Raw genomic sequence first — 57,671 nt, 5'->3', positions numbered from 1 at the left:
ATATCGTGCGCTAGTCTAACGCCTTCCTGAATCGCTCGCAGCGCATCCAACTCGTCAGCATGACGCGCTCCGCCAATCGTAACCGCTTTGATGCCCTTCTGCTTCAATTCGTCAGCGAGTGCGACGTTTGGAAGTTGTCCGGCACAGATAACGATATTATCGACTTTAAGAACCCGACTCTCGGTGCCCACCGTGTAATGTAAACCGTCGTCGTCAATTCTATCGTAAGTAACGCCGGCGATCGCAACGACCCCGCGGCTCCGAAGCCTGTTACGCAGGATCCAGCCGGTTGACACGCCTAGGCGATCACCCGGGCGAGACTGCCGACGCTGAAGAAGAGTAACCTCCCTAGGCGATTTTGTCGCCCTTGGCTTTCTCAATCCGCCGGGAGATGTGATCATGGGATCCACCCCATACTCGTCAAGGAAATGCTCAATAGGATCTTGGTGGGTATCACTGTGCGTTAGCAATTCTGCTACGTCGTAGCCGATGCCGCCGGTGCCGATAACTGCGACGCGCTTCCCAACTTCTGCGCGGCCAAAGATCACATCGGCATAGGATAAAACGCTCGGGTGCTCAATTCCTGGAATGTCCGGCGTCCGCGGAATAATACCCGTCGCGACAACGATTTCATCAAATCCTTCCCGGGCCAAATCATCTGCAGTGGCCCGGACACTGAGCCGGACATCGACATTTGCCTGTTCGATCTGACGCGTGAAATACCTCAGCATCTCGTTGAACTCTGTCTTGCCTGGAACCCGCCGCGCTAAATGGATCTGACCGCCAAGTTCGGCCTGTTCTTCGAATAAAGAAACGCGGTGCCCTCTTCCGGCGGCTGCGGAAGCAACTGCAAGGCCAGCCGGGCCCGAACCAATGACCGCAACCCGCTTCGATCCGTGAACGGGTGGCGCTTCAAATTCCGTTTCGCGGCAGGCTTTCGGATTTACCAGGCATGTCGCAGTTTGATCCGAGAAAATGAAATCAAGGCAGGCTTGGTTGCAAGCAATACACGTGTTGATATCGTCTGCTCGACCCGCTTGGGCTTTATTCACGAAATCTGGATCCGCCAACATCGGCCGCGCCATCGAAACAAAGTCGCAATCGCCACTAACAAGAAGCGTTTCCGCAACGTCAGGCATATTAATGCGGTTTGAAGCCACGATCGGGAGAGACGTCGCTTTGCGAAGCCGCTTGACTGCGAAACTGAACGTGGCGCGGGGCACGCTAAATGCGATAGTCGGGACAGGAGCCTCATGCCATCCCACACCAGTATTCAGAATATCAGCACCGGCTTCTTGGACCGCAACTGCAAGTTTATCTATCTCGTCTGCCGTAGAACCGCCATCGACCAAATCGATCGCCGAAATTCTGAACATAATCAGAAACCCCGCACCAAGCGCATGGCGAGTACGTCTTACAATTTCGACAGGAAAGCGAATTCGCTTCTCGATTGAACCGCCCCAGCTATCGGTGCGATTATTCGTACGCGGGGCTACAAACTGATTGATGAGATAGCCCTCGGACCCCATAATCTCAACGCCGTCGTATCCAGCCTCTGCGGCCCGCACTGCGCACTTCACGAAATCATCTATCGTCTGCTCGATCTCACTTTCCTTGAACGGAACTGGCACCCGCGGATTAATTGGAGAGCGGATATCTGACACGCCTCGGATCTGATCATGTTTCGCGTACCGTCCGGAGTGCAGAACCTGCATGAGAATCTTGGCACCATAACGATGCGCCTCGTCCGTCACCGATCTATGGGGGGCAAGATCATCGTTCGCCAACAGCGCCGGTCCGCCTACCTCAAGTCGCCCCTCGTCGTTTGGCGCAAATCCGCCTGTAATGATAAGAGCTGTACCACCCTTCGCGCGAGCGCCATAAAATGCGCGCTGTCGTTCATCGGCGTTATCCAGATGTTCCAGGCGCGTGTGCATAGACCCCATGATCACCCGGTTTCGTAAGGTATGGGCTCCTACCTTCATCGGAGAGAGCATCGTCGGATATAAGCTAGTCCCGGCTGATGATGACGACATGATCGATTCCTTGTTCCTCACCCGCGGAGTCGCTTAGTGCAGGAGTTGAGTCGTGCCTCGCGAGCATAATATGTTCGGCTCGCGTCAAATGAAGCCAGGCGCAACAGCGCCGGGCCTTGGTCTGGGATTCCGCTAAAGAACACAATCTTTCGGAAATTCAGGCGGTCGCTTCTCTAAATAAGCCTGCAGACCTTCCTTAACTTCCGGTCCGGTGAATCCAAGGAACTCGAGAGCTAGCGACGCGTCGAACGCTGGTCCCATTTGGCGAAGCCAGTTGTTGAGGCTGTATTTCGTCCATCGAATAGCACTCTGCGGACCATTCGCTAAACGAATTGCGGTTTCGAGAGCTTTGTCGTCTAGCTCGCTATCTTCCACGCAGAGAGATACCAACCCTATGCGCTCGGCCTCTTCGCCGCTAAGTTGGTCACACAAAAGCAGGTAGTATTTCGCCTTCGCCATTCCGCATAGGAGGGGCCAGATAATCGCTGCATGATCCCCTGCGGCGACCCCAAGTTTTGTGTGGCCATCGATAATCCGAGCAGTCTTTGACGCAATTGAGATGTCCGCAAGAATCCCGCATACTAGTCCCGCCCCCACAGCCGGGCCACGAATAGCGCTGACAACGGGCTTTGAACAATTGATCACGTTATAGACGATATCCTTCGCTTCCTTCCAATTACGCATTCGTGTGTCATGATCGTTGATGATGTCACCGATCATTCCAAAATCACCGCCAGCTGAAAACACCTTCCCTGCGCCAGTAAAAATTACGGCCGACACGTTGGGGTCGGAGTCAATATCACGCCAGATTTGCCCCAATTCGGCATGCATGTCGGCGTCGGCCGAGTTCATTTTCCCGTTATCCATCGTCAACCGGACAACCCGATCGTGCGGCCAATCGATCCGTAGACGCTTATAGCGCGAGTACCGCGCCGTTCTATCCGAATTGCTCATCTATTTCCTCCGTACTTTTTTGCTTAGACCATCGAATAGCCGCCGCTAACGCTCAACGTTTGTCCAGTTACAAATGATGAAGCGTCAGAAGCGAAAAATAGAACAGCCGAAGCGATGTCCTCAGGGGTACCTAATCGCCGAAGCGGATAAGCTTTGCTAATTTTTCCGCGCATGTCCTCGCTAAGCCACACCTTCATTTCACTGGTCGACCAAAGACTCGTCGAGCTCACCTCCTCGTCCACACCAGGAAGCGTCGTCCCTGGGCAAACCACGTTAAGGCGAATGTTGTGTCGACCATTCTCTCGCGCTAGTGTTTTCGACAGAGCTATGACACCCGCCTTGCAGGCACCGTAGACTCCTTCGCGATATTCTCCGATGCGTCCGGCGTCTGATGCGATACTGACGACCACACCTCTGGAACGTGCAATCATTCCATCTAATACCGCCCGGGTGCAATTTATCATTCCCCAGAGGTTAACCTGAATTTCCTTCTCCCACTCGGCCCGCGGCTTCTCCACGAATAGCCGATCGACAACCCAACCGGCATTGTTGACAAGTATGTCCACACAGCCGAACTCCCTCTCGACCGAGGCTGACATCGACTGCACCTCGTCCCAGTTGGAGACATCCGCTTTCACAGCTATCGCTTTTGACGCGCCACGAGCGAGCGCCTCCTGAACGACGCGCTCCGCACCGGCGAGGTCAATATCCACAATCGCAACACAAGCACTTTCTTGAGCAAACGCGAGCGCTATTCCTCTCCCAATATTGGAAGCAGCACCAGTCACGATAACGGCTTTATCCTTCAGATTAAGCTGCATAACTTTTAAACTTCCTAGATACTATCCACATCGTATGTTATACGAATGGACTAACGCCATGAGCTTAGAGGCTGGATTACAAAGCTTCTAATTTTCTATTTAATACTATCCAAATAGTATGTCAATCACTCGCTCCACTCTTTAAACCAAGAAGCAGTAGGGACATGAACTCATCCCAAGAAAGCCTTTGCGTGGTATTGTGGAGCCTTAGGCAGATTCGTATGAGGTTCGTCGGTGGCTAGGGCGGCAAAAAGCTTACAAAAGAGGACAAAGCTGGAGCAGCGTGAAGCAAGCTTGGAAAAGCTGCTTTCTGCCGCGCGGCATCTCTTCGTTTCCAAAGGATACGCCTCTACTACTCTCGAAGAGATCGCGGCGGCCGTCGACCTCACGAAAGGATCCGTCTATTTCTATTTCGGAAGTAAGGAAGCAGTTCTGCTCGAACTGCTGAACCAGGCGGAAAAGATCGTTATTGATCCAGTTCTTAAGTCAATTGCTGAGTCGGAAGGTACAGCCACGGAAAAGATCATCGGATTTCTTCACCATCAAGCCCAGCTTGGCGTTACAGACCGTGAGAACATGCTTTTGATCATACTCATGTCACTCGAATTTGACGATGGCATGGTCGGCAAGAAGGTGAAGTCGCTTTACCGAAAGCTGTATGACGGTCTGAATGCTGTAATACGCGATGGCCAGAAGCGTGGCGAATTCCGCACAGACGCTCCAAGCCGAGAGTTAGTATCCATCATCGTTGCAAACCACGATGGAACGTTTCTTGAGTGGTATCGGCGAAGCGATGAACTCGTTGGTACCAAACTTGTTAAGGCCATGCGCGGCATCATCGTCTCTGGTCTTACAAGCAAATAGTTCATCACAGCCACCGTTTTCGCCGCTTGTATGTCTTCAGGTCCTTGAATGAGCGCCTTGCATCATTCCCGCCAGAGCCGAGATAAAATTCCCGGATATCCTCATTGTTGACCAATTCATCACGCGTCCCTTCGAGGACGATCTTGCCGTTTTCCATCACGTAGCCATAGTCCGCATGCCTGAGAGCCGCGGCAGAATTTTGTTCGACCAGCAGTATGGGAATATTTCGCTCGACACTGATCGTATGAATGATCGAGAATACTTCCTGCACAAGCAATGGCGACAGGCCCATGGACGGCTCATCCATCAGTATCAGCTTGGGCTTTGCCATTAAAGCGCGACCCAAAGCCAGCATCTGCTGCTCACCGCCCGACAGATAGCCTGCTAATCCCGTCCGCTCTTTAAGCCTCGGAAAATAATTGAACACCTCATCGAAGTCATTTTGGGGTGGATGTCCGGGCCGGCTGTACGCTCCGAGCTTCAGATTCTCAATTACCGTCATGTCTTCGACGATACGACGTCCTTCCATGACTTGAAAAATTCCGCGCCTTACAATCAGGTCAGGCTCAAGCCCTCGAATTGAGTTGCCTTCAAACAAAATATCGCCCCGGGTAACGGCGCCATCCTCGGCGCCAAGCAATCCCGAGATCGCTTTGAGCGTTGTAGATTTCCCCGCGCCATTGGCGCCAAGCATGGCGACAATGCCGCGCGGAGGGACCGAAAGGCTTACGCCATGAAGAACAAGCACCACATCGTTGTAAACGACCTCGATATTGTTCAGCTCCAAGATCGGAGACAGAAAGCTTGATTCAGTGTGTTCGTGCATGAAGCGTAAGCCTTTGTTCGTACATCCAGAATGGGTTTATTTGCCCCACCACCGAGCTTCGCGTCCGATGTCGATTTCTTCAAGAATTCGCCAATCGTGCTTGTCGCCGTTGACGAGACCTTCAGTCATCATGATTTTAGTGACATTGCGGTGATCCTCCGCGGTCCACGTTGCCGGCGCGCACATTCCAGCGAGCCCCGCAGGTACCCAGTCCTTCTTCTGATACATTCCGTTCCGAACATTCTCCGGCGTAATGCCGCCGTTCTTATCCGCCCACTCCATCGCTTCCTTCGAATACATCAGTGAGCACACAGACGCGGTATAAAAGGTGCTGCGAGGGGTATTCTTGGAGATCGCCTGCACGAGCTTGGCACCGGGCTCATTGGCTCCCCACCATTTGATGTGAAGCGGAACAATGACACCGTTGGCAGCATCGCCCGCCGCCTTCATCTCGACTTCTGAGAAGCCATAGATGTTTGTGAAATATCTGGTCTTCACGCCTACAGCTGCACATGACTTCAGCATCGCAACGTTAGAGTCACCAGTGTTACCGAGGTATGTATACTGCGCGCCGGTCTCCCTGAGCGTGATGCACTGCGCTTTGAAGTCACTCGGCCTCATGGAGTACTGAATGCTTGGAGCGATCTCGAAGCCGAGCTCCGCAGCTGCGGTGAGGCACGCCGCGCGGGGTGAATTTGCGAACGGATGATTGTCTCCAGTAAAGGCGAATTTTGGCTTGCCAGCCGCTCCCCTCTTCTTCCAGTCATGCGTTGCCCAAATCAAGCCCGCACGACAACCGTCCGAATAAGTCGGTCCGTGGAAGAAGTTGTACGGCGTAAGGCGCTCAACATTGCCGCTCTTGCCAGCCGGGTCAGTCAACTTTGCCGAAAAGGAGTGTGAGTAATAGAGAATTTTTTCATCGTTCACGAAGCCGGACAGGGCTTCGGTATCCGCCGTGCCATAGCCGTAGATAACCAATGGCTTTGTGTCGCCAGAAGTCCATTTCTTATATGTCGCGATTGCCGCTGGTGCTTTGTAGCTATAGTCGACCGCATCGTATTCAATCTTCTTCCCGTTGATGCCACCATTCGCGTTTATCCAGTCGAGCGTGTCCTTCTTTGCAGCCGCCATTTCACTTCCGACCAAAGCGGTCGGACCGGTGATGTCATTAAGCACTCCCGCAAAGATGTCCTTTGCGTAAGAAGCATTTGCTGCAATCATAGATAATGCAATTAAGCCCAGTGTCTTTCTCATAGTACCCTCCCGTTTATAGTTAGACTTTCTTTACTTTCCGCCGCTCAATGAGCGAACGGGAACAACTTCCAATAGGCTTTGATGAGGTGCCAACGATGGATGAGCCCCTTTGGCTCAAAGATAAGAAATAAAATGATGACCAAGCCGATCGACGCTTCTTTTGCGAAGTCGAGCGAATTCGACGCATGGGAGATAAAGGGCAATCCCGTGCCTTTTAGCGCAGAGACGATGAACTCGAGCACTTCGGGCAGTAAGACAATGAAGATAGCACCCATCAAAGTCCCCATTACGGAGCCCAACCCCCCAATGATGATCATTGCGAAGAATTGAATTGATAGAAGTAGGTTCACGCTCTCAGCAGAAACGAAGCCGGTAAAGTGAGCCATCAAACCACCCGCGACGCCCGCATAGAACGTCGAGATTCCGAACGCGAGAATCTTGTAGCGTGTGAGGGGAATGCCCATGATTTCCGCGCTCAAGTAATGATCGCGAATCGCAACAAAGGCTCTGCCTGTTCGTGATCGAAGAAAATTCGCAGCAAATAGAGTCAAGATCACGAGGTGAGCCAAAACGACGTAGAAATAAAGTCGATCACCTGAGAGTTGATACCCGAACAGCGCGTAAGGCTTCGCAAACGCACCTGCCGCTCCGCCGGTGAACCATTCTGCACGCGAGAAGAAATCTTCAAGTAAATATTGTGCGGCGAGCGTTGCAATCGCGAGGTACAAACCCTTAATCCTCGCGGCGGGTATGCCAACAAACATGCCGATGGCGGTCGCGATCAGTCCCGCCAGCGGTATCGAAAGCGGAACAGGAATCGAGTATCGGTTCGAGAGATAAGTCGAACCGAATGCGCCAAGACCAAAGAACGCGCCGTGCCCGAGTGATATCTGGCCGCAGAAGCCAGTGAGAATATTCAGGCCAAGCGCAGCAACAGCATAAATGCCGATGTAAATCATAAGGGAGAGTTCGTACCGCTGCAGAAACAGCGGACAGAGCATCAGCAGTAACACTCCCACGACGCAGGCAATTGTCCCTGCCCGGCTCGGGAAGATCGTTTTATCCGTAAGATAGCTTGTTCGAAAATCACCGCTCGGGCGAAGCACCGACACCGACATGCTCAGATCCTTTCGATGTCACGAGTGCCGAACAAACCATACGGCTTGAACATGAGAATGATGACGAGGACGTAGAACGGCACGATTGTGTAGAGGTTGCCGAAGTGAAGATATTGGCCATCCAGAAACTCTGCGAAATTCTCGAGCAGACCGACGATTATGCCGCCGACAATGGCGCCGATGATCGAATCGAGCCCACCCAGGATGACCGCCGGAAAAACTTTCACTCCGACGGTCGCAAGACCAGAAGAAACGCCGTTGACCAGGCCAACAAAGACGCCTGCCATCGCTGACACAAAGGCAGAAATTGCCCATGACAGCGCAAACACCTGCCTAATCGACACACCCATCGATTGGGCAACCTGCTGATTGAACGCCGTTGCCCTCATGGCGAGGCCAAACTTTGAATATTGGAAAAAGTATCCGAACAGTCCCAGTAGGATCACTGCGAGAACAGCACTGGCGATGTAGGGAACTTCAAGATTCAAACCGAGGATCGATACCTTGTCTACGGGAAATACGGGCGGGAATGACCTTGGCGAAACTCCAAATACTCCCTTCATGATAGACTGGAGAAATACGGACAAGCCCACGGTGACCATTATGAGTGAGATCAGCGGCTCGCCAATCAAAGGCTGCATAATCACTCGTTGGATCAAAATCCCAAGCACCGAACAGAACAGTCCAGTGAGCAGAAATGCTGCCCAGAATGGAATTCCATAATTTGTCACGATGGTCCAGCAAATCCAGGCACCAAGCAGCAACAGCTCGCCCTGTGCGAAGTTGATGACCCGGGAGGCCTTGTAAATCAGGACGAACGACATCGCCACCAATCCGTAAAGAATTCCGACCATAACGCCGTTGGCAAGATAGATGAGCAGGAGGTCGAGTCTCATGCTTGCACTCCTGAATTAGCAACACCCAGCGACGGATTCTGTGACGTAGAGACCGGTCGGAGTGTTTCAATTGTTACTTGCGTACGGATTCGCTGGGTTCGGCCGTCTTGCAAATTGATAGCGGCATCCACGTCAACCAAGTCCCGGCCATCGTAAAGAGCATCTATCAGGAAGCCGTATTTCTCCACAAAAGTGCCGCGCCTAACTTTGCGCGTTCGCGTAAGTTCGCCATCATCCGCGTCGAGCTCTTTATAAAGCAGAAGAAACCTCGCGATTTTGAGATGGTCCGGAAGCTTCGCGTTAACAGTCTCGATTTCAGCACGTATAAGTTCGCGCGTTTCTTTTCGGGCGCTCAGGTCAGAGTAGCTATTGAATGCAATTCGGAGACTCTCGGCCCATTTTGACAAAATTGAAAAGCGTATACAAACCACAGCGACAATGTAGTCGCGGTCCTCCCCCAACGCGACGCACTCGCTGATATACGGCGAGAACTTCAATTTATTCTCCAGATAGAGAGGGGAGAAGCGGACACCCGACCTCATCTTCGAAAGGTCATTGATGCGATCAACGACAATGAGGTGTCCCTTGTCGTCGAAATAGCCGGCATCACCCGTTAGCATCCAGCCGTTTTGAATTGTCTCTGATGTGGCCTTCTCATTTCGGTAGTAGCCCACAAACATTCCTGGATGGCGTGCCAGAATTTGCCCTAAACCAGTTGGATCAGGAGCTTCAATGCGCAAATCCACATTGCGGAAGCCCTTGCCAACCGTATCAAAGTCTACATCTTGGCCGAGATGACCGCAGTAGACGCCGGCCAATTCGGTCTGCCCGTAGAGCTGACGCAGCGGAACTCCGATCGCGCGGAAAAACCGAAAAATCTCCGGCCCCAGTGGAGCACCACCTGTGGAAGCCGATCTCAATCGCGCCATGCCCAAGCGATCGCGGAGCGCGCGACCCAGAAGGAGGTTCGCGAGAAACGACGTTTTCCCGTCATTGACCGCTTTCTCGCCCCTCTTCAACGCGAAATTATAAATCAATCGCTTAAGCCACGTAGAGTCGAACATGCGCGCGCGGATGTCTGCCGCCATCCCCTCCCACATGCGCGGTGGATACAGCACGCAGGAAGGGTTGATTTCTCGCATATCAAAAGACGTTGTCTCTTCGTCCTCCACGAAATTCAATTTGATGCCGGAAATCAGCGGGTGGGCGACGGCATAGACTTGCTCGCCGATCCAGGATAGCGGAAGGACCGAGACGTAATCATCTTCCGTGAACTTCGGATCCGATTCCAGAAACGCTAGCGCATGCTGCAGAAACGGGCCGCCCCGGAGTATTGCTAGTTTCGGATTGGAGGTCGTACCGGACGTAGTGCAGAGAATGGCGTCGTCATCCGGGCGTGTCGACGCAACCAGATTCACAAATATTGCCGGATCCTCCGTGTGCGCTTGCTCTCCCGCCGCCATCAGCCGATCCATCGAGACGAGTCGGGGATCTTTGTACTTGCCCATCCCCCGGAGGTCGCAAACCACGATGTGCTCGAGCTTCGGTAGTCTGCCCCCCAACTCTACAAATTTGTCGGCTTGTTCTTCATCTTCAACGACGACGACGCGCATTCCGGAAAAGCCCGCCAGATAGCCGACCTCCTCAACAAGAGAGTCTTTGTAGATGCCCAGACTTAATCCGCCGACGCTATGAATCGCTATTTCCGATAACCACCAAAGCGGGCGATTTTGTCCGACAAGGCCGACAACGTCTCCACGGTTGATCCCAAGCGACGTTAATCCGAGCGCAATCGTCCTCGCGATCGAAAGGGCCTGTGACCAGGTATGCTCGTGCCAGATGCCTAGCTTTTTTTCCCGTATAGCGACGGCGTCGGGCCAGTCATCGGCATTCTTTGCCAACAAGCGCGGCAATGTTGCATATTGATCGGGCAATCCGCCAGCAAAGCGAACTGCTCGGGGATTAGATCGATTCTGCGCCAAGATAAGCCTGCCTTACTGTAGAATTAGTGAGCACATCTGCTGGAGTACCCTGCGCGATGACCTCTCCGTAATTTAGGACCAACACTCGATCGGAAATGTCCATAACGACACCCATATCGTGCTCGATCATGATGATTGTCGTTCCTCGCTCGCGACTAAGTTCTACAACGAACCGCGCGATGTCTTCCTTCTCTTCGAGATTCATTCCAGCCATTGGCTCATCAAGTAGGAGCAAGCGCGGTTCGATCGCCATGGCCCGTGCCAGCTCGACGCGTTTCCGCAATCCGTAGGACAGCGACCCGGCCATCGCGTGACGAACGTGTTCGATCTCAAGAAATTCTATAAGCTCTTCCACTCGCCGGCGATGCGCCGCTTCTTCCTTCGCCGCACCGGTGAGCCAGTACAAACCCTCGGTTAGGAAGTTGGACCGCATCAGGTGGTGACGGCCGACCAGAATATTGTCGAGCACCGTCATATGTGAAAACAGCGCCAGGTTTTGAAACGTGCGCGCAATCCCTGACTGTGCGCGGCGAGAGGCTCCGAGCGAGGTCAGTGATACACCTTCGAACCGCAGCTCGCCCTGCGATGGCTTGTAGCGGCCGGATACACAGTTCAACAGTGATGTTTTGCCGGCACCGTTCGGTCCGATGATGGAGAATAGTTCTCCCTTCCTGACGTCAAACGAAACGTTCCGAAGTGCCTTCACGCCTCCAAAGGTGAGCGAAATGCCCTCTCCGACCAACACTTGCGCCCCGATCCGCGGCTCGATGACGGACGGCTGTCCCGGCCAAGATGCAGACGTCGAAGGACCAACCGAGCATGATAACACACACGGCTTGTTGTCGAATGACTCATCGTGTCGTACTTCACTGTACATGGTCGCATCCCATGAGCACACAACACGCGCCATACCATTGGCTTTTTAAAACCTTCATTTCGCTTCCTCGAATACGGCCCTTTTCGGACTCTTCTTCTAAAGGATCACCTTGATAGTTCGCTCATTCAACGTTTAGAAAATTGGGGAGATCGACGTTGCTCAAAAGCTGAAAGCCCCTCGATGACGTCCCGGCCAAGTAAAACAGATGCCGCGCGATCAATCTCAAGCTCAAGTCCTGCGGATAGGTCCCCATCTATACCCTCGCGAGCGAGATGCTTCATCGCCGACATGCCATCGCGGCTACGTGACGCTAGCTTCTTGCAGTAAGCGAGCGCGCAGCCATTGAGATCAGCATCATCGACGATGTAGTTCACGAGTCCCCACTGCAAAGCGGTCTCTGCGTCAATCCAGCGAACCCCAAGAAACATATCAAGAGAGCGTCGCAAGCCGACTATTCGGGACAAACGCTGGCTGCCTCCCCAACCTGGAATGAGGCCAAACTGCCCATGCTGGTCGCCGAAACGAGCACTGCGTCCTGCAAACACGATATCCCCGGCAAGAAGCAGCTCCATTCCGCCGGCCAGCGCGAGCCCCTGCACCGCGACAACAACCGGAAGAGCCGATCGCTCAAGCTCCACCAAAACATCATGACCCGACCTGAGAAATTTCTCGATCCGCTCACGGCTTGCCAGTGAAGTGCGAACAACAGTCAGATCAGCGCCAGTGCAGAAATTCTTGCCTTGTGAGCGAACAAGAATAGAGCTGATCGAGCTCGAACTTTCGAATTCGTGCAGCGCCTTGGAAATGGCATCAAATATGTCAGGGGATAACGCGTTGAAAACTTCGGGCCGCGATATCTCAATGATCCCGACGCTCTCATCAACTAGCGCATTCACCTTAGGTGTCGACTTATCCATCATTGCATCTCAGGTGGGTTGATACGTAATCAACCACCTTAATTTGAGGACTTCACCGTAGAGGTATCACGCTGACGATTTCTCTCGCACATGCACCATAATCGTCGCCTTGAAATACTACGTATTTCAATTACTATACAACCAGTATGTTAAATGTAAAGCGTGCCAACACTTGAATCGGGAGCTATGTTCATGCCTCAAGCATCAAGCAAGCCTGTGATAGTGACCAGCGGCGGAGGGGGCATTGGTCGCGTTATAGCGACGCGCCTTTGCGCCGAAGGATACAGAGTTGGGATAATTGACGCTGACTTTGGTGCGGCCGAAGAGACAGCACGGATCTGCGCGTGGGATCTGTCGCGTCATGCTTGGGTATTGCAGGTTGAGGTTCATGATCGTGCCCAAATAACCCGCGCCATTGATCAGTTCGAGAAGGAAGCGGGCCCATGCGCGCGATTGGTGAACCTAATGAGTTGGAGCCAACCGTCGCAAGACACCGAAGCTGGACGTGAAGCTTGGAACAGTGTCGTTAGAAACAACGTCTACGGTCCACTCAATATGCATCACGTCATCGTACAACGGCTTGTCCGAAGGGAGGCCGGACGCATCGTGAATGTATCGGTGGCCGATGCGAGCTCTCCCGATCATATGGTTCATACCGCTTGTAGAAGTGCGATTTCCTCCTTCACCAACAGCACGATTAAGGAACTCTTCGTTTCTGACATTGCTTTCAATTGCCTCACCGTGAGCTTCGGAGGTCATTCCCCCTTCGAATTATCTACTAGTGCTCACCCAACACTCCCCTACGCACTGGAGCAGTTTGCATTGAGAGGTGATTACCCCGGAGCGGTAGCATATCTGCTCAGCGACGAGGCAGCGGGTATAACGGAAAGAGACATCAGTATTTGGGCGCCGCGCAAAGAGGACAAGCCTACGACGACTAAAAGGAAGTCTGGGGTGCGCTGATCAGGTAGCGGTGAACGGAGACGCCAGAAATCAAATAGATAAGCCGATATACAGGGCGAATTAATCCGACACAGCATACGCGACATTGAGTAGGACGAAAATGCAAACAAGCGTACACTACGACGATCAAGAGACAGCTGATATTACACGCCGAGAGCTGGATATTTTTGGCCGTTTGCCCGCCGTTGTCGAGCAAGCGGCTCGATCTCCGCTTTACGGCGGTCGGCTGGAAACAACTGACGCCAAAAATGTAAAGACTCGAACGGACCTCGCCCAATTACCGATACTTCGGAAGGCAGACCTGCCAATGCTGCAGAACGCAGTACGGCCATTCGGAGGAAATCTGCTAGGAAATAGCTTATCGTTCAGCAGGTTTTTTGCATCCCCAGGACCGATCTTTGAACCCGAGAAAGATATGCCTGACGCGTGGGGCGGTGCACGCGCGTTGCATGCAGCCGGTTTTCGTGCCGGCGACCTGGTTCTGAACACTCTAAGCTATCATCTTACACCTGGTGGATTCGCAATCGATTCAGCGGCACGAGCTCTCAGATGCATTGTGATACCCGCCGGACCAGCGAATAAGGACCAGCAGCTCGATACTATCAGTTCCCTCCGTCCCATCGCATATTGTGGGACACCTGATTTTCTAAAGCTCTTACGTGACGCCAGTGAGGAAAGAGAACAGGGAAGCTTCTCGATCCGAAAGGCCGTCGTAACAGGTGCGGCCTTTCCCCCTTCCCTTCAAGCGGAGTTTTCCGCTGCAGGTATTGAAGCTTTCCAAGCTTACGCCGCCGCTGAGTTCGGTATCATCGCTTTTGAGACGCATGCTCGCGATGGCTTGACAGTCAATGAGAACCTGATTGTTGAAATCATTTCTCTTCAGACCGGGAAACCTGTCACCGAGCAGGGCGAGATTGGAGAAGTCGTCATAACCAGCCTCGACGCAGAATACCCGTTGCTCCGCGTGGCGCTCGGAGACCTCAGCGCTTTCCTGCACGGACCGTCGGCCTCCGGACACACCAACCATCGGATCAAAGGGTGGTTGGGCCGTGCGGACCAAGCGACTAAGGTAAAGGGAATGTTCGTACGACCAGATCAGCTGGCTGCCCTTGCTCGAAGGCATCCGGGTGCCGGAAAGATGCGGCTCGTCGTCAGTCGCAAGCAAGAGACAGACGAAATGACGCTCTTGGTAGAGCGCTCGACTTCCAACCTTTCAGAACTCGAACTCGAAGCGAGCCTTCAGGAACAAACAAAACTGCGTGGTACAGTGAAATTCGTCGAGCGCGGTACCTTGCCGAAAGACGGTAGGATTATCGCTGATGAGCGGCCAATCCATTAGCGATGGTAAACTCTAGCCCGGCTCGCGGATGTGATCCTTGGCATCTCAATCAACATCGGCTTCTGTGCGGAGAAAGGTCGGTGTCCGCGCGATAATGGGCCGCCATCGCGCTGCGATGGTTTTCGCCGACCCTCTTTACAACTTGTGCATATTAGTTCTGTGCAGAATCGCGGCAAAGATCAAGCACCGGGAGTTCGTTGCAGCGTCGGGAGAAATGTCTTCAGCTCAGTTCACAGACTTCCTTGTCGGGTGTATGCATTTAGCCGGAATATTCGGATCTGCGAGCGAGGCAAGACCTTCGAAATTGTGCGTAGTTCCTCCAAAAGCGAAATAAGCCAAATGATTCGCCTTTAACTGGAGATATCTGCCAGCAGGAGACGAGGCAGACATAACTTTCACGGGATGATCGAGGCGAACCTTGTTTTTTGGCTCGACCTACCTATCACGATCTCCCCCCAATCGCGTTTAGATAAAGCTGAAGGACATTGCTGGCCTCTTTGCGAAAATTCGAACTGCGATTGGAGGTTGCAATTTGAAAGCCGAGGCCACGGATGCAGCAGAAGAACAGGGTAACTGCTGCACGATGATCAAGCTTGTCATCGACCGCTTTCGACTTAATGGCCAGCCTCAACAACAAGAGAATCTCTTGCTCGTAACGTTGATGCAGCATCTGCGAAATTTTCTGCACATCGGAAAACTCGTGACGCAGGCTGTCCGACATCATGATCCTGACAACCGCAGGATAACGGCAAAAAAACTCAATCGCCCCCAGGAATATCTCTTCCAGCACGTGTAAAGCCTCGTTGGGAGCGACTTTGGCGTGAGACCGGATCCAAATCTTGTCGAGTTCGGTTCCAAGCCAAAGGGCAGTCGCGGCCCATAAATCCGCCTTGGTCGAGAAGTGCTTGAAAATCGTCGCCTGCGATACGCCGGCAGTATCGGCAATCAATTGCGTGCTGATCTCGCCGGGGCTGCGCTTGGAAATCAACGACAGAAGAACTCTTACGATTTGTTCGCGACGCAGATCCGCCGACATTTTCTTGCCGACGCTGGATTTGGATGCAACACATGATGTTGCCTGAACGGCTTTCCCTTCCAGAACGGCCTTCCCCCTGAGAGGCAAGCTTTGCAACGACCGGGCATCAACAGCACGTGCCAATTTGACCTCCAGTAAAATCGCTCAAGCCTCACAGAATCTATTTTGGTAGCAGCGGTCGCGTACCAGATGAAACTCAAGCAGCGTTCGTGGCGATTCAAATCTCCTGCTTGCTCATCTTTCCATGTTCCAACGCTTCGGTTCCGGATTTCGCCCCATCCCTCCTTGAAACCAGCCGATAGAACAGCGGAATGAAAAACATGGCGATGAACGTCGCAGCAAGCATGCCGCCGATCACACCGGTGCCGATCGAATGACGACTGGCGGCGCCTGCGCCACTCGAAATCGCGAGCGGAACGCAACCAAGGATGAAGGCAAGCGACGTCATGATGATCGGACGGAAGCGCAGCTTCGCCGCTTCGGCTGCAGCCTCCATTGCGCTGAGCCCCTCCTGACGTTTCAACACCGCAAACTCGACGATAAGAATCGCATTCTTGGAGGCGAGCCCGATCAACGTCACCAGACCAATCTGGAAATAAACATCGTTGTTCAATCCGCGCAGCCAGATAGCAACCAGCGCACCGAACAATGCAAAGGGAACGGCCAGCACGACCGCGAACGGAAGCGACCAACGCTCATACTGTGCGGCGAGGATCAGGAATACCATGATGAGACCGAAAATCAGCGCCTGACTACCGGTTCCTCCGGTTGCGATTTCCTGATAAGCGGATCCCGTCCATGCGATCTGGTAGCCCGCAGGCAACGTGTCACGCGCCACCTCCTGCATCGCCTTGATCGCTTGTCCCGACGAATACCCAGGCGCCGGGCCACCGATTACCTTGGCGGAGGCAAATGCATTGAAGCGATCGACCTGATCGGGCCCAATGATCCGGTCAACACGCAGCAATGTATCTATCGGAATCATGCTGCCCGACGTCGACTTCACAAAGACCTGCTTAAGATCCTCAGGTCGCTCGCGGAAATTGGCTTCCGATTGCAGATTGACCTGATAATTCCGCCCGAAAAGCGTGAAATCATTGACGTAGAGACTGCCAAACGTACTCTGCATGGTCTCGAAGAGCGAGGCAATCGGCACGCCGAGCGCTTTGGCCTTCTCCCGGTCGAGATGAATCTTGTACTGAGGCACATTGCTGACAAACGTGGTCTGCACGCCCGCCAACTCCGGCCGTTTCGAAGCTGCCTCGACAAGCTTTTGCGTCGCGTCGATCAAAGGTTGCGGGCCCGCTCCACCGCGATCCTGCACGAATGCTTCAAACCCGCCGGTGTTGCTCATTCCCATGATCGGCGGCGGTGTAAAAGCAAGCACCATCGCATCCTTGACGGGGCCATTGAGCGAAAAGAACGACTTCGCCAGTTCAGCGGCTGACAGCGACGCGTCGTGCCGTTCTTTCCAGTCCTTCAACTGAACAAAGGATACGCCTGCGCTGGGCTTCTGAACACCCGCGAGCAGATCGAAACCGGAAAAACTGATCACATCGCTGACGGAGGTCCGTTCCATGATGCTTTTGTTCACGGCGCTCATGACATTCTGGGTCCGCGTTAGTGACGCGGCAGGAGGCAGCAGCGCGACGGTGAAAACGCTGCCCTGATCTTCATCGGGAACAAGCGCACCCGGAATCCGCACGAACAGGAAACCGGTGACCGCGATCAAAAGAGCGCACAATCCAAGCCCGAGCACGGCACGTCGCAGAAGAAAGCGGACGCCAGATGTATAGCCTTCGGTAATCCGGTCGAAGAGCCGGTTGAACCAGCGGAAGGGCGCCGCCGGCTCATGGTGTCCTGGCTTCAAGATCAACGCGCAAAGAGCGGGGCTCAGGGTGAGTGCCACGATGCCGGAGATCGTCACGGAAACCGCAATGGTCACCGCAAACTGCCGGTACATTTCGCCCGCAAGGCCACCCATGAATGCGACCGGGATAAACACCGCGCACAACACGAGCACGATGGCAACGACCGGTCCTGTGACTTCCTGCATCGCCTTGATGGCCGCTTCCCGCGGCGGCAGTTTCTCCGTCGTCATGATGCGCTCGACATTCTCGAGCACGACAATCGCATCATCCACGACAATGCCGATTGCAAGCACCAGGCCGAATAACGTCAGTAGATTGATCGAGAATCCGAGCACATACATTCCCGCGAACGTACCCAAGATAGAGACAGGCACAGCCAGGACTGGAATGAGGGTCGCTCGCCAATTCTGAAGGAAGATGAATACGACAATGACGACGAGAATCATGGCCTCGATAAAGGTTTTGACAACTTCCTCGATCGAGACTCTGACGAAAAGCGTCGTATCGTAAGGAATCGAGTAGCCGACACCCTGCGGAAAGTTTGTCTTAAGTTCCGCCATGCGAGCTTTGATCGCGTCGAGCGTTCCGAGCGCATTCGCGCCAGGTTGCAGATAGACGCCGATCGGCACAGTGGGCGAGCCATTGAGCGTAGCGATGAACGAATAATCCTGGGCACCCAGTTCCACCCTGGCAATATCCTTGAGCCGCAAGGTCGCCGCGTTCGCATCTGCCCGTATGATCACGTCTTCGAATGCCTTGGCGTCGGGCAAGCGCCCTTCCGTGTTGACCGAGTATGTAAAGGCGAGATCGTTCTGCGAGGGTTCCTGGCCGAAACGGCCAGCGGCAAATTGCGCGTTCTGCTCGCGGATGGCGGTTGCAACATCACCGGGCGTCAGATCGTATTGGGCAAGCTTGTCCGGCCGCAGCCACACACGCATCGAATAGTTCTTGGCACCGAACAATGATGCGTCGCCTACGCCTGGAATGCGTTTCAACTCGTCGATCACATTCAGAAGTGCGTAGTTGCTGAGATAGATCGAATCGTAACGTGCGTCGCTGGCCGACATCGTGATCAACGCCAGGATCGAACTTGACTGCTTGTTGACGATCAGACCCTGCCGCGTCACCTCGGCCGGCAATGTCGATACAGCGCGTTGCACCCGGTTATTGACGTTGATCGTCGCCTGATCCGGATTTGTCCCGATCTGGAAAGTCACCGTGAGACGCATGGTCCCCGAACTGGAGTTCGTGGACTGCATGTAGAGCATGTTTTCGACGCCATTGATCTGCTGCTCCAGCGGCGCTGCCACGGTTTGGGCGACGGTTTCGGCGCTCGCGCCCGGATATGTCGCCTGCACCACGACTTGGGGCGGGACGATCTGCGGGTACTGCTCAACCGGAAGGACGCGCATGGCGACCAGGCCGGCGAGCACAAACATAATGGCGATAACAGCCGCGAAAACCGGACGATCGATGAACGGATTTGCTTTCATCGTTGGGCGGCCTTTGTTTTTCCATCGTCACCGGATGTCGCGACAGTAACGAGGGCTCCTGGTTTGACCTTGATAACGCCTTCCCTGATGATGCGATCGCCCGCCTTGAGGCCCTTTTCGACGATCCATCCCCCTTCAACTTCACGACCGATCGTAACCGGACGGACGGAAGCCTTGTTTTCCGCATCAATGGCGTAAACGAATTGACCTTGCGGCCCCTGCATAACCGCAGCCTGCGGAATAACGACCGTTTCATGTCGCGTGATGCCTTCAACGGAAACACGAACAAATTGACCGGGACGTAACTTGCTTTCCGGATTTGGCATCACTGCGCGCGCACGAACTGTGCCGGTCTGCAAATCGAGATTGCTGTCCGTGAAGTCAACGTATCCTTCGCGGTCGTAATTTTTTCCGTCTCCGAAGCTGATCTTCACTTTCAGCCTGCCGTCCGCGGGTCTCTTGGCTTCGCCGGTATCGATGAGCCGGCGGATTTCGGTCGCTTCCGTGTCCGTGAATGAAAAGTACACGTACACGGGATCGAGTTGGCTGATGCGTGTCAGAAGGCTGTTGTCGGCGCCGGTGCCGACAAGGCTGCCTTCGGGCAGAACGCGAAGGCTGATGACGCCCCCGATGGGAGCCGCAATCGTCGTGTAGCCGAGATTGATTTCGGCCGTTTTCACCAGCGCCTCTGCGCCGGCTACGCTGGCCTGCGCCAATTCATACGCAGACACGGCATCGTCGCGCGCTTTCTCGGTTCCGAACTGTCGCTGAAGCAACGTCGTGGCGCGTTCCGCATCGCGTTGCGTGCGCGAAATCTGCGCCCTCGTCTCTTGAAGCTGCGCCTTGGCGCGCGCCAACTCTGCTTCATAAGATGCCGGATCAATCCGAAACAAGATATCGCCCGCCTTGACCGTCGCTCCCTCGACAAACGACTTCTCCTGGAGAATGCCCGACACACGTGCCCGTACTTCCACCTCACGGAAAGCAGCAATCCGCCCGGCATATTGGAACCGTAGCGGAACCGCTCCTGCCTTGATTTCTGAAACGCTAACACTCGGTGGACGCGGCGCCGGGGGGGCCGCGCGGTTATCGCAACCAGCGGCGGTGAGTGCTATCAAAAGTCCAAGCGGGAGGAGAAAAATGTTTGCCATCAATGACCTACGAAGTTTTAGCGAGTAATTAGCTACTTGCAATAAATTATATATACATACATGAAGGTATGTAAAGAGGTGAGATAGAATGGCTCGACGGACCAAGGCAGAGGCTGAGCAGACACGCGAAAAAATCCTAGACGCTGCCGAGCAGCTCTTTTTCATTCGCGGCGTTATGCAGACTTCCCTGGAAGAGATCGCTGAGGAAGCAGGTGTCACGCGAGGCGCGATCTATTGGCACTTCTCTGACAAGGTCGCTTTGTTCAAAGCTCTCCACGAGCGAGTGCGCTTGCCACAGGAAGACATGGTGAACCGAACTGCCGCAGAAGGTCATCCTGATCCGCTGGGATTTCTCGAGCAAATTTCACTGGACTGCATAAAGATGATTACGACCGACGCGCGGTTGATGCGGGTCTATGCAATCCTTCTTGTCCGATGTGAGTACGTCGGCGAAATGGCTGACGCCTTGAAGCGTCAGCAAGATGCAGACGCTGCGCTGCGGAACAGCTTCATCCGCATCTTTACGATGGCGCGCGAGAACGGTTCGCTTAGTCCGAAATGGACGCCGCAGATTGCTGCACGCGTTTTTGAGTCAATGATACGCGGCCTGTGGACGGACTGGTTGCGTTACGGCCAAGACTTCGACCTGATGGGGCTCGGCGCGCAATGTGTTTCTGAACTTTTCGCATCATTCAGAGCAGGGAAAGGCTAATTGTTGAGTTGCTATCCTACAGCATAACCGCCCGAAATCCGTTTGCTCATTGCATTTTAATATACTGACTGATTGACTCTTCCCGAAACGCAAGTTCTTGCGAGTAAGCATGAGAGGTTGCAGCACGGCCTGCCTGCTTCAATCCATGTGGCGCCACTGAAGCCGCTGTCAATTCTTGATTCAGGAAATGATGACTGCGGTATCTGAATTGATTTATCGTCAGAAACGTATGAAAAATATATGGCGGAAGTTCAACATTCCTACCGGTACCGTATCGCGAGGCGAAAATCATCCTTGCTGCGTCCCCGCTTTGACGTGTAACGTTCCATAACCCATCATTACGCGAATCTGGAATGTACACGCATCCAGCCATGGCCGAGTTGGCCCGATACAGCTAGAGAACGGCAGATCCTACTACGATCACTTGCTCAACGTATTTGGGTGAAAATGGATGGGCAAATAGCCTCAGCTAGAACACCTCATCGGTTCGATGTCAGGTGCGAAGATGCGGTATCATCATAACCTCGCGCGCGTTCTTCCGGACATCGCCAGCCTCCGCAACCTCGATTGCATCAAGCTGCGATGGCTGCGCCGCGGCTGATGTTTTGTAGGATAAACCGGGCGCGATAGAGAAGTTATCAAAGGTTAGGATTTCGGGCGCGCGGACGTTGCGGCGGTAGAGTTCGAAGCACTCGATCTTGTCGTCATTGCCCTGTAGTTCAGCCGTGTTCCCGACGATGAGAAAGCTCCGGGGTTCGATGGAATACGCCGTCTCGCCGGTATCCGTGCCCCGGCTATCTTTCAGAGTGACGCGGAAGGGCTTTCGGGCGAACTCGAAGGTGGTCTTTTGCACCTGCGTAACTGCATTCGACACTTCGGCGGATACGCCCCAACATCCGGGACGGTAGGGATCGCCACGGCGAAGAGGATCCGTCGTGTCCTTCTTGGTTTCAACGAAGACGAACTGATTGACTTCGGCACGGGTCCGCATAAGCGCGTCGGCGGTTTTGCCGCTGCGGTCGAATTCGTTGCCGGTGGTCCGCGCCGTCAAAGTGTCCGATGCCCGATCTAGCGAGACGTAGTTGAGGCCATGCCCAAATATCCATTGGTTCGCCTCGAAGAAAGCTTGCCAATCCTTCTCCGGCGCGTCGGTGCTCATGCGCTGTTCGAATTCCGCCAAAAGTCGCTCTTGTCCTGAACTCAAAAGGCGGACACTGCGAACTTGCATCGCGTGGTTACATCGAACTCGCCGATCACTTCTTCGCCTTCACCAGCGATAGTCGCGTAAGTTCCGGCCTTGCCCGGATGCGTGTAGAGCCTATCGGGCAGGTAATTCACTAAGTATCCAATGTCCTCAGACATGATCGCTACACCCCTTTCGGGACAATGATGTGCATGATGTCCCGAATACGTTGAACAAGGCGAGAGGGCATGGCCAGTTCTCAATCCCTTCTGGCGCGGACAGCGACGATCTGAATTTGGCGTTCTGCCGCAAAGCGCTCGGCCCGCCCGATTGCTTCTGCCATACGCCAGTCGAATGGCCCTGACCCGCCGAAGTCTTTCTCGGCGCTGTCGTAGAAGTATCCTTTTTCTACCCCAACGTGGTCTCGATGGATGACCACGGCCACATGTCGCTCTGACGGGATAGGATCGTTTGGTCCCAGATAAACGGTCGTCACTATTCCTCCAAATCTGCAAAACTCCACTAAGGGGGGTCGGCGAAATCTTATCTTACACGCGCGGCGTAATGCGCGTGGCAGTCCGAATGTCAGCTATTTGCGTGCCAATCGCCTGTAGACTTTGGCGCATGTCATTGAAGACGGGCTTTTCCGCCTCCGGATCGCTAATAGTTAGAATTGCCGTGAAGGGAACACCCCCCTCTGGCATCACCTCTCCAGCGCGGGTGAGATACTCGACAAATAGTCGCCAGTTCGACGAAGGACCAACTCCCTGCGGAAAGGTCTTGGCATGGACCTTCACTGGACTCCATTTCAGGTCATGTTCGATTAGCTCTGCCTCGACCGCCGGCGATTCTCGTGAAGATGGAAGATAAAGCGGTTCGAGCCGACCCTTCCATTTGCCCTCCTCCTGCTCCTGCTGCAGGATGGCATTCACGTTGACGCGGACGAACTCGGAACCGAACCGCGCATCCAGAGGCGGCGTGGATACGAGCGTGAGCTTGGCCCGTCCTCGGCATTTTCCGCCAGGCCCGACCAAGGACGCTGGCCACGGGAAGCGGAAATTGATCTGCTGGCCATGCTGGATACGCGAGGCGAACACCAGGGTGATAGAATGATCGCCTGTCTCCAGAATACGTTCAGCAGACGGCGGCATCCCGAAACCGACAAGGTGCCGCGCCACTGGCGCCAGCATTTTCGGGCGCAGTGGTTCTGGAATCTCTGCGTGGTGGACCAGCAAACCGATGAGCGTTTCACGAGAGACTTCGCCCTCGATGGCATGGTCGAGGACTGCTGCCGTCTTGGCGACCAAAGGCGAGGCATAGCTGGTGCCGCAACCATCGATCACTGTTCCATCTGGAAGGATGGAGAAAAGGCCATGTCCCAGCGTCGCATGCTGGGTACCCGCGCCTCCGATATGGGCAAGGTCGGGCTTTCCTCCTGACCGAAGTCCAGGTCCCCGACGGCTGAAGCGGGCTGGGGCAAATGGTAAGCAACCGCTGTGCCCCAACGGATTTAATGCCGCGACGGCAACATTTCTCGCGCTTTCTGCTGGTGTCAGGAGCCCATCGTTTCTTGCAAGCGCAAGGTTGGAAAGGGCCGCCGCTGCATCAGCCGGCCACTCCGGGCGAAGGTCTTGCGGCTGAATGTTTCCGGCGGAAATGAACACGACCGCGTTGTTTTCTTCAGCAATCTGGTCGAGTCGGATCGCATGTGGGCTGTAGCGATCTGCTGCCGCGGGTTGAAGGATGTTCAGACTCATATTAAAGACACGCACGCCATGTCGTGCCCGCGCATCGGCGACAGCCGCATCCATCTCGTCGAAGAATTGCGGGAGGCCGCCCGAATAGTAAGAGGCAAAAGCCCCGGCTTTCTGCTCATTTGGGAAGACGGCCACGTCAACCAGTTCAGCCCCGTCGGGCTCCGGGCAGTTCTCCGCGCCATTAATACCGGCCCCCGCGACGGCGAGTCCGCCGATGAACGTGCCATGGGATAGATCCATGTCTTCGTCGGCCAAAACGTCCCATCGATCGATAACCCAGTCGGCCAAAGCCTGGCTTATGCCGCCATCGATGATGCCGAGTCTCGGATGGGTCCTGCCACTATCGCGAACGGGCATGACCGCCTGAGCTGGTCGAACGCGCCCCGGCGTTGTCGGGCGAGCAGAACGCACCACGATGCCAGGTAACTCGACCCGTCGGACTAAGGGATGCTTGTCCAGGAAAGCCAGCAACCGGCTGTGATGCTGAACGTTCGGGTCGAATGGCGCAGGCTCGCGGCGTTCCTTCGATGACACGCTCGTCAGTCGCAGGATGGCACCATCTCCCGCTTGGTCCAGGCGCACGGAAAGCATCGGGAGGCGCTGCCGCCAGGTTGGCAGACGCTCGACTGACAAACTTTGTTCAAGGGTGTTGAAGCCGGCGACGAAGGACTCGACCAGACGCCTGTGAGCGGGGTCGAGGCGATCCCATTCGGCACGCGGTGGCAGAACGTCGAATAACTCGACTTGATACCCGCTTCCCGTCATGGGATTGGCCAGCCAAACGACAGCCTCCTCGACCGAAAAGTTGCGTTTGTCTGAAGCGCCATAGAGTTCGATCCGGTCGATCGCTCCCGTCTCGCTCTTTTGCGCCGAGGGGTTCGGCACCTCTTTTCCCTTTTTCTCGTCGTAACGCATCCTGGTCTGCGTTTCGGCTTTAGTAATTTCGGCTTTCACCTGCGCCAACGCCGATGGCCGGCCTTCGACAATCATCACGCCGAGATCTCCACCCCCGATTACGGGCACCCGATCACTGCGAAAGAGTGCTCCAACGGGTCGATGGCTCTTCGCCCAGGCATCCCGTTTAAGAATGACCTTGATGTAGCCGATCGGTCCCTGCGCTTGCGCGGAAAGAACCCCGGAAATGGTGTCGATCTGCTCGATCAGGGCTGCCTTGTGCGCGCCAAATTCTCGATCCCGGTGAGCGAAGAAATCTTTACGTCCGCCGCCGCCGCCTGCCTCTCGGGCTTCCTCATAATTGTCCGGATTGAGGACAATCTGGATCGGACTAGCCATTATTCACACCCCCATCGGCTTTACTCGCCTGTCGACCAAGCTGGCGACTTACGGTCGATTTGTCCCGCCCCGCGATTTCGCCGATGTCGGCCATTGAAAATGCGAGAATGGGGTCGTCACGCATGGCCCGAAACAGGTTTGCGGGATCGTCGAACAATAACGTTCGGCGTTCACTCTGAATGCGGGCCGCGTTGAGCGTCGCAAATTGGCGGAGTGTATCCAGCAATCCCCGTCGATCATCCTCGCGAACCGTGGTGGCCTTTTTGTATGTCCGCACCAGCGACTCGATCTCCGCTCCAGTGGAACCTTCGGTGAACCAAGCAATAAGACGTAGATGGCTGTCCGGCGCCTTCACCGGCGGCATAAACATGGCGGCGATCGCCTTCCGCACCTCAAAATCGGGCTTGGGGATCTCAAGCTGAACCTCGAAACGGCGCCAGACCGCGGGATCAAGCAGCTTCGAATGATTGGTGATGCCGATCGTCAATCCAATGTTCTGCCGAACATCGAGATTCTGGAGAAGAGCATTCACGACACGCTTGATCTCGCCGACCTCTTGCGGATCATCACGTACCTTTGCGATTGCGTCGAACTCGTCGAGTAGAAGGACGCAGCGATAACGATTAGCGAATGCGAAAAGATTGCCAATATTACGAGCGGTCGTTCCAAGAAATGAGGAAACGAGCCCATCTAGCTTCACGAGAACCACAGGAAGCTCCAATCTGCGGGCAATCCAGAGGGCTAGCCGTGTTTTACCTGTACCGGGCGCTCCGTAGATCAAACAAGTCTTTGAAGGCATGATATCGACGGTGGCGAGTGCCTCGAAGTCCGTCCATTCATCAACGATCGTCCCGACTGCCTGCGTCACGGTCGAATTGAAGAGCGGGGGCGCTCCCTCGACTTCCGATGGAAAGATGATCTCCGCCAAGGCAGCGGCCGTTTCACGGTCGACAGGAACCGGTGTGTTGCGGCCCAACGTCTCGCCGGACAGGCCAGCGCGAGAACGTTCAATTCGGCTGGGAGCCATTTCCTTGAGGCGCTCTGCCGTTGCAAGAATCCCAGCGAGCGAGGCCGCTTGCTTTTCCTCGCCATCCTTGGCGAGGGCATCCTTAAGCCGCTCGATTTGCTTGCGCAGCGCTGGCGTTGGTTCGCCCATCGCTGCCCGACATAGCGCTTGAATAATTGAAAAGTGCTCCATGCGCTCCACTCACTGCCTGATGCGCCATCAGCATCGTATGATGCATATAAACTTCGCATTGGTGCGAGTCAAATGATTTTGTTGCATATATATGAAATACGGTGCATCTTCACTGAGTCTCGTTGCAACCTCAGAACCATGCTGCCACTTCGTCCTCACTGCGACCTGACAGAAGGAAGCCTATGCGTATTGAATCCGTCACCTTGTCCGGCTTCCGCTGTTTCGGCCCTGATCCGATCACGGTGCCTATTTCATCGGAGATCACGGCCGTCGTCGGCCCGAACGCTGCGGGCAAGACCGCGCTCCTGCACGCGCTGTCGAAGTTGTTTGGTGTATCCCGCGCGCAGCGCACCGTTCAGCGTTCGGATTTTCACCTTGGCGTAGCCGACGATCCGGACGGTCGCGAACCCAAGGATTTGTTCATCGACGTGCTGATCGGATTGCCCGAACTGGCCGATGGCACTGCAACGCCGGAGACGATCGCGCCCTCGTTCCGGCACATGCAGATCGAACGGGAGGGGAAATCGCCGGTCTGCCGTCTGCGGCTCGAAGCACGATGGGAAGATGACGGGACGGTCGAGGGCGAGGTTTCGCAGGAGCTTTTCTGGGTCGACACGCTCGATGATGATCCGGCCGAGGACAAATGTCATCCGGTCTCGGCGGCGGATCGCGGCCTGATCCAGCTCTACTACACGCCCGCCAGCCGCGATGCGGCTGTCCAGATTCGGGCAACGACCGGCGCGCTCGCCGCCCGCCTGCTTCGTGCTATCGAATGGTCGTCTGAAACCGAGGAGGCGGTTCAGGAAGCCACCCAGAACCTAACCACCGCGTTTGAGGGCGAGTCGGCGATTGCCGCGATCGGCAAAGCCTTACAGGCGCGCTGGTCAGGCCTTCACGACGATGTTGTCGATACGAAACCCAGGCTCAGCCTGGTCAGCCGCCGGTTCGAGGACATCGTCAACAAGATCGCTGTCATCTTCGAGCAGGGACCGGACGGGCAGGAGCGTGGCCTCGACGCTCTGAGCGACGGGCAGCAATCGCTCTTCTATTTCGCGCTGGCTGCGGCGGTTTTTGATCTGGAGCGCGAGATTGTCGCTGGCACCGTCGAGGGTTTCCGCGACGACACTCTGCGGATTCCCGCGCTCACGCTCTTTGCGTTGGAAGAGCCTGAAAACCATCTCTCTCCTTACTTCCTCGCGCGGATCATCCGTCAGGTCCGCTCGCTGACAGATGCCGGCGGTGCGCAGGCCATCGTCACCAGTCATTCGCCGGCCGTGCTGAGCCGCGTCAACCCGCGTGAGGTCCGCTACTGCCGCTGCGATCCGACGACACGCGTCTCGACGGTCAAGAAGATCAAGATCCCGCCTGGCGTTGACGAGGCCGCCAAGTTCGTCCGTGGCGCCATGCTCGCCTATCCTGAACTCTATTTCGCCCGGTTTGTCCTGCTCGTTGAAGGCGATTCGGAACGAATCGTCTTACCGCCCTTAGCCGAGGCGCTGAACCTCCTGATCGATCCTGCCTTCGTCGCCATCGTGCCCTTGGGCGGGAGGCATGTGCAGCATTTCTGGCGGTTACTGAAACATCTCGGTATTCCGCACGCGACGCTCTTGGATCTCGATTTGGGTCGGGACGGTGGCGGCTTTGGCAGGGTGAAGACGGCGATAGAGAATCTCATCGAATTCGGCGTGCCAAAAGCCAAACTCCTGAAAATCGATGGTGGTGTGTTGTCCGATGAAAGGTTTACAGCGATGCACACTTGGCAAGACCCGGAGGATCGTAAAATTCTGCAAGGCTGGGTCGATTGCCTAAAGCCGTATGGCGTCTACTTCTCAGCGCCACTCGATCTTGACCTCGCGATGCTCGAAGCCTTTCCCGATGCTTACAAGGCAATCATCCCCAAGGGTGGCGGTCCGAAGATGGCGGCTGACAAGGCGGCGGAAGTGGTTCTCGGGACAGCCGGACCGGGGCTCACGCTCTTCACCGGCCCGTTCAAGGACTATCCGGCGCTTCTCCCTGCCTATCGCTATCACTTTCTCACCAACAGCAAACCGGCAACGCACCTCGCGGCTCTGACGCACATCAAGAAAAAGGACTTGGCCGAGAATATGCCGGCCGTGCTGGCCGAGGTTCTCAAGCACATCGCCAAGTCGTTGCGGCGGGACTAGCCATGGCGGTGTTGTCACGACGGGTTCGCCCGGATGATTGGAAGCCGGTGGGCGTGGACGCGCTCGAAGCGAATGCGTTGAAGGTCGTCCGCTCGGCAGACAACCGATCCGTCATTGCCGGCCCTGGTGCAGGCAAGACGGAATTGCTCGCGCAACGCGCTGCCTATCTCCTCCAGACGGGCACGGCACCTGCACCGAGGCGTATTCTCGCCATAAGCTTCAAACGCGACGCCGCGACGAACCTCGCTGCGCGGGTCCGTCAGCGCTGCCATCGCAATCATGCCGGACGCTTTGACTCCATGACGTTCGACGCCTTTGCAAAGGGATTGATCGATCGCTTTTGTCAGGCGCTGCCCGCCCGCTGGCGGCCGCGGCCTGACTACGAAATCATCTTCCCCAATGATCGGGATTACCGCGACTTCCTGTATCAGCAGGTCGGCACGCCTCCGGCATCGGTTGGCACCTATACCGACCTCCAGGCGATAGCGGTGAAGGCTTTCGAGCGCCGTCATCTGGTGGGGTCACCGCTTTCGTTGGTCGGCTGGTCAAATCCGAGCCCGGCCCAATGGGCGGCGGATCGCTTCTGGCAAATGTCGCTTCACGACGGTAAGAAGAGCGTCCTGTCGTTCCCGATGATCGGGCGGCTCACCGAACTCCTGTTGCGGGTCAATCCGATGGCGCGCGACGCGCTCCGACTAACCTATTCCCACCTGTTCATGGATGAGTTCCAAGATACGACGCAGATCCAATATGATCTGGTCCGCACTATCTTCCTCGGCACCGACACGGTGATTACGGCCGTTGGCGACAACAAACAGCAGATCATGCGCTGGGCGATGGCGATGGACGATCCCTTCACCGCGTTCGACGCCGACTTCGGCGGGAAACGGACGCCACTCTACAACAACTATCGCTCGTCGCCCAAGCTGGTGCGTATCCAGCATGTTCTTGCGCAGGCTTTGGATGCCCGCGCCGTGGCGCCGGTATCGAAAACGGTGGGCACGATCGCTGGAGACAGTTGCGCGATCTGGGATTTCTCGACCCCGGAGGTCGAGGCGGATCGCTTGGCGGCTTTCGTCGCGGCAGAAATGAAGACCCACCAGCTCGGCCCGCGTGATTTCGTTCTGCTCGTCCGCCAGAAGGCCGCGGACTATGCGGCTGTCCTCGAACCGGCCTTCGCGGCTGCCGGCATTCCCCTACGTAACGAGGCCGGGGCCGTCGGCACGGTCATGCTGCAGGAACTGCTGGCGGAAGAAGCATCGGAAATGGTCGTCGCCATTCTGCGCCTCGCGATGACCAAGCGGGCCGGCCGATACTGGACGGACTGTCAGGAAGCGCTGGCCGCGCTCCACGGCGTTGCGCCTGATGACGAGGCTGCTCAGGCCAAACTTGCCCGCGAACTGGACGCTTACGCGATCAAACTCAGTGGTGCCCATCCCAACCCACCAAAATCGAAGGCGGTGGCGCGATCCATCGTGGACGACATTCTGGCGTTCATCGACCGAGAACGGCTGATCGCGGTTCATCCCGCTTATGGCCAGGGCGGCTGGCTCGACAAGGTGCTTGATGCCGCCGCTGTGCATCTACTGGCGTCGTCGGCCGGTGGTATTGATTGGTCGTCAGCTCTCGATGCCTATGAAGGCGTTCACTCGATCCCGCTGATGACAATCCATAAGAGCAAGGGCCTCGAATATCATACCGTCATCTTCGTGGGGTTGGACGACGGCGCCTGGTGGAGTTTCGCTGGCGATCAGATCGAGGCGACAGCCGGATTCTTCGTTGCTTTCACCCGCGCAAAGCAGCGCGTAATCTTTACCTATTGCGGTCGTCGCGGTACGCGCACTAAAATCGCAACCCTTTATGACCTCTTGCGAAAAGCTGGTGTTCAGACCGTTCAGGTTGCGTGACGGAATCCTACGTTCTGATTATCGAGACCGCGAAACGATGCGATTGCCGAGAGCGAGAGAATTTGCGATCGTAGCTTAGAGCACGTTAGAATGCAGAGGGGCATCTATGGAGCGCCATAGCGTATATGCGCCCGAAGAGATTCGAACTATTGATCTAAGTTTGTAATCTGCGACGCCGACCGCGCCGTGAACATCGAGCTCAATCTGCCGTGTATGCCTGTCGTAATCTCGAATGAACCTTACCTGCCCGCTATCATCAACTCTGACTGGATTCCGGAAACGGTCGTTCCATAACTGCTCATTTGGAATGTAGACGCTAAAGAAAAATACTGCACGATCTTACTGAGAAATTTTCCCACGAGGCTGATAGGCGCGACAGCGCGCGCTGAGCGAACGTGTACAATGTTCCACGGCGATCGAAGCTCGTCGTTGCACAGCTAACGCTTCTTGCGACCTTTCCGAAGCGTAGCTGGAGGCTTTTCGTTTGCTTTTGGGATGGCCAAAAGCTCCGCGACGGGGATATCCAACGCCACTGCCAATCTCTCTAAAGTTTCGACGGTCGGATTCTCGACCCCACGCTCGATTCGTCCGACGTACGACCTGTCCACACCAGCATCTACCGCCAGCGCTTCCTGCGACAGGCCGCGCTTCACCCGCAGTTTTCGGACATTCCAGGCCACAAGCGCTGTCGCTTTCATAAGCGAAACAAACGACTTGGCGGCCCATTAAAACACGCACTATAATGTCCCTATTATTGATTTGGGGCAGTTGTGCGCATCCGTATTCATCGTGGGACGAAGGAGATCGGCGGGACCTGTATCGAGTTGGCCGCCGTCGGGGGCCGGATTCTACTGGATCTGGGGCTGCCGCTTGATGGCGATACGGACGAGATCAGCCTCCATCCATCGATCGATAGACTCGCGGGCGGCGGGGATTTACTGGCTCTGGTCCTGTCCCATGGTCACGTCGATCATTGGGGGCTGGCTCATCTCGCCGGACCTGAGCTGCCGGTCGCGCTAGGCGCAGCAACACACCGCATTCTGAAGGCTGCCGCCCCGTTCGTGCCCAAACCGTATGTGCCGACGAAGCCGATCGAGTTTACAAGCGGCACTCCGCTGGAATTCGGCCCGTTTCGGGTGACGCCGCATCTGGTGGATCATTCCGCATATGATACTTACGCCCTTGAAGTGGAAGCCGACGGCCAACGCCTGTTCTATTCCGGCGATATCAGGGCTCATGGCCGCAAAGCGGCACTGTTCGAACGCCTTGTGGCCGACCCTCCACGATCCATCGACGTAATGCTGATGGAAGGGTCGAGCTTTGGTCGCCTGAGCCCCGACCACGTCTTTCCGACCGAGACAGACGTCGAGCAGCGCCTGGTTGACCTGTTTCAGGCAACAGACGGTCTGGCGCTGGTCGCAGCCTCGGCGCAAAACATCGATCGCATGGTCAGCCTGTATCGGGCCTGTAAGCGTAGCGGCAGGATGCTGATCATCGACCTCTATGCCGCCGAGGTTCTTCGCGCGACAGAGAATGCTAACATTCCCCAGTCGGATTGGCAGAATGTCGCGGTGTACGTCCCCCAGTATCAGCGCATCCAGATCAAGCGCAGCGGCCGCTTTGACTTGCTTGATCCTCACAAGACCAATCGTATTTTTGTGGAGCGACTTGAGGATCTGGCGCCTCGGGCAGCGATGCTCTTCCGACCGGCAATGCTGCGCGACCTCGATCATGCCAATTGCCTCTCCGGTGCACGCGCCATCTGGTCGCAATGGGACGGTTATCTCAAACAGGAGCGCGGCCTTGCCCTCCTTGCCGAACTTAAGACACGAGGAATCCCCCTCGATCACGCCCATACATCCGGCCATGCCAGCATTCCCGATCTGAAGCGATTGGCCGAGGCTATCCAGCCAAAGATGCTCGTGCCGATCCATACCTACGAGCCGGAGCAGTTTCCGGCGCACTTCCAAGCCGTCAACCTCAAGAATGATGGCGAATGGTGGGACGTTCCAACATGACCATCCAACAGACGTCATCTGGCCACGGCGTGAGTAAGGCCTTCCTCGATGCACTCGACGCTCTTGCTCAAAAACCGTCATGGTGGCGCGATGTCCTTCTGCGGGACGATGTGTTCATCGCGGTGCGAGCGAACTCACTCAACGTCTATCATCGTGGCGCCTCGATCTTCCGGATCGACGACGGCGGCGATGGACGGATCCTTCCATGGACCCACACCAAATACCTAATCCGCCAACAGCAGGTACTGGCCCAGCTTCATGAAGACGGACGCTTTGAACCTTCCGATATCGGTTGGTCCCAATACGCCGGTCCATCGACATTATCGGACATGATCCGCTCAGCCACCGATCTGGCCGGCGCGGAAAAAAGCGGGTTGCATCCCTTGATCATGGGCAGCTCAAAGGTCATCGACGTCGAACTGTCGCTGCTGCGGGCAAGTTCTTCAGTTGATGAAAGTCTGCCGGACACTGATGTCCCTTCGACAGACGCCTCGCCAGTTGACCGGTCCCAAGACCGTCTGGACGTCGTGACCGTCGAAAATCGTGATGGCACGCCGTTCATCGTTTTCCATGAGGCAAAGCATTTCAGCAATCCTGCCCTGAGGGCCAAGGGTGAGCCTGCCGTTCTGGCTCAGATTGTTCGGTACCAGGCAACGCTCAGGCGACATGAAGAAGCATTGCGACAGCGCTATGTCGCCGTTTGCCAGACGCTGGTCCGTGTTCAAGCCATGCGGGCTGCGGCTCGCGCCGCTCTTCCGGGCAGCAGGCTTCCGCTCGAGCTCACCTCCCTGATCGCCGCCATCGCCTCAGGCCAGGTCCAAGCCAAGATAGACCCTGATCCCCGGCTCATTGTATTCGGCTTCGATGGCGATCAACGCGACGGGCGCTGGGAACGGGACGCCAAGCGTCTGCGAGATCACCAGCCATCCCTCAAGATTCGGGCGATCGGCAATACCCGATCCGCCCGGGACTTCTTCTGATCTTGCGATGTCCGGCCTCAAAATGCGGCTTTCGGGAGACACTCGGGCTTTCTTTGCAAAACCCCGCAATTCCTCGGGGCCTCACTTGAATCTAGAGGGCACGGGCTGTCCGTGCCTTTAATTGGGATTCTGCATGAAGGTTATTGCCTATTACCGTATCCGGCCGAGCGAACCGACCTACTCCAATATTGCACTGCAAGAACAACGTGAAGCCGTTAAAACCTGGATCGAAGGCCGTCAGGCCATAGTTCAGGCCGAATATGTCGAGCCGGAAACTGACGGCTTCTCTCGCCCGCAATTGCGGCAAGCGATGGAGGACTGCAAACAGTCCAGCGCCACGCTGCTGATTGCCCGTACAGAAGCCATCGGCAGCGGACTAGAATTTTCTCCGCGGATTTCCAGCATTCCGGTGGCGTTTGCGCCAGAGCCCTCACGTGAGCGCGGCTATGTCACCCTGACACCAGAGAAGGCGCCGCCGGATCTAGCCCTGTACTTTCCGGACTTCCGAAGCCTGCGCATCATGCCGGTTTATCTGTGCAATGGGACCGACGCACCTATTTACGATATCGCTGTCAGAACGATCGGCGTGACATCGAAGTTCTCGATGCCCGCGGCTGCTGACGGGATTGGCTCCGCATCTGAGCAGCCCCTCTCGACGACACCGACCGCATTTTCGCTCGACCGACTGGATGCGCGACATGCCGCTGTGATCGATCGTTACGACCCGATGTTTGACAGCGACTTCATCACCACCTTCGAGATCACATTCCTTGACCAGCACAAACAGACGCAGCGGCTGACGGCACTCCTGAATGCCGCGCCCCTGTCATCGGCCCACATCACCCTGAAGAAATAGCCCCTTACCCGACGGAGCCCCGACGCGCGCCCTTCAGAAGCGGCGGCGAACGATGCCGCATGCCCATCACCTGATCGTTTCGAAATTTCACAAAGGAAATCACTCATGACAATGTCGTTTTCAAAATCGAACCTTATGACCGGTATTGCCTTCGCGGCCATCTTCGGAGTCGTCATCGTCACGCTGCGGCTAGCGACAATCGGATATGGTGGCCCCAGCAGCATCCCTGAATGCAACAGCAACACCACCCGCGACATGCTGCAGGACGCTTTCAAGAATGCACCGCAAGCGGCGCTCGGCCTAAAGCTGCTCAAGATCGGCGACATGTCCGTCGTCGGGAAAGACCTGCTCGACGAAAATAATGAGGTCCGTCACCGGGTTTGTGTCGCAGACGTCTTCACGAACCTTGGACGCAAACCGGTGTACTTCAACATGTCCTTCGCCGATGCCGAGAAGAAGCAGATCTATCTCGAAGCACCGATGCTGCCGTTCTGATAACCAACGGGGGGCCCAACGCACGCATTGAACCGCCCCGCGACATTCCTCTGATCGCCACTACCGCCAGCGCATGGGTTTGCCGCGTGGACGGAGCGGATTGTCGCCTTTTGCCAGGGGTCGTGGGCTTCTGGAAAGCGCCCGCTCGATACGCGCGTCCTTGCCGCCAACGCCCACCACCACAGGCTTGACCATCGGACTCTCAGCGACCCAAGCCAGATACTGCGTCAGAGCATCGACCTGATCGTTGTGCTTGCCAAACGGGAAACGCAGCAATTCGCTCTCAAGCTCAACCGTCCAGGATTCGTTCCTTTTGATCAGTACCCGATGCTGCGCAAACATATGAAGCTGGCTTTCAAGCCGCTCTTCCTTACCGCGGCCACCGGTCGGGCGCAGTTCGGCATGATAGCTTCGTTCAGACAGCATACTGGCAAGGCCGCCTCCGGAACTCGCGTCCTCGATCAGGATTTTTGAGGGCTTGTAGGTGTTGATCAGGCTCAGTGCGGCATCGCGCATCTGGACCGGATCCAAACGGGCGCGAAGCACGTCGATGACATAGTGACGCCGGCTATCGCTGGCGATCACCAGACACACTGTGTAGCTGTTGTCCGATCCGGTTTTGACCGCCGTGTCCCAACTCAGAACAATCCGTCGCGCGTCGGGCGGCCGGTCATCAAAATACTTGATCTGGTCCGGCCGGATCAGTTCACCCAGCGCAGCTGACGGATTCTGCTGATACTGGGCGGCGAAGATCGATGCACCAACCTCTTCCCGCTTGCGCTGGATGACCTCAGCCGGCCACTGATTCGACAGCAGGGCATCCCCGACCTTTCGATGCCAGCTTGAATCGCCGATCGCATACGATGCTTCTTCCTCGGCCACTAAGGGCAGACAGACGTGCTTCCAGCCACCCTTCTGCAACAGGTTACCGGACAGGTCATCTTCGTGCATGCGTTGACCAACCACGATCATGGCGCCATTGACCGGATCGTCCAGACGTGACGAGATCATGTTCTTGAAACTCTCGTTGATGTTGGTGCGTTCTTTTTCCGATTTGGCGTGGTGAGCCGAGATCGGATCGTCGATGATGATAATGTCGAACCCTCGGCCGGTAACGCCAGTCTCGAACGAGGCCGCATAGCGACCGCCTCCGTCTTCGGTCACAAAGTCCATAACCTTGCGGCCGTTGTCGCGCAGGCGGAACCCGGGGAAAACTTTACGGTAGAAATCCGAACCGACGAGTTGGAACGTTTTTGACGCCAGATCCAGGGCCAGTGCCTGGCTGTGAGAAATCACCGCAATGCGCAGCTTCGGATTGCGGCCGAGAAGCCAGGCAACAAATACAATAGACGTCAGCACGGACTTCAGGTGACGCGGCGGCAGATTGATAATGAGGCGGCTTTCCCGACTCTCGCTGATGCCGGTCAGCTCGCTGACCAGGTACTCAAGGTAGGGCGCGATTTCAAGCGCCCAGCGACCATCGACGACCGGAAACGCCCCCTCCAGAAACGCCTGAAGGTCGTTCCGCATCACCGCGCGGTAGATTTGAAGATCAGAAGGCATGGTACTGCTCTTACGAAATAGGGCCGGCGCCGATCGGCACCGGCTGGATATTCCACGTCTATTATTCGGCCAGACGGCGGGCGAGAAAGCGCGCGAGAATTGCTTCGTCGTCGGCTGTCAGTGCAGGCACCTCTTCTGCCACCGCTTCAGGCTCGAACAGCTTGCCAACCAGCGTCAGAACGACGTTGGCGGCGCGGGAGTCGCCCTTCAGTGCTTTCGCAACGAGCGCCTTCAACATGGCGCGCTGTTTGGAGACCTTGAGGCTGCGCTCGCCTTCCCGAATCTGGATTTTTTCGGAAAGTTCGCTGCGCAGATCGGTCTTCAAATTGACGCTGCCTTTCGGGCGCCCGTTCGGATTACCGGACTGCCCCGGCTTGAAGCGGGTCTTGGCCGGCGGCTTGCGGTATCCGACCTTTTCTTCTTCTGCCTTAGACATCGTCCGCCTCCATCGAGGTCAAAACGATGCCGACCGAATTCGCGCTAACCATGCCGCCGTCGGCGGTATTGTTAGGCGATGCTTCCAAAGCCGCATTATCGGTCGATGTGGCGTCGCAGGCAGCATCTGATACGGCGCGCTCATAGAGCGCGTCGAAGGGTTCACCGCTGACAGCGTGAACGGCATCCTTGCCGGTGCGCTTCTGCCAACGGCGGATGGCGGCATCGACATAGCCCGGATCGATCTCAATGCCGATGCAGACGCGGCCGGTTTCTTCCGCAGCAATCAACGTCGAACCCGACCCCAGAAAGACGTCGAGAACGATTTCGCCGCGCCGTGTCACGTCGCGCAGGGCATCGGCGATCATAGCAACCGGCTTCACCGTGGGATGAGTACCCAGAAGATCCATGCGGTCCTTGCCGAAGGCGTTGACGCCACGGTACTGCCAGACGTTCGAACGGGTACGGCCGCCGGCGCCGAGGCCGAAATTATTTTGATGCGGCGCTTCACCATGCTTGAACACGTAGATCAGCTCGTGCTGGCTGCGGTAGAAGCTTCCCATGCCCGCATTGGATTTGACCCAGACGCAAAGGTTCTTTTGCTCCAGGCCGTTCTGGGTCGCGGCCTCGCACAGTTCACTGCCATGACGCCAGTCCATGCAGAGATAAAGAATAGCGCCATCAGCAAGGACAGGTTTGATCGCCGCCACCGTCGCGGACAGGAAGGCGACGAACTGTTCGCGCGACATTTCGCCAACGCCCATCGAAAATTCGCGATGGCGCGTCTTGCCGAGACCAGACACAAAGCCATCGATCTTCACGTTGTAAGGCGGGTCGGTGAACACGCAGACGACTGTTTTGGCACCTACAAGATCGCGGATAAAAGCTACGTCGCGGGCATCGCCGCAACCGATCAGGTGATGGCCGAGGCGGAAGACGTCGCCAGGCTTTGCGGCCAATGGTCCAGCCTCCGGCACAAGATCATCGAGCGGTTCCTCCTCAACGGTATTGGCGGTCGGCACATCGATCGACAAGGCCATATCGATCTCCAACGCGTCAAAGCCGCTGAGATCAAGGTCGAAACCAACGCTGATCAGGTACTCGAATTCGCCCTTCAGCTTTGCATCGTCCCAGACAGCGTCCTGGGCAACCCGGTTCAGGGCAAGACGCAGGGCGCGGACTTCCGCCTCGGAGCGGTCCAACTGCACCACGGCAATTTCGTCATGACCGAGCTCGACAAGTGCGTCGAACACGGCATGACCATCGATCAGCGCGCCTGTCGTCGCGTCCAGCGGCAGCGGCACAACTTGGCCGAACTGCCGCAGGATGTTTTTCAGTTTACGACGCTGCGCGGCGCTATGCTGACGCGCGGCGTGGGGCGACGGCTTGATAGCCGTCGCTTTGAGATAAATAATCTCGAGTGAGTTCTTATTGCTCATACCATACCCCATTAAATTTTCAGTGGAGTACGGTCGTCTGCGTCCGAAGCCTTGGACGGCGAACCGCGATCCGGCAGCTCACCGGTACCGGTAATCATGACCGGCAGCAGTTCGCGAACAAAGTCCGGAACATCAAGCTCTTCGGTGCGGTCGAGAGATGCCAGCAAAGATGCCAGCGCCGCATTGAAGCCTTCCGCTTCGCGGTTGATGACCTCGGCGCAAACAAGCAGGCGGCCCACAGCACGAACAACTGTGGGAGAGGTATCCGTAACCTGAAACACCTTCACGAGGTCGTAGCGCGCGGCCATCAGCGCAAGATACGCAACCGTATCTGAAAGAAGGCGGTAATCCGGACCGACAATCAGCGGATGCGGCTGACCATATTTACGGATCAGGTGAACCGCCGCATGCACCGCTGCGATGTTGTTACGACGCAAGCGCGAAGTGGCAACTTGGATGCGGGGGAGCGGGACGATCTTGATGTTGAGTTTTTGGGCCATTGAGGGACTCCAAGGTATTGGAGCACCGGCAAACGACGCACATACAGCTATAGATGCACGTACTTGTAGTTGTCCGCCTGTGCTGCCCGAGAGAGTGAGCTGCATCAGGGGGCCATGACCACGTATCTATCAGATAGCGCCTGCTCCCGGAGCGTTTGCAAAGTCGGGTGTTCCGGAACAGGTGGGGCTGTTGGGGAGTGAAACCGGCGGCGTGAAAGCCTGATCCTCAGACTCTGGCCAGAAAAGCTTGCCCAGACCTCGGTCGCCGTCGATCGCAATGCCGTGTTTTGTCTTAAGAAAGAAACTAAAGACAGAAGTCGTCTAGGCCACTTCACACTAGGTCTACATACAGCGCCGGGACAATGATCAAAAGTTTTTAGGGTATTTTTATACCTTAATTGAAAAATTAACTTCGACGCTCCGATACCCGGTGAATCAAAATTTTCAGGCAAGCTCTAGTTCCAGACGCGCCTCTTTTTTGCTTTTGGCTTCCGATACCTCGATGCGTATCTTCTCACCTAAAGCGTTCAAATAAGAAAACAGCCGATCATAAGTATATCCGCTGAACTGTCCCCTCAGGAGCTTTGAGACATCAGGCTGTGCGAGACCTAGACGAGCGGCTGCCTGGGCTTGGGTCAGGCCCTTGGCGCGAATAATGTCACCGATCGCAATCACAAGGTCGGCCTTGACCGAATGAGCTTCAGCGTTTGGCAGCCCAATATCGGCAAAAACATTACCGCTGCTTTTTACGACCTTTGCTCTGCTTTTCGTCGTCTTCTTTTTTTCTACTCGCATAAGCCTGCTCCGCCATTTTTAGACGCTGCTGGATTTTCTTGATCTCGAATTCTGGCGTCTTGATGCCGCTTTTCGATTTCTTCTGAAACGCGTGCAGAACATAGATCACACCTTTCATCTTAACGGTGTAGACGCCCCGGTAGGTGTTGCCATCGAAGTCTTCAATGATTTCGAGAACCCCTGCTCCGCCGAAACCTTTTAGCGGCTTTACATCGATGTGCTTGCCGCCCTTCTGAGCCGTACGCAACGCAAAACCCATGGTCTCCTTTACCTTCCTTGGAAAGGCGGACAGATCCCCCTTGGAAGATCCAACCCATTCGACCGGCGTATCGTCATCGCTCATTTGAATATAGTTTTTATACTATAATTAGTCGAAGATCAACCTGGCATTGGGCCACAACCGGCGAATCCGACCTGCCCTGTATATCTGCTCGTACTTGCAGATCCTGTAGCATCACAAGATGCTCAGCATCGCGCCAACAAAGCCACAAGATTGCTCACGATCTACTCGACTTCAGGCGAAAACGGAGCATGTGTGGAGGTGCATAAGGGAGCCTTACATGACCGATAACCCAGAAAATCACGTCGTCGCAGCGCTTGTATCGGAAGTCCGAGCCAAGTTGGAAGAAGCCCATAGCATCGCACAAGCTGCCGAAATCTGCGCCCGTGCCGGCAATGTAAGTCGTTCAGTTCAGATCCTGATGGACTTCGAGGGCTTAGCGCACGAGGCACAGGATCTGTTCAGGGCGGCTCTTGCGATCAAGCACAGTCTGCTCGCCGAAACCGCATAGCACCTGCCCTCCCTGGTCATCTCCTGCCCGCCCCGCTCTGCGGTCGGCGGGTTGGGTCAGTGCAACGCAGATGTTGCGCTTATCCCGAAGGAGCCACATGAACACCCAGAAACTCAAGGACACCAGACCCGGCGCAAAGCGTAAGTCAGCCGTGGCCGCGCGCTCGCCTTCCAAGGTTGCAAAAGAAGCTCGTTCGCCACGGGCAAAACAGACAAGCGCGCGCAACGTCGTAAAACCATTAAAATCATCCAACCGCGAAACCTCACGTTCAGCAGCATCGAAACGTTTTTCTTCCCAAGCCCTAGTCCCGCAACCGATCCGAGAGTCTTCAAAACTGACTACAGTGCTTGGGATGCTTCGTGCGCCGGGTGGCGCGACCATTGCCGACATCGTGGAGGCGACCGGCTGGCAGCAGCATTCGGTGCGCGGCTTTCTGGCGGGAGTAATCCGTAAGAAACTCGAGCTTGATCTGGTTTCCGACAAGGTTGATGGTGAACGACGCTATCGGATCGGCAAAGCCACGGCGTCGAAGTAATGGACGCCCGCACCACCGTAAACGGACGATCTATTGATCCGGATGTAGAGACCGAGCTGAATAAGCTCGGCTCGATGCCGATCGCCGCTTTGCGGGCCCGGTACCGCGAATTGTCACGGTCCGAACCGCCTCAAGCATTCGGGCCGGACTTGTTGCGGCGGAGCATTGCCCAGCGGATTCAAGAAAAAGCTTACGGTAGTTTGTCCGGCGAGTCCAAAAAGCAGCTCGGTCAGTTCATACGATCGATAGCTTCCGGAAAGACAGGCCGCCTTGAAGTGCCGCAGCGGATCAAACCCGGCTCCGAACTGGTGAGGGTTTGGAACGAACAGACCCATAGGGTCACAGTGCTAGCCAAGGGTTTTAGCTACCAAAGCGAGGTCTTCACCAGCCTCTCGGAAATCGCGAACCGGATCACGGGCACGCGCTGGAATGGACCAAAGTTCTTTGGACTGCGGACAACGAACAAAGAGGTCGAGGCAAAAAAGCGCGCAAAGGGAGGCCGCAATGGCCGCACATAATATCAAACCAGTTCGCTGCGCCATCTACACACGCAAATCCACCGAGCATGGACTTGAGCTAGAATTCAATTCTCTTGATGCCCAACGCGAAGCCTGTGAGGCTTATATAAAGAGTCAGGCGTCACAGGGCTGGCGCATCCTGCCTCAGCCTTATGACGATCCGGCTTTCTCCGGTGGCAACCTCGACCGTCCCGCCCTTAAGCAACTTCTGGCCGATATCGAAGCCGGCCTGATCGACGTGATCGTGGTCTACAAGATTGACCGCCTGACCCGATCCCTCGCCGACTTCGCCAAGCTGGTCGAGACCTTCGACCGCAAATCGATTTCCTTTGTCGCGGTGACCCAGCAGTTCAACACCACCTCATCGATGGGACGACTGACGCTGAATGTGCTGCTGTCCTTCGCACAGTTCGAGCGGGAGTTGGCGTCCGAGCGCGTCCGCGACAAAGTCGCCGCCTCCCGCCGCAAGGGCAAATGGACTGGAGGCACTGTTCCACTCGGCTATATGGCCAAGGACAAAAAGCTCGTCATCAACCCCAAGGAAGCCGAAACCGTTCGCACTATCTTCAAACAGTATATCGCCCTGAAGTCTTTCAGTGCGCTGGTTCAGGACCTTGATCGCCGCGGCATCGTCACCAAGCGGCGTGATACCAAGGTGCCGAAATATCGAGGCGGTATCCCCTTCACCTATGGTCCCCTCGCCCATGTTTTGAAGAACCGCGTGTACTTGGGCGAGGTCCATCATGGCGGAAAATGGTATCCCGCCGAGCATAAGCCAATTCTCGATCCGAAAATCTTCGATCAGGTGCAGACCCTGCTCGCCGAGAACCGCGTGACCACCCAAACCCGGCAATCGGCCAGCGGAGCCCTTCTCGCTGGCAAACTTCGCGATGATCGCGGCAATTATATGAGCCCGAGTTTTACGGTGAAGAACGGCATTCGTTACCGGTTCTATATTTCACGCGCCCTTATGCGCGGCAGGAAGGCTCAAGCGGGTTCGGTCGCTCGCATTCCGGCGCAACTCATCGAAGGCTTTGTCATCAACGCGATCAGGGAGCACCTCGCATTCGACCCGCAGACTCCCAACGATCAGCTCAGAAGTCATGTCGTGGATTCCGTTGCTGACGTTATCGTTTACCCCAAGACAATCACGATCCGACTACTGCCAGACAATACAGAAACCATCGAAATCCCATGGCAAGCCCCGGTGAAGAACACTTCCGCACCCGCGCCCTCATCCACCAACACCGATCAGCCAGATCCAAAGTTGTTGCAGGCGATCGTTCGGGCTCACGCGTGGTTGCGCGATCTACAGTTAGGCAAGTTCGACAACATCGAGGCGCTGTCAGCGTCGGCAAAACTCCATCCGAAAGTCGTGCGGCAAGAGCTGCGCTATGCGTTCCTGGCACCTTCCATTACGGAGGCCATTCTGACCGGCGAGCAACCGCCGGCACTCACGCTGGCGCGGATTCCAAAGACCCTGCCCCTGACCTGGTCCGGGCAGTGTCGTGCGCTGGGGTTCTGATCGTGTTGCAACAAAGTTGAGATGTCACGATTTGTGCAAAGTAGAAATGTCCCAAATGGCGGACTGTCAGGGGACGGGAAACGGCGCCGCGCAGACCATCATATCGGAGCGGCGCCGTCTTTTACTGGCTGATTTCGGGACCAATTTTGCGGCTTTGATGCGGTCGGCCCGAACTTTCATCAACCCGGCCTTCTGATCCGAGCGGCGTGGCCCTTCAGGGAGGCGGCTGTACCGGGGCTGATTGTCCTGCTGTTCCTTGATCCAGGCCAGAACCTCGCCGAGCCGCTTGTTCTCCACGATCGCGGCGTGGCTGACCCGCTGCAGCTTGTCGAAGGCCGCGTAAGGCAACGATCTGCCTTTCCAGCGAACCTCCAATCGCCCATCGGGATAGTCGTAGATCTCGACCGTCTTGCCGCGCAGACGAGTCGCCAGGCCCTCGGCCTTGAGCGTCAGCTTCATCTGGTTGTAGTTCACGACCAGCTGATGCGAGACCGTTCGCTGTTCCCGCTAACAGAGAATCTGATCGAGATCTTGGCGGAGATCGATCACGCGATGTAGATCCTTGTCGCGGGCGGGCGGCTTGCCGAACCGGCCGTTATAGTGAGCGATGAAGCCGGGCAGGAAGGCGTTAGCCTCGTCTAACGTGCTGATGCCGGCGAGCCGCAACTCCTTCACCAGGCGATCCTGCAATGTCGAATGCGCGCGCTCGACCCGGCCCTTTGCCTGGCTGGTATTGGCACAGAGAATCTCGATGTTCAGTTCAGATAAGGCCCGTCCGAACTGAGTCATTCCATCGCCGCTAACCGCGCTCTCGTTCGACACCCGGAAGATCGAATGCTTGTCGGAGTAGAAAGCAACCGGCTTGCCGTAACGACCGAGATAGGCCTTCACCGCCGCGAAATATGCAAACGTGCTCTCTGAAGCGACAAAGCGCAGTTCCATCAGGCGACTGGTCGCATCGTCGACGAACACCAGCAGCGTGCAGGCGGGCGCACGATCTTCAAACCAGCGATGGTCAGAACCATCGATTTGGACCAGTTCGCCGACATGCTCGCGGCGATACCTAGGTTGCTTGAATCGAAGCCGCTCAGCCCTTGATGTCCAAATCCCGGCGCGCCGCATCCAGTTGCGCAGCGTCTCTCGCGAGACTTCGAGGTCATGACGCTCGGCCAGCTTCTCGGCGGCGAGGGTCGGTCCAAAGTCCGGGTAGAACTTCCGAACCAGGTCGACCGCATGATCGCGGACCGCGTCCGGAAGCCGATTATTTGAGGGGCGGCCGCGGCGTTGATCAGCTATCGCCGGCGCACCGCCATCACGATATCTGCCCAGCAGTCGGTACGCCTGCCGCAGCGTGACGTTCATCACGCCGGCAGCAGCAGCAACCGTCAGCTTCCCGCCGTCCAGCCGCGCCAAAACATCAAGACGGTTCAGTTCGCGCTTGCTCATCAACACCACGCTCATCGAAACGACAGCCTCCAACGTCCCAAAAAGGACAGGAAACTGACATCTGAACTTTGCTCAGTGCTGACATTTTAGCTTTGCTACTACAGATCGGATTCGCACATCCGATGTTATGGAATGTGAAGGTCCGCATTGAGTCGACTACAAAGTAGGCCAACTATAGACCTTCAGTGGATAGGTGAACTCAGCGATGAGACGGCTCCGGCGAGCTATACAATAAGAGGCCGTGCAGATGCTAAGCAGTTTGGCCAATTTCCTCAGGTTCTGTACTGCAGCAGCGAGCAAGAACTTGTCGCACCCCACATGGTACCGAGCCTAAGGGTTGGCAGTGGGCGTTTAACCCCCCAATTGATATAATCGGCGTTCATACGCCAAAGATAGGAAAAAACCTCTTTTCAAGGCCGAGTTCCCCGAACAAGCTTATATTGGTGCTTTCGGATTCGAATCATTAGCGTTGCCGCTGAAATGGATTACGGCTCTATGGCGCGGGCTCCCACGCATGGCAAGTCGACACTCGATGCACGGTTCAGCTTTGCCGATACCGGGTTTGTCGGCGGGAGCGAGGGCTGGCATTCACAACTTCGCTTTGCCACGGGTATTGCGGATGGCGAGCACTATCTTCTGCGCCTCTTCAAGAAGACCGGAACGGCGCTCGACGAAGATCTGAAGCGGCTCATCACGCACGGGCTCAGGCGGGTGCGCCGCGTTCTCTCATCGCGGCGTGCACGCCAGCTCCTGGTCGAGATCATTGAAATCGTCGAGGACCAGGATGAGATCGGTATCCTGATGGTCGATCCCGGCAGTCCCATTTGTGGGTCATCGCATAGGGTCCGCGCTCGGGAAAGCCGCCTGCTTACGCCGACCGGCCGCAAGGCGTTTTGGCGCAATATCGTGCGCGTCGCCGAAGGACTCGCACTTTGTCATGATGCGGGCATCGTGCATGGCGCCGTCAGCGAACACGCAATCTTCTCGCATAATGACGACAAGGAAGATTTTCGTCTCGGCGGTTACGAAGCATGCGTGCACCTCGCCGATGGTGATATGGGCGGTGCCGGACATCTTTTACGGCCGTCCGGCACCGTTTCGTTCCGGCGGGACTGGAGCGATCTTGGCCAGGCTGCATCGCGTATCCTTGGCGTTACCGAGGATGGTGGCGGCCCCTCTCTACTGTCGATCGAACGGCGCATGCTCAATCGCCTTGCCAATCCGCCGCACTACCAGCTTTTCGACGGCAACATTGTCCTGAGCGAGCTGGCCGAGGTCGTGGCTGATCTTGACCGGTCAGGGTCAAGCGCCGAAGGCGAGCTCGTTCTCTATCCTTCGGCTCAAGTTATCCAAAGCGATCTTCCCGCACTCACGTCCGGCACCGTCCAGGCAGATGACCGGGACGCAGTTCTTCGGTTTGTCGACGAAGATCTGAGCGGACCGTCGGTACGGACCGTTGTTGTAGATCAGGCCTATGTACGTGTCGTCACCGATCTTGCCGCCTATGGGGTGAAAGTCGTCGATGATTGTGTCGGCATGATCGAAAATGCTAACAAAAGGCGGCCTGACGACTATATTTACGATGCCACCGAGGTTTCTCACAGGCTCCATCTGGCGCGAACCCGAAAAGGCGCTGAAGAACGGGTGCGCAAGCTCGGACCGGGTGCCAAGCCGTGGATCGACACCAGCGGCGGTAGTCGCGCGGCACAACGAGCCGACGATGTTCCAACCTGGTACGCCCTGATTCTCCTCGAAGCGTTCACCTGGCTACGTGAACAGTTTCGGATCTATCCCGTCGAGGTGCTTCACCCGCCGTCGGACGGAGACACCGATTTGGCCTGGATCGCATCCCGTGAGGATGACGCGCGGGACATCCGGCGCAAAATGATGGGACTGCGTCCAGCGTACGACGCGTTAGGCCGCGAACTGAAGTACGACGACGGCAAGCCGAATTGGACCCTTTCGCGCCTTGATGCGCTCGCCGGCGATCGCGAACGGCTCCCCGAGCTCAGTTATGAGGGAACGGGCGGCATTGTCGATGGCCGCCTGGCTTTCACATTCGCGACCAACGAAGCGGTGGTGCCGGGACAGACCCTGTATCTTCGCCCTCGTCGCGATAGCGGATTCGAACGCGCTATTCGCCGTCGCCTTCAGAATATCGTGGCGGCCCGGACCAATATTGAACTCTTGAGAGCAATCGACGATCCGGCACAGATCGCGTTGGACGATGTGCTGCGCGATATTGCAGCTCCGGGCAAAACGCCGCCCCAGGATATGGATGCGTCGAAAAAGACAGCATGGGACGCCATTGTGGCCGGCAAGTCGATCAACGTCGTTGTCGGCCCTCCCGGCGTCGGCAAGACCTTCCTGATCTCGCATCTCGTCAGGAGTATTCTGGAAAAAACACCGGATGCCCGCCTGCTAGTCTCGGCGCAAAACCACGAGACCTTGATTCAGATGGAGGACGAACTCAAAAAGACGCTTGCGGGCGGCACGACGATCGTCGTTCGTGTCGAGCGCACGCGATTGACCGATGAAGTGAGTCCGCTGCGCGCGAGCTCGATTGGCCTGCTCCAGTCGGTTTCGGCCGCGGGCCATGCCGCTGAGGGCACGATGGTCAATCAACGCTACCAAATCAAGCAGTCGCTGCAACCCGATGCGTCGGAAGCGGCCATCGCGGAAAGGGTGTTTCGCGACACCGATAATCTGTTGCTGCGTTCATCTGATGTCACGCTTGCGACGACGTCGTCGCACATCATCGAAGAAATGATTGCGGACGGCGATCAATTCGACTGGGTCATCGTCGAGGAAGCCGCTCGCGCCAATGGCGCGGAACTGATCGGCGCGTTGCTGCTGGGCAACAGGCGAATCATGGTTGGAGATCACAATCAGCTTTCTCCTTTCGATGCAGCCCAACGGCAGAAGTTCTATGATGCCGAACGCGCGGAAGAGCTGCTGCGAGGCGCGAAACAGCAGCTTGAAACCATCTCCGATCTTCCGCCGGAAATCTACGAAGCCCTTGATACCATCAAGTCGAATGCGCTTTTGCAGAAGGAAGTGCTCGCGACGGCAGCTCGGCTTGAAGAGCCATTCCGATCGATCGCGGAGCGCGAAGAACAACGAGAGAAGGACACAGGGCGGTCGAGCACGATTGTCAACACCCTCCTGGAACAGAGCCGCATGCACCCCGCTATCGGGGATCTCGTTTCAAACACATTTTACAAGAAGAACCTCGTTCCCTCCGATCGCGCCAAGCGTCGCGCGCTGACCGTTACGTCGGCCGCTCCACACCTCGCGGCGCCGATCGTTCTTCTCGATTTTCCGCCGCTCAGCTTGACCAAAAAGCGGAATTTCGAGGTGAAAGTGGAACGCTCATATCGCAACGAATTCGAGGCGCACGCTTTGATCGCGGCTTTGAAAGGCTTGCGGCCGGTTGTCGGCAAGGACGGTAGCCGACCAACGCTGGTGATCCTTTCGCCTTATGCAGCACAGGTCAAATGGCTCAAGCGTTTGCTTCATCAACAGGTCAGGAAAGACAAGACCTTGTTCGGCTTCGCCAGTCCGCGCAGCAACGGAGAGTTTATCTTTACGAGCGACAGCTTCCAGGGCGGCGAGGCCGACGTCGTCATCGCCAGTCTCACGCGTAACAATGTCATGGTGGGATCGCGTGCGTTGGGATTCGTCAAGAGTTCACAACGCATGAATGTGCTGCTCAGCCGCGCCAAGCAAAAGCTGGTTCTTGCGACCAGCCAACACTTCATTCGCGACGTGGTCGAGGGAATAGATCCCGACGGCAACAAAGATGAGCTCGAGTTCCTTCGCAGGATGCTGAAGGAGCTCACGACGCTCGCGAAAACTGAATACGATCTGGTCAGGAAAGACGCGCCCGTCGTCAAGGTCAAGGGAGCTTCCATCATCACGGTCGATGAGAATGGGAGATTCCCCGCGTGAAAATCTACCTTCCGGCCTGGCACTATCGTGCGCGCGCCATCGTGCAGCGCACCTGGGGATGGAGCCCGATCGAGGAAATGATCTTGCTGGCGCTCGATCGCGCGCCGGATACGATTGAGGGTGTTGCCAAATCGCTCAGAATTCCTGTCCAAGTCGCTGGCTCGACCATCGCGCGGTTGATGCAATTTGGCCTGGTCGAGCTTCGCCTGTCACCCGTTCCCCAGCTGGCAACAAGCAGTGTCGGTCGCGACTTCATCCGGCTCGGAGGCGCTTTGCCAGAGCGAACCGAAGATCGCGAGATTCACATCAGTCTCGTGCTGGAGAAAGTCGGACATTCCGTCTTTCGCAACCGCGACGTCGAAACCGCCCCACTCAATCGATTTGTCCACACAGATCACAAGGTCAACTTCCCACCGGGACCTGATGAGACCGATGACACAATGGCCGCGCGGGTCACCCAGTTCGTGGCCGGCATGCTGCGCCCCGGCGAATGGCTGCGCGGTGTGCAGACGATCAATTCGGTCCTCGAAAGAAAATACCTTGCCATCGATCTCAACGACGTCAAGAACGGTTTGCTCCCCGAGGGAGCCAGTCAGGACCTGATCGGAGCCCTTCAGGCAACGATCAAGACCGGCATTCTTCCCGAGGCCAGCGACCCTCGGCAAAGCCGGTCACCGACCATCGATACCATGATGTCGGACGACCAATTGATTGTTGGCGGCGACCAACACCTGGAACGCTTCGAACACATCGTCGATCAGGCCGAAGAAGATGTCTTTGTCCTGTCGACCTTTATCACGCCGCACGACGGCAAATACACGGATCGCCACGAACGTGTCCGCGCGGCGCTCGAACGGGCATGCCTGCGTGGCGTGCGCTGCCATCTGTTCTATGGCACGGCGCTGGACACCGAGAGAAGAAATGCCATTGCGATGCAGGAGCTGAATGTCCGGCTCTCCTCGGTACGGCGCGCGCGTGGCCTCGTGCTTGCGCAGCGCGACTCGGTTCGAAGTCATGTGAAGTGTCTTGCCGCAGATGATGGCCGAGGAGGTGCTGTGGTCGTGCTCGGCTCCTCCAACTGGCTGTCGTCCCCTTTTTCAGCCGTTGAGCTGTCTGCCGAGCTCACCGAAAATCACGCGGCTGCGGCCGGCTTGGACCTTCTGCGTTCGATTATCTCGCCTCTTTCCAGCGCCAGTCGTTCGGTTGAAACGCTTCAGTTCATGGCGTCGGACTTGAGGCGCACCCGAAGCTCCTTGTCACTCAAGACCGAGACCGGCCAGAGTATCCCGGTACGGATGACGATCCTTCAAGCCGACGACCATGAGCGATTGCTCCGGCGGGTCGCGCACGAGGCCGATGAACGGTTCGTCTGCTGCAGCAATAGGGTGGGAGCCACCATGGTGCCCGGGCTGTTCAACCCGGCCGAAATCGCGGGCCGCCGCCTCGGCGACGTCCGTGTTTATTATTCGCGTTCGTCGGGACCCATTAAGCGGCGGCACGTCAAGGCCCATCGCGACCGACTAAATGGGGTCGTTGATCTGATTGCCGTGGAGGATCCGCAAGTTCACGCGAAATTCCTCTTGTGGGGCAACGATCATGCCGTGGTGAGTACGATGAATTGGGGCTCTCAATCGGGTTCACCCGATAATCCCCTCGACGAGATTGGGCTGCATCTGGAGGGATCGGGGCTGGCTACGTCGCTCTTGGCCAAGTTCGAAAAACAGCTCGAGGATTGATCCTTGCGGACCATATCAGTCGAGAAATTCTGCCATCGAAATATTCGGCAGTGATCAAATTGCGCTGAGGTGGAGACCCTACAGCGAGCGCCTAAGCAATTTACCCCTGCAACTCGTCGCCTGTTCTGCGAAAACAATATCGCTTCGCAACACGGTGAGCTACTTAAGCCGCAGACCGATTGGAATCGGAGATTTTCTGAAACTCTGCGAGCAGTTCCGGAAAGCTCTGGGCGAGGTATCGCACCACACGGGCGTTTTCGATTAATCTATTCAAATAGCCAGTTGCTACCACCAAATCGAGATGGTCAGTTCCGTATGACTGCTCCACGAGCCGAAATTCCCGGTCAAGATTTGCGGATTCCTGCTCCATCAGTGCCACCTGATCTTCAGTTAATCCTTCGATGTGTTTGGGCTTAGCTGCATCAACCAGCAAAGCCTGCGGCGTGGCTCCTACCAACGATTTTGCATATGTGATCGAATACTTGTTCATTGCCACCATCAACTGCGCCGCTTCGATTTGGCGCATCGGAAGCATCTTTTTGAGTTCTGCAAATGTCGAGATAGGGACATGTTTGTCTTTGAGCATCTCCACCGTCTCGGCACATATTCCTTCCAGGAGACGCTTCTTTAGACGGACATGAGCAACATTCACGTTCAGAACTTTAGCAATCCGCTCTTCCGGCACTCCGCGCTTGATCGCTGCGAGTATCATGTTGCGTTCTTGAATGATCGCAATTCGGCTGACCCTTTTATTGTAGGTAAAAGCCTCATCATCTGTCGCAATGATGCACGTAACTTCTGTCCATCCCTGTTCCTGAAGAACCGATAGTCTTAGGTGTCCATCAAGCAGCAGATACTTGCCTTTCTCACTCCTGTCGCGCGCTACAACAGCAGGCTCAACGATTCCGATCTCGCGGATGGATGACTGAATCTGCGAATACTTTGGAGTTTTCTTGACAGCCTCACTAACCAGACGGAGTGGTTGAATCGCGCTAATCTCAATAACAACGCTCTCTCGCTCGAACGCCACCGCCACCGGTCGTTTTTCAAGCTTTCTGGACATCAAGCCACATCTCCTCGTTCCATGCGACTCAAGAGTTTCTTTGGCATCGAATCTAGCTTTTCGGCCTTTAGAAGCGATATGAATTTCTCGTCGCCAAATAACTCGCGCATTGCATGTGCAATGAAAATCAGACGATTGCGCGTAGCGTCCGCCTTACGGATAAGAAGCCGTTTTCGATCAGTATCTTCGCGATAGACCCTGACGAGCGAGCGGGTTGAAAGCTTTTGCCCGCCCTTTTTGGGCTCGGCGTCAAATCTGCGACCCCGGCGACGCCTGTTTTCAACAAGCCGTTTGACAATCATGAGCTTTCGACCGCGAAGAAGATTCTTTTCATAAGCCTGCTGAAGAGCTTCTTGCACGCCGACGTCATCTGCTTCAGCTATCTCGACAGCAACGCTTACAGGAATATGTCCAGATTCCACGGCGCGCAAAAGACGTTGCTCCCCTTGAGCAAGAAGTCGACCAACACCGCGAACGTATTCGAATGACAGGCCGGTTTTCTTGGCAATCTCGGAATCACTATAACCCCTGGTACGCATACCTCCGATATCATGAAGAAGGTCAATCGCTTGGTGATGGCGGCGTGCGCAGTTCTCAACCAGACTTTTGATCATGCAGTCTTCTACGCTTGCCTCAGTGAGGAGCGCAGGAATTTCCGCTTCTCCCAATTCAATAAATGCCTCTAGCCGGCCTTGACCACAGACAAGGTCGTAAATCTTTCCTTCGCGTTCCTCACGACGGGTAACTGTGATTGGTTTTTTCAAACCTAGTGCCGCGATGTTCTCAACTAATTCGCGAAAGCTCTTCTTGTTGCGAATTCGTGGATTGATTACCGATATTTTAGAGATCGCTATTAGTTGAATTTTTGCTGGGATACTTTCAACCATTACGCAGCCTCCTTCACCGAAATCCGCTCGGCCATCTCAAACAAGCGATCTAATGAATCGAAGAGATAGGCATCGAGCGATATGCCGTTGTATTCCTGCACACGCAGGACTCGCTCGCTCATATCCAGAGTCGGCAGGATCAAATAGTCGAACGCAGCGATATTTGCTCGATCCATTCGAACCGCAATGGTAACATCTGGTAACAAGCCCCGATCGAGCCGGATTCGCCAACGCATCGCACCCGCAGCAGTTTCACGACAACGCGCTATGACAATGGAGACAGAAAATTCGTTGTTTATCTGCAGCAGCTCGGTCGCGGCATCGCGAATTACATAACCACCAGCATTCTCAATTCCCCGAATTACATCCGAGACAACATTGGGAAACAATCGTCGCAGCGCTCGATTAACTTCGATATATCGATAGTCCCTATTAGGGGTGTACCCAACGAGCTGATACGCTCGGAGAAGATTTCCGAATCTACTTTGATAAGCGCTGCTAGACGGACAGCCTTCGGCCTCGTCGATAATGAGACCGGAAAGATCGCCCCGACGGACCAACAGATCACTTAATGATCTTAACATTTCATCATCGGTCATTCGCCGCGATCTGGCTTGTATAATCTGCTGTGCAGCATCAAACAGAGATCGTTCAACAATCGGCTCGAATACGGAATCCGCCCGGATCCATAGATCGGGACTATTTCTCACACGCCGTTGCTTGAGCTTAAACGAGCCGCGATTCCAAACATTGTTGCCGATGTATTTCTCATTGATGAGAATCTGGTGAATGGTTCCCCGGGTCCACGGACGGTTGGCATCAGTGGAGATCCCTCGCCGGTTAAAGTCCCCTGCTATCACTGATTCAGATAGCTGATCGTGCACGAACCGCCGATAGATTTCGCGAACTAATTCGGTTTCATTAGAGGGACCGGGGACAAGGACGACGCGATCTGTCTGTATGCTCTTATGCTGCTTAGTTAGAAGCTCGCCCTTTGATCCACCGTTTTCGTCAACTAAGTGGCGCCTCAGACCAAAGCCAGGCGGACCGCCTTGCCGGAATCCCAGCTGAATAAGCCGCCTCTGCCCAGCGAAGACCTTGACTGAGAGTTCACGGCTATACTCAGCGGCCATGCGACGCTTGACTACCTTTTGAACGTCGGAACCAATGCTGCCGTCATTCTCAAATTGCTCCGCGCAATAAGCAACACGTACTCCCTGTGCGCGGCAGCGGTATTCGTATGATGCAGCCTCATCTGAATCTTGAAATCGTCCCCATCGGCTAATGTCGTAAACGACGACGACCGCAAAATCGGCAGCGCCATTTTCAATATCTGAAAGAAGACGCTGCAGCCCCGAACGACCGTCAATATTTAGACCGCTCCGCCCTGCATCGGCATACGTGCGAACAATTTCAAGTCCTCGTTGCAGCGCATACTGTCGAATTGCGTCTGATTGGTTTTCAGTTGAGTATTTTTGATGCTCCGTGGACATGCGAACATACTCAGCCGCACGCACTAGACCTTCTGATAATTTTTCCTCTGGTGACGAACTCAACTTCGTTTCCTCTACAGTGCAATTCCTGAACCACCGAACTTATCGATAATTGTCAGGCCTCTGTTCTGAGCGTGGAAAGAAGTCTGTTCGAAGGTCCATTCTGCACGCCTGTCTAAGCCTAGCTCGGAAAGGACGGAAAAATGTTGCCGAAGAGAGGCAGAATCTTTCGCAACGGTAGTGGCGACAACACTCCGAAGGTCGTCTATGCGAAAGCAATTCGTGACGCTCTGAGAAGCGAGTTGGGTCAAAATCCAAGTGCTAATAAAATTATTCAGCGTTGGACGGGCGCTGGTGAGCGCACTGTCAAAAATTGGCTAAACGGGCAATGCGGCCCTCGAGGCGAGCACTTGCTATTGTTGGCCTGTCACTCTGAATGTGTCTTTGAAACGATGTTAGCATTAGCTGATAAAGATCACGTCGTTGCAGACAGCAACGTTCAAAAGATTTGCGACGAAATGACCATCGCAATCGGATTGATGAAAAGATTTTTGAAACATGAGAAGCACAGTCGCTCGAACCGATCCGTCGGCTGATTGACTAAACGGGCGAGTTTTCCGCCAAAGGCGGCTAAGGCAGACTGCCTGCCTCCCACGCAGTGGTTTTGTTCTCCGGTCTCTGACGCGAGTCTCCCGAAAATGGGAATTCTTCAATGGTTGGCTGGAGAATGGTGGCCAATTTCGGAAGGTGATGGTTCGATTCCGGTCTCTACAGAGACTCTACGCGCTAAAAAAGCCCGCTGTTGGCGGGCCTTTCTCTTACTAAAGAAGGAAATTCTCCGAAATCCTGACTGGATGGCTGGAGCGAGAGGAATCGAACTCACGCATTCCCGATCTAACCAGTCTCCGCTAAGATGCTGTCATATTTGGGAATTTTTGCTCCATACCAGGCCTTGCGACCGGTGCTTAGTTAGCCCTCAAGATATACCCGCATCAGATCAGTATTAGCTCGCAGTTCGGATGCCGATCCTTCAAGTACCACCCGCCCGCGCTGGAGCACGTAAGCCCGGTCAGAGATATTAAGCCCGAGCGCCGCGTTCTGTTCGGCGATCAATACCGTAACACCGGATTTCTGCGCCAACTGAACCAAACGCTCCGCGATCTCATCGACAATGCGCGGCGCCAGTCCGAGGGATGGCTCGTCCAAAACGAGCAGACGGGGTGAACTCATCAATGCCCGCCCGATCGCCAGCATCTGCTGTTCGCCGCCGCTTAAGGTTCCGGCGATCTGACCAAACCGATCACCGAGCCGCGGGAACATCGCGACAACGCGGTCGATCGCTGACTGTAACGATGACCCGCGCAGCTCAGGCTTGGAAAAGGCACCAAGCTCGATGTTCTCGCGAACGGTCATTTCGGAGAAAATGCCACGCCCTTCGATCACGAGCGCAAGGCCGCGCCGGACTCGCTCCGCCGCATCCAATCGGCAAACATCCTCCCCGGCAAACCTGATGTCGCCCTTTGCCTGCTGAACAAGCCCGGTGATCGCATTGACCGCGCTGGATTTCCCCGCGCCGTTCGCGCCGATCAGAACGACGATCTCGCCCGCACTGACGTGAAGATCGAGATGTTCCACCGCGAGGATTGTCCCGTAGCGGACCTGAAGCTCCCGCACTTCAAGCATGAATGTCGCTCCTCTCGCCGAGGTAAGCGCGCCGGACATCGGCATCAGCGATCACCTTTGCCGGCGCTCCATCGATGATCGGACTGCCGCTGTTCAGCACCAGAATGCTATCGGAAAGCGGAATGACGAGGCTCATGATGTGATCGACCAGAACGACGGCGCAGCCTTTCTCCTTCTGCTCGCGCAGCAAGGAAGCGAGTTGTTCAATTTCCGTAGACGACAGACCCGCCCCAGGCTCATCCAGCAACAGAAGAGTCGGGCTTGCCGCCAGCGCCGTGCCGATTTCGATCAGCTTGCGTTCGTACTGGTTTGTTTCTCCAGGAAACGCGTGCGCGACGTGCACCAGATCGAGCTGGTGCAGGATCCTGCTTGCCTCAGCTTCACACCGGCCACCGAGCACCGAAGCCCCCAGCACCATGTTCTCGTAGACCGTCAGCGTCGGGATCAATCGGGCATGCTGGAACGTGCGCCCAAGACCGAGACGCGCGCGGTGATAGGCTGGTGTCTGCTCGACAGGCTGTCCGCCGAGTTTGATCGTGCCGCTGTCCGCGGCGATTGCACCCGAGATCAGCGCAAGCGCAGTCGATTTCCCTGCCCCGTTCGGTCCGATAATCGATTTGATCTCACCCGCGCGCACGTCAAAACTCAATCCCTTGACCGCTTGCACACCGCCAAATGCCTTGCCGATATCCCTGACCGCCAGAACCGGTTTGTCGCTCGATATCGATGGCGGCCCGACCGGCGCTTCCTCGGGCAAGAAGAACGAGCGTCTGCGCACAAATCCGGCCAGTCCGCTGGGTGCGAACAGCATGATGATAGCCAATATCGATCCAAAGATCACTGGCTGCCATGTCGCGGCTTCACGCAATAGCTCGGGCATCCAGCCCAACAGAACGACACCCAGGATGCCGCCCCAGATGCGTCCCATTCCGCCCACGACCAGCATAATGACCAATGTCAGGGAGTAGTTGAGACCGAACGTATCGGGCGCAACAAACTGGACGTTGTGAACGTACAGGCTCCCACTCAGCGCTGCTATAGTCGCGCTCGCGACGAATACCACGACCTTGAGCGAGGTGACATTGATCCCGCGCGCGGAAGCCGCCGTTTCATCGGCATGGATCGCACGCAGCTTCAGGCCAAGACGCGAATTGGCGAGATTCCACACAACCAGAAGTACGACGGCGACAACACCAAGCACGAGATAGTAATACACCAAGGGATCGCGCAGGATGTAACCGCCCATCTTGAGCCGCGGAATCGAGATGATCCCTGAGGAACCGCCGCTCCATTGCGACGTCACGCGAATGGCCGCATCGAACATCACCGGGAAACCCAGCGTCGCCATCGCCAGATAATAACCGCGCAGGCGAAGCGTCGGTACCGCGACGATCGCGGCCAAGAGAGCTGCGGCAAGCATACCGACGGGCATCGCCGTCCAGCCGGAAAAACCAGCCTTGGTCGTGAGCAGGCCGGACGCATAGGCTCCGATCGCGACAAAAATGCCATGGCCGAGGGAAAGCTGTCCGGCATATCCAAGCAGAAGGTCCAGTCCCACAACCACAAGGATGTTGAGAAGCAGGAACGTCCACACGCCCAGGACATAAGGATCCTGCGAAACAAGCGGAATGATCGCGAATGAAGCAAGGATGCCCAGCATCGGCCCCTGCCTTATCCATGTAGCTGGCATAAAGGATCGCTCAGTCATCGGGCCGATCCCGGCTCGGCGCGGCCGAACAGGCCCTGCGGCCGGACGAGAAGGATCACCAGAAGCGTGAGGAACGCGTATGCATTCTGCAAGTCCGACGATATCAGGCCGACGCCCAGCCCTTCCAGCAAACCCAGGACGAGCCCGCCGATCACGGCACCGAACGGATTGGCCAATCCGCCGACAATTGCGGCCGTAAAGCCCTTGATAGCGAGAAGGACGCCGTTGTCGTAAGACATCATCTGCGAGGGTGTGATCAGCATTCCGGCGAGACCGCCGATGGCGGCGCTTGCCAAATAGGCCATCAACACCATGCGCCGCGGACGGATGCCGACCGTCCGGGCCGCGCGGCTGTCATTGGCGCATGCGCGCATGGCCTTCCCTATCATGGAGCGGAACAGGAAGACCCATAACGCGACGCAGACAAGGGCGGTCATGACCAGAACGGTGATCGTTGCGTAGTTGACACTCGCACCGAACACCTTGATCGCACCTTGCGGATACAGCGCATACGTCTTGTAGTCTGTTCCCCATATCTGATGGGCGAGGCCTTGCAGCGCGATCGCGACGCCGATCGTGGTCATGATGTAAGTCAGTTCATTGCTGCCTTTTCGCGCGGTCGACAGCAGTCCCTGCAATGC

48 protein-coding genes and 1 pseudogene (1 of these 49 running past the window's edge) are annotated in these 57,671 nt (G+C 56.0%); 17 read left to right on the top strand and 32 right to left on the bottom strand.

What is annotated here, in order from left to right; all coding sequences use genetic code 11:
* The 3 genes from I554_RS0113055 to I554_RS0113045 form a co-directional block, all read right to left on the bottom strand.
* A protein-coding gene (locus tag I554_RS0113055; protein ID WP_024577638.1) for an NADPH-dependent 2,4-dienoyl-CoA reductase crosses the window boundary here: on the bottom strand, positions 1–2,036 show its 5' portion. It extends 4 nt beyond the left edge of the window; the window shows 2,036 of its 2,040 coding nt (coding positions 1–2,036); its start codon is at positions 2,034–2,036; the stop codon falls past the left edge of the window.
* Between the two features lie 132 nt (positions 2,037–2,168).
* On the bottom strand, positions 2,169–2,990 hold the full coding sequence (locus tag I554_RS0113050) for an enoyl-CoA hydratase/isomerase family protein (protein ID WP_024577637.1): 822 nt from the start codon (positions 2,988–2,990) through the stop codon (positions 2,169–2,171).
* A 23-nt stretch (positions 2,991–3,013) separates the two neighbouring features.
* Positions 3,014–3,811 (bottom strand): SDR family oxidoreductase, encoded by a 798-nt coding sequence (locus I554_RS0113045; RefSeq protein ID WP_024577636.1) that lies wholly within the window; start codon positions 3,809–3,811, stop codon positions 3,014–3,016.
* A gap of 234 nt (positions 3,812–4,045) precedes the next feature.
* On the opposite strand from I554_RS0113045, the gene I554_RS26015 reads away from it, so the two are divergent.
* A complete protein-coding gene (locus tag I554_RS26015; RefSeq protein WP_024577635.1) occupies positions 4,046–4,675 on the top strand; it encodes a TetR/AcrR family transcriptional regulator in 630 nt (209 codons plus the stop codon).
* A gap of 4 nt (positions 4,676–4,679) precedes the next feature.
* Here the strand turns inward: I554_RS26015 and I554_RS0113035 are convergent, their stop codons facing one another.
* The 7 genes from I554_RS0113035 to I554_RS0113005 all read right to left on the bottom strand — a co-directional run bounded on the left by I554_RS0113035 (position 4,680) and on the right by I554_RS0113005 (position 12,545).
* On the bottom strand, positions 4,680–5,501 hold the full coding sequence (locus tag I554_RS0113035) for an ABC transporter ATP-binding protein (protein WP_024577634.1): 822 nt from the start codon (positions 5,499–5,501) through the stop codon (positions 4,680–4,682).
* A 36-nt stretch (positions 5,502–5,537) separates the two neighbouring features.
* Positions 5,538–6,755 (bottom strand): ABC transporter substrate-binding protein, encoded by a 1,218-nt coding sequence (locus I554_RS0113030; protein WP_024577633.1) that lies wholly within the window; start codon positions 6,753–6,755, stop codon positions 5,538–5,540.
* 44 nt (positions 6,756–6,799) lie between these two features.
* Complete coding sequence (locus tag I554_RS0113025; RefSeq protein ID WP_024577632.1) at positions 6,800–7,873, bottom strand: branched-chain amino acid ABC transporter permease; 1,074 nt, start codon at positions 7,871–7,873, stop codon at positions 6,800–6,802.
* A gap of 2 nt (positions 7,874–7,875) precedes the next feature.
* Positions 7,876–8,769 carry a branched-chain amino acid ABC transporter permease gene (locus tag I554_RS0113020; RefSeq protein ID WP_024577631.1) on the bottom strand — a complete coding sequence of 298 codons (894 nt, stop codon included), beginning with the start codon at positions 8,767–8,769 and terminating at the stop codon, positions 7,876–7,878.
* Positions 8,766–10,751 (bottom strand): AMP-binding protein, encoded by a 1,986-nt coding sequence (locus I554_RS0113015; RefSeq protein WP_196812820.1) that lies wholly within the window; start codon positions 10,749–10,751, stop codon positions 8,766–8,768. The genes I554_RS0113020 and I554_RS0113015 overlap by 4 nt, the downstream gene beginning before the upstream one ends.
* A complete protein-coding gene (locus I554_RS0113010) occupies positions 10,732–11,493 on the bottom strand; it encodes an ABC transporter ATP-binding protein (protein WP_024577629.1) in 762 nt (253 codons plus the stop codon). Before I554_RS0113010 ends, I554_RS0113015 begins: the two co-directional genes overlap by 20 nt.
* 260 nt (positions 11,494–11,753) lie before the next feature.
* Positions 11,754–12,545 carry an enoyl-CoA hydratase/isomerase family protein gene (locus I554_RS0113005; protein ID WP_029659819.1) on the bottom strand — a complete coding sequence of 264 codons (792 nt, stop codon included), beginning with the start codon at positions 12,543–12,545 and terminating at the stop codon, positions 11,754–11,756.
* A 192-nt stretch (positions 12,546–12,737) separates the two neighbouring features.
* Here I554_RS0113005 and I554_RS0113000 point away from each other — a divergent pair, with 192 nt between their 5' ends.
* Both I554_RS0113000 and I554_RS0112995 read left to right on the top strand, forming a co-directional pair.
* Positions 12,738–13,508 (top strand): SDR family oxidoreductase, encoded by a 771-nt coding sequence (locus I554_RS0113000; protein ID WP_192817791.1) that lies wholly within the window; start codon positions 12,738–12,740, stop codon positions 13,506–13,508.
* Between the two features lie 100 nt (positions 13,509–13,608).
* A complete protein-coding gene (locus I554_RS0112995) occupies positions 13,609–14,847 on the top strand; it encodes an AMP-binding protein (RefSeq protein ID WP_024577626.1) in 1,239 nt (412 codons plus the stop codon).
* Positions 14,848–15,289: 442 nt separating this feature from the next.
* Here I554_RS0112995 and I554_RS0112990 read toward each other — a convergent pair whose 3' ends face one another.
* From I554_RS0112990 to I554_RS0112980, 3 genes are all read right to left on the bottom strand, one after another.
* A complete protein-coding gene (locus I554_RS0112990; protein WP_152527714.1) occupies positions 15,290–16,006 on the bottom strand; it encodes a TetR/AcrR family transcriptional regulator in 717 nt (238 codons plus the stop codon).
* A 94-nt stretch (positions 16,007–16,100) separates the two neighbouring features.
* Positions 16,101–19,247, bottom strand: coding sequence for an efflux RND transporter permease subunit (locus I554_RS0112985; RefSeq protein ID WP_024577624.1), 3,147 nt, complete (start codon positions 19,245–19,247; stop codon positions 16,101–16,103).
* Positions 19,244–20,440: an efflux RND transporter periplasmic adaptor subunit gene (locus tag I554_RS0112980; protein ID WP_244432747.1), complete on the bottom strand. Its 1,197-nt coding sequence runs from the start codon at positions 20,438–20,440 to the stop codon at positions 19,244–19,246. Before I554_RS0112980 ends, I554_RS0112985 begins: the two co-directional genes overlap by 4 nt.
* A gap of 46 nt (positions 20,441–20,486) precedes the next feature.
* On the opposite strand from I554_RS0112980, the gene I554_RS0112970 reads away from it, so the two are divergent.
* On the top strand, positions 20,487–21,110 hold the full coding sequence (locus tag I554_RS0112970) for a TetR family transcriptional regulator (RefSeq protein WP_024577622.1): 624 nt from the start codon (positions 20,487–20,489) through the stop codon (positions 21,108–21,110).
* 493 nt (positions 21,111–21,603) lie between these two features.
* Here I554_RS0112970 and I554_RS0112965 read toward each other — a convergent pair whose 3' ends face one another.
* The 5 genes from I554_RS0112965 to I554_RS0112950 form a co-directional block, all read right to left on the bottom strand.
* Positions 21,604–22,290 (bottom strand): Shedu immune nuclease family protein, encoded by a 687-nt coding sequence (locus I554_RS0112965; RefSeq protein WP_024577621.1) that lies wholly within the window; start codon positions 22,288–22,290, stop codon positions 21,604–21,606.
* A gap of 20 nt (positions 22,291–22,310) precedes the next feature.
* Positions 22,311–22,448 carry a hypothetical protein gene (locus tag I554_RS27290; protein ID WP_155848265.1) on the bottom strand — a complete coding sequence of 46 codons (138 nt, stop codon included), beginning with the start codon at positions 22,446–22,448 and terminating at the stop codon, positions 22,311–22,313.
* Positions 22,449–22,552: 104 nt separating this feature from the next.
* Entirely contained in the window at positions 22,553–22,738 is a 186-nt protein-coding gene (locus tag I554_RS0112960; protein WP_024577620.1) for a hypothetical protein, read from the bottom strand.
* Between the two features lie 103 nt (positions 22,739–22,841).
* Complete coding sequence (locus I554_RS0112955) at positions 22,842–25,343, bottom strand: S8 family peptidase (RefSeq protein WP_024577619.1); 2,502 nt, start codon at positions 25,341–25,343, stop codon at positions 22,842–22,844.
* Complete coding sequence (locus I554_RS0112950; protein ID WP_024577618.1) at positions 25,336–26,541, bottom strand: ATP-binding protein; 1,206 nt, start codon at positions 26,539–26,541, stop codon at positions 25,336–25,338. The genes I554_RS0112955 and I554_RS0112950 overlap by 8 nt, the downstream gene beginning before the upstream one ends.
* A gap of 182 nt (positions 26,542–26,723) precedes the next feature.
* On the opposite strand from I554_RS0112950, the gene I554_RS0112945 reads away from it, so the two are divergent.
* Positions 26,724–28,706 (top strand): AAA family ATPase, encoded by a 1,983-nt coding sequence (locus tag I554_RS0112945; RefSeq protein WP_024577617.1) that lies wholly within the window; start codon positions 26,724–26,726, stop codon positions 28,704–28,706.
* Positions 28,707–28,708: 2 nt separating this feature from the next.
* Positions 28,709–30,613 (top strand): ATP-dependent helicase, encoded by a 1,905-nt coding sequence (locus tag I554_RS0112940; RefSeq protein ID WP_024577616.1) that lies wholly within the window; start codon positions 28,709–28,711, stop codon positions 30,611–30,613.
* Between the two features lie 437 nt (positions 30,614–31,050).
* Here I554_RS0112940 and I554_RS0112935 read toward each other — a convergent pair whose 3' ends face one another.
* On the bottom strand, positions 31,051–31,311 hold the full coding sequence (locus I554_RS0112935; protein ID WP_024577615.1) for a helix-turn-helix transcriptional regulator: 261 nt from the start codon (positions 31,309–31,311) through the stop codon (positions 31,051–31,053).
* A 72-nt stretch (positions 31,312–31,383) separates the two neighbouring features.
* Here I554_RS0112935 and I554_RS0112930 point away from each other — a divergent pair, with 72 nt between their 5' ends.
* From I554_RS0112930 to I554_RS0112915, 4 genes are all read left to right on the top strand, one after another.
* The gene (locus I554_RS0112930) at positions 31,384–32,631 is read left to right on the top strand and encodes an MBL fold metallo-hydrolase (protein ID WP_024577614.1); all 1,248 of its coding nucleotides are present in this window, start codon (positions 31,384–31,386) and stop codon (positions 32,629–32,631) included.
* Positions 32,628–33,611, top strand: a complete 984-nt coding sequence (locus I554_RS0112925; protein ID WP_024577613.1) for a hypothetical protein — start codon at positions 32,628–32,630, stop codon at positions 33,609–33,611. The genes I554_RS0112930 and I554_RS0112925 overlap by 4 nt, the downstream gene beginning before the upstream one ends.
* 133 nt (positions 33,612–33,744) lie before the next feature.
* Entirely contained in the window at positions 33,745–34,467 is a 723-nt protein-coding gene (locus tag I554_RS0112920; protein WP_024577612.1) for a recombinase family protein, read from the top strand.
* 105 nt (positions 34,468–34,572) lie between these two features.
* The gene (locus I554_RS0112915; protein WP_024578177.1) at positions 34,573–34,962 is read left to right on the top strand and encodes a hypothetical protein; all 390 of its coding nucleotides are present in this window, start codon (positions 34,573–34,575) and stop codon (positions 34,960–34,962) included.
* Positions 34,963–35,022: 60 nt separating this feature from the next.
* On the opposite strand, the gene I554_RS0112910 is transcribed toward I554_RS0112915, so the two are convergent.
* The 6 genes from I554_RS0112910 to I554_RS0112885 all read right to left on the bottom strand — a co-directional run bounded on the left by I554_RS0112910 (position 35,023) and on the right by I554_RS0112885 (position 40,037).
* Complete coding sequence (locus I554_RS0112910) at positions 35,023–36,492, bottom strand: hypothetical protein (RefSeq protein WP_244432746.1); 1,470 nt, start codon at positions 36,490–36,492, stop codon at positions 35,023–35,025.
* Between the two features lie 94 nt (positions 36,493–36,586).
* Positions 36,587–36,961 carry a DUF5681 domain-containing protein gene (locus I554_RS0112905; RefSeq protein WP_024577609.1) on the bottom strand — a complete coding sequence of 125 codons (375 nt, stop codon included), beginning with the start codon at positions 36,959–36,961 and terminating at the stop codon, positions 36,587–36,589.
* Positions 36,954–38,399, bottom strand: a complete 1,446-nt coding sequence (locus I554_RS0112900; protein WP_024577608.1) for a DNA modification methylase — start codon at positions 38,397–38,399, stop codon at positions 36,954–36,956. Before I554_RS0112900 ends, I554_RS0112905 begins: the two co-directional genes overlap by 8 nt.
* 11 nt (positions 38,400–38,410) lie before the next feature.
* Positions 38,411–38,899 (bottom strand): hypothetical protein, encoded by a 489-nt coding sequence (locus I554_RS0112895; protein WP_024577607.1) that lies wholly within the window; start codon positions 38,897–38,899, stop codon positions 38,411–38,413.
* A gap of 444 nt (positions 38,900–39,343) precedes the next feature.
* On the bottom strand, positions 39,344–39,694 hold the full coding sequence (locus I554_RS0112890; protein ID WP_024577606.1) for a helix-turn-helix transcriptional regulator: 351 nt from the start codon (positions 39,692–39,694) through the stop codon (positions 39,344–39,346).
* On the bottom strand, positions 39,633–40,037 hold the full coding sequence (locus I554_RS0112885) for a type II toxin-antitoxin system RelE/ParE family toxin (RefSeq protein WP_024577605.1): 405 nt from the start codon (positions 40,035–40,037) through the stop codon (positions 39,633–39,635). The genes I554_RS0112890 and I554_RS0112885 overlap by 62 nt, the downstream gene beginning before the upstream one ends.
* A gap of 217 nt (positions 40,038–40,254) precedes the next feature.
* Here I554_RS0112885 and I554_RS0112880 point away from each other — a divergent pair, with 217 nt between their 5' ends.
* The 4 genes from I554_RS0112880 to I554_RS0112865 all read left to right on the top strand — a co-directional run bounded on the left by I554_RS0112880 (position 40,255) and on the right by I554_RS0112865 (position 43,063).
* A complete protein-coding gene (locus I554_RS0112880; protein WP_024577604.1) occupies positions 40,255–40,485 on the top strand; it encodes a hypothetical protein in 231 nt (76 codons plus the stop codon).
* A gap of 97 nt (positions 40,486–40,582) precedes the next feature.
* On the top strand, positions 40,583–41,020 hold the full coding sequence (locus I554_RS26375; protein ID WP_081710774.1) for a DUF3489 domain-containing protein: 438 nt from the start codon (positions 40,583–40,585) through the stop codon (positions 41,018–41,020).
* Positions 41,020–41,538: a DUF2924 domain-containing protein gene (locus I554_RS0112870; RefSeq protein WP_024577602.1), complete on the top strand. Its 519-nt coding sequence runs from the start codon at positions 41,020–41,022 to the stop codon at positions 41,536–41,538. The genes I554_RS26375 and I554_RS0112870 overlap by 1 nt, the downstream gene beginning before the upstream one ends.
* Complete coding sequence (locus tag I554_RS0112865) at positions 41,525–43,063, top strand: recombinase family protein (protein WP_024577601.1); 1,539 nt, start codon at positions 41,525–41,527, stop codon at positions 43,061–43,063. Before I554_RS0112870 ends, I554_RS0112865 begins: the two co-directional genes overlap by 14 nt.
* Positions 43,064–43,129: 66 nt before the next feature.
* Here the strand turns inward: I554_RS0112865 and I554_RS25570 are convergent.
* Positions 43,130–44,524, bottom strand: a pseudogene (locus I554_RS25570) (ISNCY family transposase).
* Positions 44,525–45,004: 480 nt separating this feature from the next.
* Here I554_RS25570 and I554_RS0112855 point away from each other — a divergent pair.
* Both I554_RS0112855 and I554_RS0112850 read left to right on the top strand, forming a co-directional pair.
* Positions 45,005–48,460, top strand: coding sequence for an AAA domain-containing protein (locus I554_RS0112855; protein WP_192817790.1), 3,456 nt, complete (start codon positions 45,005–45,007; stop codon positions 48,458–48,460).
* Positions 48,457–50,196: a hypothetical protein gene (locus I554_RS0112850; RefSeq protein WP_024577599.1), complete on the top strand. Its 1,740-nt coding sequence runs from the start codon at positions 48,457–48,459 to the stop codon at positions 50,194–50,196. Before I554_RS0112855 ends, I554_RS0112850 begins: the two co-directional genes overlap by 4 nt.
* A 163-nt stretch (positions 50,197–50,359) precedes the next feature.
* Here the strand turns inward: I554_RS0112850 and I554_RS0112845 are convergent, their stop codons facing one another.
* From I554_RS0112845 to I554_RS0112835, 3 genes are read right to left on the bottom strand one after another with little or no spacing between them, the layout of a single operon-like run.
* On the bottom strand, positions 50,360–51,259 hold the full coding sequence (locus tag I554_RS0112845) for a plasmid partitioning protein RepB C-terminal domain-containing protein (protein WP_024577598.1): 900 nt from the start codon (positions 51,257–51,259) through the stop codon (positions 50,360–50,362).
* Positions 51,259–52,146, bottom strand: a complete 888-nt coding sequence (locus tag I554_RS26370) for a plasmid partitioning protein RepB C-terminal domain-containing protein (protein WP_024578176.1) — start codon at positions 52,144–52,146, stop codon at positions 51,259–51,261. Before I554_RS26370 ends, I554_RS0112845 begins: the two co-directional genes overlap by 1 nt.
* Positions 52,146–53,702 (bottom strand): recombinase family protein, encoded by a 1,557-nt coding sequence (locus I554_RS0112835; protein ID WP_275450909.1) that lies wholly within the window; start codon positions 53,700–53,702, stop codon positions 52,146–52,148. The genes I554_RS26370 and I554_RS0112835 overlap by 1 nt, the downstream gene beginning before the upstream one ends.
* Before the next feature lie 140 nt (positions 53,703–53,842).
* Between I554_RS0112835 and I554_RS26870 the strand changes: the two genes are divergently transcribed.
* The gene (locus I554_RS26870) at positions 53,843–54,235 is read left to right on the top strand and encodes a hypothetical protein (protein ID WP_051373170.1); all 393 of its coding nucleotides are present in this window, start codon (positions 53,843–53,845) and stop codon (positions 54,233–54,235) included.
* 373 nt (positions 54,236–54,608) lie between these two features.
* Here I554_RS26870 and I554_RS0112825 read toward each other — a convergent pair whose 3' ends face one another.
* The 3 genes from I554_RS0112825 to I554_RS0112815 all read right to left on the bottom strand — a co-directional run.
* A complete protein-coding gene (locus I554_RS0112825; RefSeq protein ID WP_024577595.1) occupies positions 54,609–55,322 on the bottom strand; it encodes an ABC transporter ATP-binding protein in 714 nt (237 codons plus the stop codon).
* Positions 55,315–56,982, bottom strand: coding sequence for an ATP-binding cassette domain-containing protein (locus I554_RS0112820; RefSeq protein WP_024577594.1), 1,668 nt, complete (start codon positions 56,980–56,982; stop codon positions 55,315–55,317). The genes I554_RS0112825 and I554_RS0112820 overlap by 8 nt, the downstream gene beginning before the upstream one ends.
* 44 nt (positions 56,983–57,026) lie before the next feature.
* Positions 57,027–57,671 (bottom strand): branched-chain amino acid ABC transporter permease (locus tag I554_RS0112815; protein WP_024578175.1); only part of this gene is annotated, 645 nt, incomplete at its 5' end.

Origin of the sequence: Afipia sp. OHSU_II-C1, from assembly GCF_000497575.1 — a bacterium.
In the GTDB taxonomy this organism is placed as follows: Bacteria; Pseudomonadota; Alphaproteobacteria; order Rhizobiales; family Xanthobacteraceae; genus Afipia.
This window is presented reverse-complemented; position numbering and strand designations above follow the sequence as displayed.

Coding starts and splice junctions, on each gene's coding strand:
- I554_RS0113050 (WP_024577637.1), bottom strand. CDS start 2,990: ATGAGCAATTCGGATAGAACGGCGCGGTACTCGCGCTATAAGCGTCTA.
- I554_RS0113045 (WP_024577636.1), bottom strand. CDS start 3,811: ATGCAGCTTAATCTGAAGGATAAAGCCGTTATCGTGACTGGTGCTGCT.
- I554_RS0113035 (WP_024577634.1), bottom strand. CDS start 5,501: ATGCACGAACACACTGAATCAAGCTTTCTGTCTCCGATCTTGGAGCTG.
- I554_RS0113030 (WP_024577633.1), bottom strand. CDS start 6,755: ATGAGAAAGACACTGGGCTTAATTGCATTATCTATGATTGCAGCAAAT.
- I554_RS0113025 (WP_024577632.1), bottom strand. CDS start 7,873: ATGTCGGTGTCGGTGCTTCGCCCGAGCGGTGATTTTCGAACAAGCTAT.
- I554_RS0113020 (WP_024577631.1), bottom strand. CDS start 8,769: ATGAGACTCGACCTCCTGCTCATCTATCTTGCCAACGGCGTTATGGTC.
- I554_RS0113005 (WP_029659819.1), bottom strand. CDS start 12,545: ATGGATAAGTCGACACCTAAGGTGAATGCGCTAGTTGATGAGAGCGTC.
- I554_RS0113000 (WP_192817791.1), top strand. CDS start 12,738: ATGCCTCAAGCATCAAGCAAGCCTGTGATAGTGACCAGCGGCGGAGGG.
- I554_RS0112995 (WP_024577626.1), top strand. CDS start 13,609: ATGCAAACAAGCGTACACTACGACGATCAAGAGACAGCTGATATTACA.
- I554_RS0112985 (WP_024577624.1), bottom strand. CDS start 19,247: ATGAAAGCAAATCCGTTCATCGATCGTCCGGTTTTCGCGGCTGTTATC.
- I554_RS0112970 (WP_024577622.1), top strand. CDS start 20,487: ATGGCTCGACGGACCAAGGCAGAGGCTGAGCAGACACGCGAAAAAATC.
- I554_RS0112955 (WP_024577619.1), bottom strand. CDS start 25,343: ATGGCTAGTCCGATCCAGATTGTCCTCAATCCGGACAATTATGAGGAA.
- I554_RS0112950 (WP_024577618.1), bottom strand. CDS start 26,541: ATGGAGCACTTTTCAATTATTCAAGCGCTATGTCGGGCAGCGATGGGC.
- I554_RS0112945 (WP_024577617.1), top strand. CDS start 26,724: ATGCGTATTGAATCCGTCACCTTGTCCGGCTTCCGCTGTTTCGGCCCT.
- I554_RS0112940 (WP_024577616.1), top strand. CDS start 28,709: ATGGCGGTGTTGTCACGACGGGTTCGCCCGGATGATTGGAAGCCGGTG.
- I554_RS0112935 (WP_024577615.1), bottom strand. CDS start 31,311: ATGAAAGCGACAGCGCTTGTGGCCTGGAATGTCCGAAAACTGCGGGTG.
- I554_RS0112925 (WP_024577613.1), top strand. CDS start 32,628: ATGACCATCCAACAGACGTCATCTGGCCACGGCGTGAGTAAGGCCTTC.
- I554_RS0112920 (WP_024577612.1), top strand. CDS start 33,745: ATGAAGGTTATTGCCTATTACCGTATCCGGCCGAGCGAACCGACCTAC.
- I554_RS0112915 (WP_024578177.1), top strand. CDS start 34,573: ATGACAATGTCGTTTTCAAAATCGAACCTTATGACCGGTATTGCCTTC.
- I554_RS0112910 (WP_244432746.1), bottom strand. CDS start 36,492: ATGCGGAACGACCTTCAGGCGTTTCTGGAGGGGGCGTTTCCGGTCGTC.
- I554_RS0112905 (WP_024577609.1), bottom strand. CDS start 36,961: ATGTCTAAGGCAGAAGAAGAAAAGGTCGGATACCGCAAGCCGCCGGCC.
- I554_RS0112900 (WP_024577608.1), bottom strand. CDS start 38,399: ATGAGCAATAAGAACTCACTCGAGATTATTTATCTCAAAGCGACGGCT.
- I554_RS0112895 (WP_024577607.1), bottom strand. CDS start 38,899: ATGGCCCAAAAACTCAACATCAAGATCGTCCCGCTCCCCCGCATCCAA.
- I554_RS0112890 (WP_024577606.1), bottom strand. CDS start 39,694: ATGCGAGTAGAAAAAAAGAAGACGACGAAAAGCAGAGCAAAGGTCGTA.
- I554_RS0112885 (WP_024577605.1), bottom strand. CDS start 40,037: ATGAGCGATGACGATACGCCGGTCGAATGGGTTGGATCTTCCAAGGGG.
- I554_RS0112880 (WP_024577604.1), top strand. CDS start 40,255: ATGACCGATAACCCAGAAAATCACGTCGTCGCAGCGCTTGTATCGGAA.
- I554_RS26375 (WP_081710774.1), top strand. CDS start 40,583: ATGAACACCCAGAAACTCAAGGACACCAGACCCGGCGCAAAGCGTAAG.
- I554_RS0112870 (WP_024577602.1), top strand. CDS start 41,020: ATGGACGCCCGCACCACCGTAAACGGACGATCTATTGATCCGGATGTA.
- I554_RS0112865 (WP_024577601.1), top strand. CDS start 41,525: ATGGCCGCACATAATATCAAACCAGTTCGCTGCGCCATCTACACACGC.
- I554_RS0112855 (WP_192817790.1), top strand. CDS start 45,005: ATGGCGCGGGCTCCCACGCATGGCAAGTCGACACTCGATGCACGGTTC.
- I554_RS0112845 (WP_024577598.1), bottom strand. CDS start 51,259: ATGTCCAGAAAGCTTGAAAAACGACCGGTGGCGGTGGCGTTCGAGCGA.
- I554_RS26370 (WP_024578176.1), bottom strand. CDS start 52,146: ATGGTTGAAAGTATCCCAGCAAAAATTCAACTAATAGCGATCTCTAAA.
- I554_RS26870 (WP_051373170.1), top strand. CDS start 53,843: ATGTTGCCGAAGAGAGGCAGAATCTTTCGCAACGGTAGTGGCGACAAC.
- I554_RS0112825 (WP_024577595.1), bottom strand. CDS start 55,322: ATGCTTGAAGTGCGGGAGCTTCAGGTCCGCTACGGGACAATCCTCGCG.
- I554_RS0112820 (WP_024577594.1), bottom strand. CDS start 56,982: ATGCTGGGCATCCTTGCTTCATTCGCGATCATTCCGCTTGTTTCGCAG.